Source organism: Viridibacillus sp. KH_047, assembly GCF_057838945.1.
Map to the genome: position 1 here is coordinate 749,729 of NZ_CM174479.1, position 57,671 is coordinate 807,399.

Annotated in this window: 58 protein-coding genes, 1 rRNA gene and 1 pseudogene (2 of these 60 running past the window's edge); 36 read left to right on the plus strand and 24 right to left on the minus strand. The window is 37.0% G+C overall.

Going from position 1 to position 57,671, the window contains the following annotated elements; translation table 11 throughout:
* Positions 1-335, plus strand: partial view of a dicarboxylate/amino acid:cation symporter gene (locus AC3IS5_RS03765; RefSeq protein ID WP_489426629.1) — the 3' portion only. 832 nt of this gene lie to the left of the window's left edge; only the last 335 of its 1,167 coding nucleotides appear in the window; the start codon falls outside the window, past its left edge; the stop codon is at positions 333-335.
* 58 nt (positions 336-393) lie between these two features.
* On the opposite strand, the gene gltC is transcribed toward AC3IS5_RS03765, so the two are convergent.
* Positions 394-1,296, minus strand: a complete 903-nt coding sequence (gene gltC / locus AC3IS5_RS03770; RefSeq protein ID WP_489426630.1) for a glutamate biosynthesis transcriptional regulator GltC — start codon at positions 1,294-1,296, stop codon at positions 394-396.
* 124 nt (positions 1,297-1,420) lie between these two features.
* On the opposite strand from gltC, the gene gltB reads away from it, so the two are divergent.
* Entirely contained in the window at positions 1,421-5,944 is a 4,524-nt protein-coding gene (gltB, locus tag AC3IS5_RS03775) for a glutamate synthase large subunit (protein WP_489426631.1), read from the plus strand.
* 17 nt (positions 5,945-5,961) lie between these two features.
* The gene (locus AC3IS5_RS03780) at positions 5,962-7,440 is read left to right on the plus strand and encodes a glutamate synthase subunit beta (protein ID WP_489426632.1); all 1,479 of its coding nucleotides are present in this window, start codon (positions 5,962-5,964) and stop codon (positions 7,438-7,440) included.
* 229 nt (positions 7,441-7,669) lie between these two features.
* Here the strand turns inward: AC3IS5_RS03780 and AC3IS5_RS03785 are convergent.
* Positions 7,670-7,744: pseudogene (locus tag AC3IS5_RS03785) on the minus strand (hypothetical protein); the annotation flags it as partial.
* An 86-nt stretch (positions 7,745-7,830) separates the two neighbouring features.
* Between AC3IS5_RS03785 and sufC the strand changes: the two are divergent.
* The 12 genes from sufC (at position 7,831) to AC3IS5_RS03845 (ending at position 19,775) form a co-directional block, all read left to right on the plus strand.
* Positions 7,831-8,613, plus strand: coding sequence for a Fe-S cluster assembly ATPase SufC (gene sufC, locus AC3IS5_RS03790; RefSeq protein ID WP_053418641.1), 783 nt, complete (start codon positions 7,831-7,833; stop codon positions 8,611-8,613).
* Between the two features lie 17 nt (positions 8,614-8,630).
* A complete protein-coding gene (gene sufD, locus AC3IS5_RS03795) occupies positions 8,631-9,938 on the plus strand; it encodes a Fe-S cluster assembly protein SufD (RefSeq protein ID WP_489426633.1) in 1,308 nt (435 codons plus the stop codon).
* Entirely contained in the window at positions 9,938-11,170 is a 1,233-nt protein-coding gene (locus AC3IS5_RS03800) for a cysteine desulfurase (RefSeq protein WP_489426634.1), read from the plus strand. The genes sufD and AC3IS5_RS03800 overlap by 1 nt, the downstream gene beginning before the upstream one ends.
* Entirely contained in the window at positions 11,157-11,600 is a 444-nt protein-coding gene (gene sufU / locus AC3IS5_RS03805) for a Fe-S cluster assembly sulfur transfer protein SufU (RefSeq protein WP_489426635.1), read from the plus strand. Before AC3IS5_RS03800 ends, sufU begins: the two co-directional genes overlap by 14 nt.
* 29 nt (positions 11,601-11,629) lie before the next feature.
* Positions 11,630-13,027, plus strand: coding sequence for a Fe-S cluster assembly protein SufB (gene sufB / locus AC3IS5_RS03810; protein WP_489426636.1), 1,398 nt, complete (start codon positions 11,630-11,632; stop codon positions 13,025-13,027).
* 173 nt (positions 13,028-13,200) lie between these two features.
* Complete coding sequence (locus AC3IS5_RS03815) at positions 13,201-14,058, plus strand: DUF72 domain-containing protein (protein ID WP_489426637.1); 858 nt, start codon at positions 13,201-13,203, stop codon at positions 14,056-14,058.
* Positions 14,058-14,879 (plus strand): sulfite exporter TauE/SafE family protein, encoded by an 822-nt coding sequence (locus tag AC3IS5_RS03820; RefSeq protein ID WP_489426638.1) that lies wholly within the window; start codon positions 14,058-14,060, stop codon positions 14,877-14,879. The genes AC3IS5_RS03815 and AC3IS5_RS03820 overlap by 1 nt, the downstream gene beginning before the upstream one ends.
* A gap of 18 nt (positions 14,880-14,897) precedes the next feature.
* Positions 14,898-16,286 (plus strand): bifunctional metallophosphatase/5'-nucleotidase, encoded by a 1,389-nt coding sequence (locus AC3IS5_RS03825; RefSeq protein WP_489426639.1) that lies wholly within the window; start codon positions 14,898-14,900, stop codon positions 16,284-16,286.
* A gap of 57 nt (positions 16,287-16,343) precedes the next feature.
* A complete protein-coding gene (locus AC3IS5_RS03830) occupies positions 16,344-17,447 on the plus strand; it encodes an HD-GYP domain-containing protein (protein WP_489426640.1) in 1,104 nt (367 codons plus the stop codon).
* A gap of 42 nt (positions 17,448-17,489) precedes the next feature.
* Positions 17,490-18,254, plus strand: a complete 765-nt coding sequence (gene yunB / locus AC3IS5_RS03835; RefSeq protein ID WP_489426641.1) for a sporulation protein YunB — start codon at positions 17,490-17,492, stop codon at positions 18,252-18,254.
* Between the two features lie 175 nt (positions 18,255-18,429).
* On the plus strand, positions 18,430-19,365 hold the full coding sequence (lipA, locus tag AC3IS5_RS03840; RefSeq protein ID WP_489426642.1) for a lipoyl synthase: 936 nt from the start codon (positions 18,430-18,432) through the stop codon (positions 19,363-19,365).
* A gap of 14 nt (positions 19,366-19,379) precedes the next feature.
* Entirely contained in the window at positions 19,380-19,775 is a 396-nt protein-coding gene (locus tag AC3IS5_RS03845; RefSeq protein ID WP_489426643.1) for a YutD family protein, read from the plus strand.
* Positions 19,776-20,890: 1,115 nt separating this feature from the next.
* Here AC3IS5_RS03845 and AC3IS5_RS03850 read toward each other — a convergent pair.
* Entirely contained in the window at positions 20,891-21,157 is a 267-nt protein-coding gene (locus tag AC3IS5_RS03850; RefSeq protein WP_053418631.1) for a DUF3055 domain-containing protein, read from the minus strand.
* An 89-nt stretch (positions 21,158-21,246) separates the two neighbouring features.
* Between AC3IS5_RS03850 and AC3IS5_RS03855 the strand changes: the two genes are divergently transcribed.
* The gene (locus AC3IS5_RS03855; RefSeq protein ID WP_489426644.1) at positions 21,247-21,699 is read left to right on the plus strand and encodes a DUF86 domain-containing protein; all 453 of its coding nucleotides are present in this window, start codon (positions 21,247-21,249) and stop codon (positions 21,697-21,699) included.
* On the plus strand, positions 21,696-22,460 hold the full coding sequence (locus AC3IS5_RS03860; protein ID WP_489426645.1) for a TIGR01457 family HAD-type hydrolase: 765 nt from the start codon (positions 21,696-21,698) through the stop codon (positions 22,458-22,460). The genes AC3IS5_RS03855 and AC3IS5_RS03860 overlap by 4 nt, the downstream gene beginning before the upstream one ends.
* Positions 22,461-22,512: 52 nt before the next feature.
* Here the strand turns inward: AC3IS5_RS03860 and AC3IS5_RS03865 are convergent, their stop codons facing one another.
* Positions 22,513-22,749 carry a YuzB family protein gene (locus AC3IS5_RS03865; protein WP_489426646.1) on the minus strand — a complete coding sequence of 79 codons (237 nt, stop codon included), beginning with the start codon at positions 22,747-22,749 and terminating at the stop codon, positions 22,513-22,515.
* 155 nt (positions 22,750-22,904) lie between these two features.
* On the opposite strand from AC3IS5_RS03865, the gene AC3IS5_RS03870 reads away from it, so the two are divergent.
* Positions 22,905-23,972, plus strand: coding sequence for an NAD(P)/FAD-dependent oxidoreductase (locus AC3IS5_RS03870; RefSeq protein WP_489426647.1), 1,068 nt, complete (start codon positions 22,905-22,907; stop codon positions 23,970-23,972).
* A gap of 61 nt (positions 23,973-24,033) precedes the next feature.
* Here the strand turns inward: AC3IS5_RS03870 and AC3IS5_RS03875 are convergent, their stop codons facing one another.
* Positions 24,034-24,366, minus strand: a complete 333-nt coding sequence (locus tag AC3IS5_RS03875; RefSeq protein WP_489426648.1) for a YuzD family protein — start codon at positions 24,364-24,366, stop codon at positions 24,034-24,036.
* Between the two features lie 307 nt (positions 24,367-24,673).
* On the opposite strand from AC3IS5_RS03875, the gene AC3IS5_RS03880 reads away from it, so the two are divergent.
* Positions 24,674-24,895, plus strand: a complete 222-nt coding sequence (locus AC3IS5_RS03880) for a NifU family protein (RefSeq protein WP_038188571.1) — start codon at positions 24,674-24,676, stop codon at positions 24,893-24,895.
* An 85-nt stretch (positions 24,896-24,980) separates the two neighbouring features.
* Here AC3IS5_RS03880 and AC3IS5_RS03885 read toward each other — a convergent pair whose 3' ends face one another.
* Complete coding sequence (locus tag AC3IS5_RS03885; protein WP_489426649.1) at positions 24,981-25,679, minus strand: DUF2225 domain-containing protein; 699 nt, start codon at positions 25,677-25,679, stop codon at positions 24,981-24,983.
* Positions 25,680-25,823: 144 nt separating this feature from the next.
* Between AC3IS5_RS03885 and AC3IS5_RS03890 the strand changes: the two genes are divergently transcribed.
* From AC3IS5_RS03890 to AC3IS5_RS03905, 4 genes are all read left to right on the plus strand, one after another.
* The gene (locus AC3IS5_RS03890; protein ID WP_489426650.1) at positions 25,824-26,186 is read left to right on the plus strand and encodes a HesB/IscA family protein; all 363 of its coding nucleotides are present in this window, start codon (positions 25,824-25,826) and stop codon (positions 26,184-26,186) included.
* A gap of 402 nt (positions 26,187-26,588) precedes the next feature.
* Positions 26,589-27,806 carry an NAD(P)/FAD-dependent oxidoreductase gene (locus tag AC3IS5_RS03895; protein WP_489426651.1) on the plus strand — a complete coding sequence of 406 codons (1,218 nt, stop codon included), beginning with the start codon at positions 26,589-26,591 and terminating at the stop codon, positions 27,804-27,806.
* Between the two features lie 60 nt (positions 27,807-27,866).
* Positions 27,867-28,364, plus strand: coding sequence for an NUDIX domain-containing protein (locus AC3IS5_RS03900; protein WP_489426652.1), 498 nt, complete (start codon positions 27,867-27,869; stop codon positions 28,362-28,364).
* Positions 28,365-28,467: 103 nt separating this feature from the next.
* Positions 28,468-28,797 carry a YuiB family protein gene (locus AC3IS5_RS03905; RefSeq protein WP_038188547.1) on the plus strand — a complete coding sequence of 110 codons (330 nt, stop codon included), beginning with the start codon at positions 28,468-28,470 and terminating at the stop codon, positions 28,795-28,797.
* Between the two features lie 65 nt (positions 28,798-28,862).
* Here AC3IS5_RS03905 and AC3IS5_RS03910 read toward each other — a convergent pair whose 3' ends face one another.
* The gene (locus AC3IS5_RS03910) at positions 28,863-29,336 is read right to left on the minus strand and encodes a divergent PAP2 family protein (protein WP_489426653.1); all 474 of its coding nucleotides are present in this window, start codon (positions 29,334-29,336) and stop codon (positions 28,863-28,865) included.
* A 155-nt stretch (positions 29,337-29,491) separates the two neighbouring features.
* Between AC3IS5_RS03910 and AC3IS5_RS03915 the strand changes: the two genes are divergently transcribed.
* Entirely contained in the window at positions 29,492-31,000 is a 1,509-nt protein-coding gene (locus tag AC3IS5_RS03915) for a leucyl aminopeptidase (protein ID WP_489426654.1), read from the plus strand.
* 67 nt (positions 31,001-31,067) lie between these two features.
* A complete protein-coding gene (locus AC3IS5_RS03920) occupies positions 31,068-31,328 on the plus strand; it encodes a penicillin-binding protein (protein WP_489426655.1) in 261 nt (86 codons plus the stop codon).
* A gap of 46 nt (positions 31,329-31,374) precedes the next feature.
* On the opposite strand, the gene mnhG is transcribed toward AC3IS5_RS03920, so the two are convergent.
* Genes mnhG through AC3IS5_RS03955 form a run of 7 tightly spaced genes read right to left on the minus strand, consistent with a single transcriptional unit; the run spans position 31,375 to position 37,144 of the window.
* The gene (mnhG, locus tag AC3IS5_RS03925; protein ID WP_489426656.1) at positions 31,375-31,752 is read right to left on the minus strand and encodes a monovalent cation/H(+) antiporter subunit G; all 378 of its coding nucleotides are present in this window, start codon (positions 31,750-31,752) and stop codon (positions 31,375-31,377) included.
* Positions 31,736-32,017, minus strand: coding sequence for a Na(+)/H(+) antiporter subunit F1 (locus tag AC3IS5_RS03930; RefSeq protein WP_193740830.1), 282 nt, complete (start codon positions 32,015-32,017; stop codon positions 31,736-31,738). Before AC3IS5_RS03930 ends, mnhG begins: the two co-directional genes overlap by 17 nt.
* Complete coding sequence (locus tag AC3IS5_RS03935) at positions 32,014-32,493, minus strand: Na+/H+ antiporter subunit E (protein WP_489426657.1); 480 nt, start codon at positions 32,491-32,493, stop codon at positions 32,014-32,016. Before AC3IS5_RS03935 ends, AC3IS5_RS03930 begins: the two co-directional genes overlap by 4 nt.
* A gap of 6 nt (positions 32,494-32,499) precedes the next feature.
* A complete protein-coding gene (locus tag AC3IS5_RS03940) occupies positions 32,500-33,984 on the minus strand; it encodes a Na+/H+ antiporter subunit D (protein WP_489427814.1) in 1,485 nt (494 codons plus the stop codon).
* Positions 33,977-34,321, minus strand: coding sequence for a Na(+)/H(+) antiporter subunit C (locus AC3IS5_RS03945; protein ID WP_038188520.1), 345 nt, complete (start codon positions 34,319-34,321; stop codon positions 33,977-33,979). The genes AC3IS5_RS03940 and AC3IS5_RS03945 overlap by 8 nt, the downstream gene beginning before the upstream one ends.
* The gene (locus AC3IS5_RS03950) at positions 34,321-34,743 is read right to left on the minus strand and encodes a Na(+)/H(+) antiporter subunit B (protein ID WP_427728736.1); all 423 of its coding nucleotides are present in this window, start codon (positions 34,741-34,743) and stop codon (positions 34,321-34,323) included. Before AC3IS5_RS03950 ends, AC3IS5_RS03945 begins: the two co-directional genes overlap by 1 nt.
* Positions 34,730-37,144 (minus strand): Na+/H+ antiporter subunit A, encoded by a 2,415-nt coding sequence (locus tag AC3IS5_RS03955; protein ID WP_489426658.1) that lies wholly within the window; start codon positions 37,142-37,144, stop codon positions 34,730-34,732. The genes AC3IS5_RS03950 and AC3IS5_RS03955 overlap by 14 nt, the downstream gene beginning before the upstream one ends.
* Positions 37,145-37,309: 165 nt before the next feature.
* Between AC3IS5_RS03955 and AC3IS5_RS03960 the strand changes: the two genes are divergently transcribed.
* Positions 37,310-37,867 (plus strand): DUF5366 family protein, encoded by a 558-nt coding sequence (locus AC3IS5_RS03960; protein ID WP_489426659.1) that lies wholly within the window; start codon positions 37,310-37,312, stop codon positions 37,865-37,867.
* Between the two features lie 57 nt (positions 37,868-37,924).
* Here the strand turns inward: AC3IS5_RS03960 and AC3IS5_RS03965 are convergent, their stop codons facing one another.
* Both AC3IS5_RS03965 and AC3IS5_RS03970 read right to left on the minus strand, forming a co-directional pair.
* Positions 37,925-39,778, minus strand: coding sequence for a transglycosylase domain-containing protein (locus AC3IS5_RS03965; protein ID WP_489426660.1), 1,854 nt, complete (start codon positions 39,776-39,778; stop codon positions 37,925-37,927).
* 151 nt (positions 39,779-39,929) lie between these two features.
* A complete protein-coding gene (locus AC3IS5_RS03970) occupies positions 39,930-41,144 on the minus strand; it encodes an MFS transporter (protein WP_489426661.1) in 1,215 nt (404 codons plus the stop codon).
* A gap of 276 nt (positions 41,145-41,420) precedes the next feature.
* Here AC3IS5_RS03970 and AC3IS5_RS03975 point away from each other — a divergent pair, with 276 nt between their 5' ends.
* Positions 41,421-42,011: a peptidylprolyl isomerase gene (locus AC3IS5_RS03975; protein ID WP_193740827.1), complete on the plus strand. Its 591-nt coding sequence runs from the start codon at positions 41,421-41,423 to the stop codon at positions 42,009-42,011.
* 18 nt (positions 42,012-42,029) lie between these two features.
* Positions 42,030-42,248: a hypothetical protein gene (locus tag AC3IS5_RS03980; protein ID WP_489426662.1), complete on the plus strand. Its 219-nt coding sequence runs from the start codon at positions 42,030-42,032 to the stop codon at positions 42,246-42,248.
* Positions 42,249-42,269: 21 nt separating this feature from the next.
* On the opposite strand, the gene AC3IS5_RS03985 is transcribed toward AC3IS5_RS03980, so the two are convergent.
* Positions 42,270-43,445, minus strand: coding sequence for a MalY/PatB family protein (locus AC3IS5_RS03985; protein WP_489426663.1), 1,176 nt, complete (start codon positions 43,443-43,445; stop codon positions 42,270-42,272).
* Positions 43,446-43,520: 75 nt separating this feature from the next.
* Between AC3IS5_RS03985 and AC3IS5_RS03990 the strand changes: the two genes are divergently transcribed.
* A complete protein-coding gene (locus AC3IS5_RS03990; RefSeq protein ID WP_489426664.1) occupies positions 43,521-43,781 on the plus strand; it encodes a DUF1871 family protein in 261 nt (86 codons plus the stop codon).
* Positions 43,782-43,833: 52 nt separating this feature from the next.
* Here the strand turns inward: AC3IS5_RS03990 and AC3IS5_RS03995 are convergent, their stop codons facing one another.
* Together AC3IS5_RS03995 and AC3IS5_RS04000 are read right to left on the minus strand one after the other, a co-directional pair.
* Positions 43,834-44,049, minus strand: a complete 216-nt coding sequence (locus AC3IS5_RS03995) for a helix-turn-helix domain-containing protein (RefSeq protein WP_489426665.1) — start codon at positions 44,047-44,049, stop codon at positions 43,834-43,836.
* Between the two features lie 102 nt (positions 44,050-44,151).
* Positions 44,152-45,483: a sodium-dependent transporter gene (locus AC3IS5_RS04000; protein WP_489426666.1), complete on the minus strand. Its 1,332-nt coding sequence runs from the start codon at positions 45,481-45,483 to the stop codon at positions 44,152-44,154.
* Between the two features lie 133 nt (positions 45,484-45,616).
* On the opposite strand from AC3IS5_RS04000, the gene AC3IS5_RS04005 reads away from it, so the two are divergent.
* The 3 genes from AC3IS5_RS04005 to yugI all read left to right on the plus strand — a co-directional run bounded on the left by AC3IS5_RS04005 (position 45,617) and on the right by yugI (position 48,365).
* Positions 45,617-46,174, plus strand: a complete 558-nt coding sequence (locus AC3IS5_RS04005) for an RNA polymerase sigma factor (protein ID WP_489426667.1) — start codon at positions 45,617-45,619, stop codon at positions 46,172-46,174.
* Positions 46,164-47,903: a hypothetical protein gene (locus tag AC3IS5_RS04010; RefSeq protein WP_489426668.1), complete on the plus strand. Its 1,740-nt coding sequence runs from the start codon at positions 46,164-46,166 to the stop codon at positions 47,901-47,903. Before AC3IS5_RS04005 ends, AC3IS5_RS04010 begins: the two co-directional genes overlap by 11 nt.
* An 81-nt stretch (positions 47,904-47,984) precedes the next feature.
* Positions 47,985-48,365: a S1 domain-containing post-transcriptional regulator GSP13 gene (gene yugI, locus AC3IS5_RS04015; protein WP_489426669.1), complete on the plus strand. Its 381-nt coding sequence runs from the start codon at positions 47,985-47,987 to the stop codon at positions 48,363-48,365.
* 34 nt (positions 48,366-48,399) lie between these two features.
* Here the strand turns inward: yugI and AC3IS5_RS04020 are convergent, their stop codons facing one another.
* Positions 48,400-49,707: an AAA-type ATPase lid domain-containing protein gene (locus tag AC3IS5_RS04020; protein WP_489426670.1), complete on the minus strand. Its 1,308-nt coding sequence runs from the start codon at positions 49,705-49,707 to the stop codon at positions 48,400-48,402.
* A gap of 139 nt (positions 49,708-49,846) precedes the next feature.
* Between AC3IS5_RS04020 and pruA the strand changes: the two genes are divergently transcribed.
* The 3 genes from pruA (at position 49,847) to AC3IS5_RS04035 (ending at position 54,047) form a co-directional block, all read left to right on the plus strand.
* Entirely contained in the window at positions 49,847-51,391 is a 1,545-nt protein-coding gene (pruA, locus tag AC3IS5_RS04025; protein WP_489426671.1) for an L-glutamate gamma-semialdehyde dehydrogenase, read from the plus strand.
* A gap of 125 nt (positions 51,392-51,516) precedes the next feature.
* Positions 51,517-52,710 (plus strand): ornithine--oxo-acid transaminase, encoded by a 1,194-nt coding sequence (locus AC3IS5_RS04030; RefSeq protein WP_489426672.1) that lies wholly within the window; start codon positions 51,517-51,519, stop codon positions 52,708-52,710.
* A 92-nt stretch (positions 52,711-52,802) separates the two neighbouring features.
* Positions 52,803-54,047, plus strand: coding sequence for a Glu/Leu/Phe/Val family dehydrogenase (locus tag AC3IS5_RS04035; protein ID WP_038188476.1), 1,245 nt, complete (start codon positions 52,803-52,805; stop codon positions 54,045-54,047).
* A 69-nt stretch (positions 54,048-54,116) separates the two neighbouring features.
* Here the strand turns inward: AC3IS5_RS04035 and AC3IS5_RS04040 are convergent, their stop codons facing one another.
* The 4 genes from AC3IS5_RS04040 to AC3IS5_RS04055 form a co-directional block, all read right to left on the minus strand.
* Positions 54,117-54,353, minus strand: coding sequence for a DUF378 domain-containing protein (locus AC3IS5_RS04040; RefSeq protein ID WP_489426673.1), 237 nt, complete (start codon positions 54,351-54,353; stop codon positions 54,117-54,119).
* 57 nt (positions 54,354-54,410) lie between these two features.
* Positions 54,411-54,605: a hypothetical protein gene (locus tag AC3IS5_RS04045; protein WP_489426674.1), complete on the minus strand. Its 195-nt coding sequence runs from the start codon at positions 54,603-54,605 to the stop codon at positions 54,411-54,413.
* A 91-nt stretch (positions 54,606-54,696) separates the two neighbouring features.
* Positions 54,697-55,677, minus strand: a complete 981-nt coding sequence (locus AC3IS5_RS04050) for a cation diffusion facilitator family transporter (RefSeq protein ID WP_489426675.1) — start codon at positions 55,675-55,677, stop codon at positions 54,697-54,699.
* 12 nt (positions 55,678-55,689) lie between these two features.
* A complete protein-coding gene (locus AC3IS5_RS04055; RefSeq protein WP_489426676.1) occupies positions 55,690-56,412 on the minus strand; it encodes an MgtC/SapB family protein in 723 nt (240 codons plus the stop codon).
* 1,217 nt (positions 56,413-57,629) lie between these two features.
* Between AC3IS5_RS04055 and AC3IS5_RS04060 the strand changes: the two genes are divergently transcribed.
* A 16S ribosomal RNA gene (locus tag AC3IS5_RS04060) occupies positions 57,630-57,671 on the plus strand (it continues 1,511 nt past the right edge of the window).

A 57,671-nucleotide genomic window follows, 5' to 3' on the forward strand; every position in this document is an offset into this window, starting at 1 on the left:
TTGCAACAATTCACTTATCAGGTAGTACAATTACATTAACAACATGTGCAATGGCCGTAATGATGTTAAATAATCATGCTTATTCATTAACTGAAATGGTACCTTTCATATTCATGTTAGGTATTGTAATGGTTGCTGCACCAGGAGTACCGGGTGGTGCAGTAATGGCAGCGACAGGGGTTCTTCAATCAATGTTAGGTTTTGATGAAACTATGGTTGCGTTAATGATAGCTCTTTATCTCGCGCAAGATAGTTTTGGTACAGCTACAAACGTAACAGGTGACGGTGCACTTTCAATGATCGTTGACCGCTTCAGTAAAAAGGAAAAGGCATAAATAGAAATTAGTCATATCCATTAAAAAGGGCCTTCCGAATAATTCGGAGGCCTTTTTGTTATTTAAACTGAGTTAATAATGAAAAGAAGTTATTTACAAAACTTAAGAAAACTTGTTCAGAAGGAGCTAAATCACGATTAGTAGGAGAAATAATACCGACCGTTCTTGTAAACTCTGGTGAAACTAGCGGTAACTTTACAGTGCGTCTAGGAGTGGAGTCATAAAAGGCACTTTCAGGTAACAAGCTTATGCCGATTCCTGCAGCCACTAAACCTTTTAAAGCATCCATATCTTCGCCCTCTGAAGTGATTTTTGGTGTGAAACCAACAGATTTACAAGCTTCAACAGCTACTTTATTGAGAATATAACCTTCTGGGAAAAGAACAAAATCTTCATTTCGTAAATCAGATAAATGAATGGATTCCTTTTGAGCTAAAGAATGAGTAGCAGGTAATAAGGCTGCGATATTCTCTGTAAATAAGATGGTCGTCTTGATGGCATCGTCTTTTTGTGGAAGTGGACCAAGGAACGCTAAGTTTAGTTCTCTGTTTTTCACTGCATTTATTAAATATCGGTAAGAGCCTTGGCGTAGATGGAATGATACATTCGGGTGCTCCTTTTTAAATGCTGAAATAACAGTTGGCAATAAGAAGCTTGCTAAGCTCGTAGGAAAACCAATTTTGATCGTTCCTTTTTCTGGGTCCAAGTATTCGTCGATTTGCTTTTTTGCAAAATCGATTGCTTGTAAGGCTGCAATGCTATGTTCGAGAAAAGTTTTACCGATTGGCGTCAGTTTGACGTTTCGCCCAACTCGCTCAAACAGCTTTGTACCAAGTTCTTCTTCTAAATTTGCTATTTGGCGACTTATCGCGGATTGAGCAACGTGTAAGTTTTCAGCAGCTTCAGAAATATGTTCAAGCTCCGCAACCGCGACGAAATAGCGTAATTGGCGTAGTTCCATCGTATGTCATCTCCCATTCATCTAATTTATAGATTAATAATATATAAATTATATATTGTTTATATCAATTTAAAAAACTAAAATAAATTTAAGTCACTTTTTAAGTGAAGAGGGAGGGATTTACATGACATTTCATCAACTTCCAACAGCACAGGGATTATACTCCCCACAATTTGAGCATGATGCCTGTGGTATTGGTTTATATGCTCATCTAAAAGGTAAAGCCACGCATGACATCGTAATGAAGGGGTTAGAAATGCTGTGCCGTTTGGATCATCGTGCAGGGCGAGGTAGTGACGGCAAAACGGGTGATGGGGCCGGATTAATGGTCCAAATTCCGGATGCATTTTTCAGAGCGATTTGTACTGAGTGGACTTTACCTGAACAAGGACGCTACGGTGTCGGGATGTTATTTTTTACTCAAGATCTTACTGAACGACAAGATATAGAGAATAAGATGAATGAATTGATTGCTGAGGAAGGCCAAGAGTTAATTGGCTGGAGAACAGTACCAATTAACATAGACCCTTTAAGTGACACTGCTAAGAAAACAGCACCAGTTGTACGCCAAGTGTTTATTAAAGCGGCTAATGTCAGTGATTCCCTCGCCTTCGAGCGTAAGTTGTATCTAGTTCGTAAGCAAACAGAGCACTGGGCAACAAAAAATGACAAGAAGTTTTATTGTGCAAGTTTTTCGAGCCAAACAATGGTTTTCAAAGGATTGCTGACACCTCAAGAAGTGGACGAATTTTACATGGATTTGCAAGATGAGCGATTTGCTTCAGCATTTTCATTAGTTCACTCACGTTACAGCACGAACACATTCCCGAGCTGGGAGCGTGCACATCCGAATCGCTACATTATTCACAACGGTGAAATTAATACATTACGTGGCAATATTAACTGGATGAAAGCACGTGAACAACAATTTGTTTCAGAAGCATTTGGGGATGATTTAGAAAAGCTTCTTCCGATTGTTGACCAGAGCGGTAGTGATTCGTCAATTCTGGATAACGCTTTTGAGTTTTTTGTTTTAGCAGGGCGCACGCCAGCACATACAGCAATGATGATGATACCTGAACCTTGGACTGAGAATCCGCATATTTCAGAAGAGAAAAAAGCGTTTTATGCGTACCATAGCTGTTTAATGGAACCTTGGGATGGGCCAACAGCGATTTGCTTTACTGATGGTAAGCAAATTGGTGCGATTTTGGATCGTAATGGTTTACGACCAGCACGCTATTATGTCACAAAGGACGACTACATCATTTTCTCATCAGAAGTTGGTGTAGTTGATATAGAGGAAGAAAATATCGCTTACAAAGAACGTTTAAGCCCGGGGAAAATGTTGCTTGTTGATTTAGAACAAGGACGGATTATTTCAGATGAAGAGTTAAAATCAGATATGGCAGGGGAAAAGCCATATACACAATGGTTAGAAGAAAACCTTGTGACTGTGAAGACGAAAGAAGATCAACCTGAGGACATGATGGATTTACTATTCCGTCAAAAGGTCAATGGTTACACTTATGAAGATATTCACAAATATATCGTACCAATGGTAGCCGAGGGGAAAGACCCCCTTGGCTCAATGGGGAATGATACACCGCTAGCGGTATTATCAGATCGTCCACAATCATTATTTAATTATTTTAAACAGCTTTTTGCACAAGTGACAAATCCACCATTCGATTCAATTCGTGAGCATATTGTGACGTCTACAATGACGGTTTTAGGGGCAGAAGGTGACTTGCTACATCCAACAGAAAAAAATAGCCGTCGTATTTTCTTAGAAACGCCGGTTCTTACAAACAGTCAATTGCAGCAATTAATAGTAAATGATAATGAAAATTTCAAAAGTGCATTATTGCACCTTGATTTTTCAGAAGAATTAGAAAATGAATTGACTAGGCTGACAAAAGATGCCGATAAAGCGATTGCTAAAGGTGCTCAACTACTCGTGTTATCAGACCGTCTTTTACATGCAGAAACACCGACTATACCAGTGTTACTAGCGGCTAGCTGTTTACATCAGTATTTGGTGAAAACGGGGAATCGTACAAAAGTGAGCATTATTGTAGAATCTGCTGAAGTACGTGAAGTGCATCACTTTGCAACTTTAATCGGCTATGGGGTAGATGCCATTAATCCGTATTTAGCATTTGCTACAATTTATCAAGCGATTAAAGATGGTCATCTGTCACAAACATATGATGAGGCTGTTGCCAAATATACAAAAGCGATTGCAGATGGTGTTGTTAAAGTTATGTCTAAAATGGGCATTTCAACTGTTCAGAGTTACCGTGGCGCTCAAGTTTTTGAAGCGGTGGGTATTAGTAAAGACGTTATTGCTAAATATTTCACAGGAACAGCTTCTCAATTAAGCGGAATTGATTTAGAAACAATCGGTAAAGAAGCGCTCCGTAAGCATGCTGAAGCAGTTCACTCCACTGAGCAAGTGTTGCAATCGGGCAGTGATTTCCAGTGGAGAAGCACGGGTGAGCATCATGCCTTTAATCCGAAAACAATCCATACATTGCAATGGGCAGCGCGTAAAGGGGATATCGGTCTTTACAGACAATATGCTGAAATGGCAAATGAAGAGCGCATTGGTTTCTTGCGTAATTTATTTGCGTTCAAAAAAGCACAACGTCGTATTCCTATAGAAGAGGTAGAATCTGTTGCGTCGATAGTAAAACGCTTTAAAACAGGTGCCATGTCATTTGGGTCATTAAGTCAGGAAGCTCATGAAACATTAGCTATTGCGATGAACAGATTGGGCGGTAGAAGTAACAGTGGCGAAGGTGGGGAACACCCGAGCCGTTATGAAATTGATGCGAATGGAGATAATCGTCGAAGTGCAATTAAACAAATTGCCTCAGGTCGTTTCGGTGTGAAAAGCCATTACTTAGTGAATGCAGATGAGTTGCAAATTAAAATGGCACAAGGGGCAAAGCCTGGTGAGGGTGGTCAGTTACCAGGCAACAAAGTATATCCATGGGTAGCTGATGTACGTGGTTCAACTACAGGTGTAGGATTAATCTCACCTCCACCACATCATGACATCTACTCTATTGAAGATATGGCAGAATTGATTCATGATTTGAAAAATGCTAATCGTCATGCACGTATTAGTGTGAAACTTGTTTCAAAAGCTGGGATTGGTACCATTGCCGCTGGTGTTGCGAAAGGTGCAGCAGACGTAATAGTTGTTAGTGGATATGACGGGGGTACAGGAGCTTCACCAAAAACGAGTATTAAGCATACCGGATTACCATGGGAGCTTGGTCTTGCGGAGGCACATCAAACGCTCATGTTAAATGGTCTACGTGATCGCGTCATATTAGAAACTGATGGTAAGTTGATGACAGGAAAAGACGTCGTGATGGCGGCTTTACTCGGAGCTGAAGAATATGGTTTTGCAACAGCTCCATTAATCGTCCTTGGTTGCGTAATGATGAGAGCGTGTCATTTAGATACATGCCCAGTTGGAGTAGCTACTCAAAATCCTGAGTTAAGAGCGAAATTTATGGGGAATGCGGATCACGTCGTAAATTTCATGCAATTTGTTGCTGAAGAAGTACGAGAACATATGTCTATGCTCGGTTTCCGTTCAATGGATGAGATGATTGGTCGTACAGATGTTTTAGAAATCAGTGACCGAGCTAAGAATCATTGGAAAGCAGGACAATTAGATCTTTCAGCTTTATTGTATCAACCTAAAGGACCTCGTACTCAGCAAGTGTTGCAAGATCATAAAATCGAGGAATCTCTTGATATGCGTGAAATTCTTGGTGCGGTTGAGAAAGCTATAATAGATGGAAGTCCTATTAAGCTGCAATATCCGATTAAAAACACAGACCGAGTTGTAGGCACTATTATCGGGAGTGAAATATCGAAACGTTATGGTGAAAGAGGTTTAGTTGACGATACAATTTCACTTCAATTCACAGGTTCAGCTGGGCAAAGTTTCGGTGCGTTCATCCCTAGAGGGATGTCTATGTATGTAAATGGCGATGCGAATGATTACTTCGGTAAAGGGTTATCAGGAGGTAAAGTTGTCGTTTCTGCACCAATAAAAGGCGATGTTGAGAAAAACGTCATTGCCGGAAACGTTTGTTTATACGGTGCTACGAGTGGTAAAGCATTTATCAATGGCAGAGCAGGTGAACGTTTCGCAGTCCGTAATAGTGGTGCGGATATCGTTGTTGAAGGAATAGGAGATCATGGCTGTGAGTACATGACTGGAGGCCATGTTGTTATTTTAGGTGATGTAGGTAAGAACTTTGGTGCTGGTATGTCCGGTGGTATTGCATACGTTTTAGTAGAAGATGAAAAATCTTTCAAAGAAAAGTGCAACATGGAAATGATAGGATTTGAGGATTTAGATAATGAGGAAGAAACTAAATTTGTTCGTGCATTAATTGAAGAACATATTTTGAACACAGATAGTTCGAAGGCCAAAACAATCTTAGCTGATTGGACGCAGTCTGTTGTGGAATTCTTAAAAGTTGTTCCAGCAGACTATAAGAAAATGATTAATCGTATTAGTGATTTTAAGGCTGAAGGTTTATCTGCAGATGCTGCAGCGATGAAAGCATTTTTAGCTACTTCTAAAAAAAAGGAAGTAGTGCTTTCCAATAAATAATGGAGGAGGGGTTCTAGATGGGGAAACCAACTGGATTTATGGAATATAGTCGAGAAAAAGGAAAAGAACAATCACCACTAGAGCGCATTAAGAATTGGAAAGAATATGCTTCAAGATTAACCGATGAAGCTCTTCAAATCCAAGGTGCTAGATGTATGGATTGTGGGACACCTTTTTGTCATATGGGAATTGAGATTCGCGGTACAGCTGCAGGTTGTCCGATTAATAATGTCATCCCCGAGTGGAATGACTTAGTGTATAAAGGTAAATGGAAGGAAGCGTTAGAGCGTTTATTGCTTACAAATAACTTCCCGGAATTCACAGGGCGCGTTTGCCCCGCACCTTGTGAAGGTTCTTGTACATTAGCAATTACAGACCCTGCCGTTGCAATTAAAAGCATTGAACGTACCATTATAGATAAAGGGTTCGAAAATGGCTGGATTCAACCACGTATGCCTAAACTACGAACTGGTAAAAAGATTGCCGTCATTGGTTCAGGACCAGCAGGACTTGCAGCAGTGGATCAATTAAACCAATCGGGGCACTCGGTAACTATTTACGAGCGAGCTGACCGAGCAGGTGGCTTACTTATGTACGGAATTCCGAATATGAAGCTCGAAAAAGATGTTGTAGAACGCCGAATTCAATTGTTAATGGAAGAAGGCATAGAGTTTGTATTAAATACTGAAGTAGGTAAGGATATTACGGCTGAACAGTTAAAAGCCGAGTATGAGGTAATCATCTTATGTACGGGTGCAACTAAACAACGCGCTCTTCATATGGAAGGAAGCGATTCAGAAGGGGTTCATTTAGCAATGGACTATTTAACTTCAACATCTAAGAGTTTACTGGATTCTAAGTTTGCTGATGGTAAGTTTATAAATACAAAAGGTAAGGATGTCATTGTTATTGGTGGTGGTGATACGGGTGCTGACTGTGTAGCTACGGCAATTCGTCAAAATTGCAATAGCGTCGTACAATTTGGTAAACATCCTCAGTTACCGGTCAATCGTGCTGACGATAATTTATGGCCAACTGATCCTCATATTTATAAATTAGATTATGCCTATGCTGAAGCGGATGAAAAGTATGGTAAAGACCCGCGAGAATATTGCATCCAAACAAAGAAAATTGTGGCGGATAAAAAAGGGCATGTGAAAGAATTACACACAATCCAAATGAATAAAATTATTAATGATGAAGGTTACGTTTATTTTGAAGAAGTACCTGGTACTGAGAAGGTATGGCCAGCACAACATGTATTCGTTGCAATCGGCTTTGAAGGTGTGGAGCACGCTTTACCAGAACAATTTGGTGTTAAAGTAACGAATAATAAAATTGTGTCAGTCGGGAAAAAATATGCTACTAATGTAGATGGTGTATTTACAGCGGGTGATGCACGTAAAGGTCAAAGTTTAATCGTATGGGCGATTAAAGAAGGTCGTGGTGTAGCGGAAAGTGTTGATGCATATTTAACAGAATACGCTACTATTTAATAATAGAGTGTCTAAAAAAGCCTGTTAAACAGGCTTTTTTTTATGCGGAAAATAGCGGAAAATCGTAAAAAAATAGTCAGTACATGATAGTATTTGTCGGAGGAAGATGTTTGAAAAAACATAAATTCACAGAAAAATAAGGTTATCACTATGCTGAGAGTGAAATCGATTCTCAATTAGAGTATCTGTATTGAAAATGAATTGATTTTTTGCAAATAGCAAAGAATTGCTAGAATACTTGATATAAAGCTAGTGGACATCTACTGTTTAAAAGGGAAGTGAGAATAATTTTCAAAAGGTTTGCAAGCCACTTCTTTTTAAGTTAAGATTAGAATGATATTAAATTAGAAATGGGAAACCATTCATTGAACTTTAAATGGAGGTAATGAAATGTCAACATTAGTAATCACAGATCTTCATGTCGAAATTGACGGAAAAGAGATTTTAAAGGGTGTAAATTTAACACTTAATACAAACGAAATCCATGCAATCATGGGTCCAAACGGTACGGGTAAATCTACTTTAGCTTCTGCTATTATGGGTCACCCAAAATATGAGGTAACTTCAGGTTCAATCATGCTAGATGGCGAAGATGTACTTGAAATGGAAGTAGACGAACGTGCAAAAGCGGGTCTTTTCCTTGGTATGCAATACCCATCAGAAATTTCTGGTGTAACTAACGCTGACTTCTTACGTTCTGCTATTAACGCACGTCGTGAAGAGGGTGACGAAATTTCACTGATGAAATTCATCCGTGAATTAGATAAAAAAATGGAATTCCTTGAAATGGATTTAGATATGGCTCAACGCTACTTAAACGAAGGTTTCTCTGGCGGTGAGAAAAAACGTAACGAAATTCTACAATTAATGATGATCAAACCAAAATTCGCTATTTTAGATGAAATTGACTCTGGTCTTGATATCGATGCATTAAAAGTTGTTTCTAAAGGAATCAACGAAATGCGCGGCGAAGGTTTCGGCTGCTTAATGATCACTCACTACCAACGTCTACTTAACTACATCACTCCAGATAAAGTACACGTGATGATGCAAGGTAAAGTTGTAAAATCTGGTGGAGCTGAATTAGCTCATAAACTTGAAGCTGAAGGTTATGACTGGATTAAACAAGAATTAGGCATTGAAGACGAAGAAACTGCTGAACAAGAAGCATAAGAAGGAGGACGAGCAGAATGACGGTTGAAACAAAATTGGCGGTAACCGCTCAAGACGTACGCTCCTTCTCTGAAGCGAACAATGAACCAAGCTGGTTAACTGAGCTTCGTGAAAGTGCACTAGCGAACGTAGAAACGCTACCATTGCCAAAACCAGATAAAACTAATATTACAAAATGGAATTTCACAGAATTCCCAGCACATGTGGTAGAAAGTACAACATATGCATCATTAGATGAACTTCCAGAAGAAGTGAAGTCAATTGTAGATGTTGAAAACCAACATAACATCTATATCCAACACAATAATACACCTGCATACTTGGAGCTTTCAGAAGAGCTAAAAGCACAAGGTGTTATTATGACTGATATTATCACTGCAAGTCGCGAACATAGTGACCTAGTGAAAAAATATTATATGACAGAAGGCGTAAAAGCTGATGCCCACAAACTGGCTGCATTACATGCTGCATTAGTAAACGGTGGTGTCTTCGTTTATGTTCCAAAAAACGTCATCATTGAAGAACCTCTTCAAGTTGTGTTCTTACATGACAATGCAGAAGCTTCATTATTCAATCATGTATTAATTGTTGCTGAAGCAAACAGTTCAGTTACATATGTAGAAAACTATCTTTCTACTGTTGACGAAGCAACTGGACAAGCAAACATTATTGCAGAAGTTATCGTAAATGATAATGCAAAAGTAATTTTTGGAGCTGTAGATGTACTTGCAAAAGGTTTAACGACTTATGTTAACCGCCGCGGTATTTTACACCGTGATGCAACTATTGAATGGGCTGCAGGTTTAATGAATGACTGTGATACAATCTCTGAAAATATTTCACATTTAATCGGTGACGGTTCAAATGCTGATAGTAAATCAGTAGTTGTTGGTCGCGGAAGTCAAAGTCAAAACTTCACAACTGAAGTTCGCCATTGGGGTAAAGCATCTACTGGTTACATCCTTACACACGGTGTTATGAAAGATGCTTCTCGTGCTATTTTCAATGGCATTGGCAAAATCGAACACGGTGCTACTAAAGCAGATGCTGTTCAAGAATCACGTGTGTTAATGTTTAGCGAAGATGCTCGTGGTGACGCTAATCCGATTTTATTAATCGAAGAAGATGATGTAACTGCTGGACACGCAGCTTCTGTTGGACGAGTTGACCCAATTCAACTGTATTATTTAATGAGTCGTGGTATTGCGAAAAAAGAAGCTGAACGTTTAGTTATTCACGGATTCCTTGCGCCAGTTGTAAACAAATTGCCTATCGAGGGTGTTAAAAAGCAACTGACGGAGGTTATCGAAAGGAAAGTTCGCTAATGATCAAAGATGACATTCGAAGCTATTTTCCGATATTAAATCAAGAAATTAACGGGCATCCGCTTGTTTATCTTGATAGTGCTGCAACTTCTCAAAAGCCAATTCAAGTAATTGAAGCTATCAAAAATTATTACGAATTTGAAAATTCAAATGTTCACCGTGGTGTTCACACACTTGGGAACAGAGCAACAGATTCTTATGAAGGTGCTCGTGAAAAAATTCGTAAATTTATCAATGCAAACTCAACTGAAGAAATCATCTTCACAAGAGGGACTACAACTGCATTAAATATAGTTGCACAAAGTTATGGCCGTACACATGTAGGTGAAGGCGATGAAATCGTCATCACTTATATGGAACACCATTCTAACTTAATCCCTTGGCAACAACTTGCGAAGGAAAAAGGCGCGACATTAAAATATATCGATCTAGAGTCAGACGGTACTTTATCATTAGATAAAGTGCGTGCAACAATTACTGACAAAACAAAAATTGTCTCAATGGCATATGCTTCAAATGTCTTAGGTACGATCAACCCAATCAAAGAAATTACTGCGATTGCTCATGAACATGGAGCTGTAATGGTCGTTGATGGGGCACAAGGTGTACCACATTTTAAAACAGACGTGCAAGATTTAGATTGTGATTTCTTAGCATTCTCTGGGCACAAAATGTGCGGGCCAACTGGTATTGGTGTATTATATGGTAAAAAAGCGCTTCTCGAAAACATGGAGCCGGTTGAATTTGGTGGCGAAATGATCGATTTTGTAGGTCTTCATGAATCTACATGGAAGGAGCTACCTTGGAAATTTGAAGGTGGTACTCCAATCATTGCTGGAGCTATTGGATTAGGTGCAGCTATTGATTTCCTTCAAGAAATCGGCATGGACACGATTGAAAAACACGAACATGATTTATCGCGTTATGCTATTGACCAAATGCAAACAATTAAAGGTTTATCAATTTATGGGCCACAAGATCCTGCAAAACGTTCAGGTCTTGTAACATTTAATTTAGATGATGTACATCCACATGATGTAGCAACTGTTCTAGATATGAACGGTATTGCTGTACGTGCTGGACATCATTGTGCACAGCCTCTGATGAAATGGTTACAATGTACTGCAACTGCACGTGCTAGCTTCTATATTTATAACAATGAGGAAGATATTGACCGTCTTGTTGCAGGGTTGCGCACTGCGAAGGAGTATTTTGCTGATGTCTTTGAATAATTTAGATCAACTTTACCGCTCAGTTATTATGGATCACTATAAAAAGCCAAGAAACAAAGGGGCTCTTGAAGGTAGTAATGTCACTATCGATATGAACAACCCTACTTGTGGCGACCGTATCCGTTTAACTTTACAAGTAAATAATGGCATCATTGAAGATGCTAAATTTGATGGAGAAGGTTGTTCCATCTCAATGTCCTCTGCATCCATGATGACGCAAACAGTCAAAGGGAAAACAGTTGAGGAAGCTCAAAACCTAGCACAAATTTTCTCTGATATGATGCTTGGAAAAGACTATGATGATTCGATCGATTTAGGTGATGTAGAAGCACTTTCAGGTGTTTCGAAATTCCCGGCTCGTATAAAATGTGCAACTTTATCTTGGAAAGCAATGGAAAAAGGCGTACAAAACGAATCTGAAACTAAATAAATTATTGAACTCTGAACGGAGGAGAAACGATGGCTAAAAAAATGCCTGAAATTGGCGATTACAAGTATGGATTCCATGACAAGGACGTATCTATTTTCCGTTCAAAACGTGGATTAACTGCTGATATCGTTAAAGAAATTTCTAAAATAAAAAACGAGCCTCAATGGATGTTAGATTTCCGTCTAAAATCACTTGAGATTTTCTATGAAAAACCAATGCCACAATGGGGTGGGGATCTATCTGAGTTAAACTTCGATGAGATTACCTATTATGTAAAACCTTCAGAAGCAACTCAAAAATCTTGGGATGAAGTACCTGCAGAAATCAAAGAAACATTTGATAAGCTTGGTATCCCTGAAGCAGAACAAAAATACCTTGCAGGTGTTTCTGCACAATATGAATCTGAAGTTGTTTACCATAACATGAAGGAAGAACTTGAAGATATGGGCGTTGTGTTCAAAGACACAGACTCAGCACTTCGTGAAAACGAAGAACTTTTCAGAGAGTACTTCGGTAAAACAATTCCACCACAAGACAACAAATTCTCTGCATTAAACTCAGCAGTATGGTCTGGTGGTTCGTTCATCTATGTACCAAAAGGTGTGAAACTTGAAACACCTCTACAAGCGTACTTCCGTATTAACTCTGAAAACATGGGTCAATTCGAACGTACATTGATTATTGTTGATGAAGGTGCAAGTGTACACTATGTTGAAGGTTGTACAGCTCCAGTTTATACAACAAGCTCTCTACACAGTGCTGTTGTAGAAATCATCATCAAAAAAGACGCATATTGCCGTTATACAACGATTCAAAACTGGGCTAACAACGTTTATAACCTAGTAACGAAACGTGCTGTATGTGATGCTAACGCTACAATGGAATGGATTGATGGCAACATCGGTTCTAAATTAACAATGAAATACCCAGCATGTATCCTTAAAGGTGAAGGTGCTCGTGGTATGACATTATCAATTGCCATTGCAGGTCGTGGACAAAATCAAGATACTGGTGCGAAAATGATTCACTTAGCACCAAACACTTCTTCAACAATCGTATCAAAATCTATTTCTAAACATGGTGGTAACGTAACATATCGCGGTATTGTTCGCTTTGGTAAAAAAGCAATCAACGCTCGTGCAAATATCGAATGTGATACATTAATCATGGATAACGAATCGACTTCTGATACAATTCCATACAATGAAGTAATGAATGATCAAATCTCTTTAGAGCATGAAGCAAAAGTTTCAAAAGTATCTGAAGAGCAATTGTTCTACTTAATGAGCCGTGGTGTTTCTGAGCAAGAAGCGACAGAAATGATCGTAATGGGCTTTATTGAACCATTCACTAAGGAACTTCCAATGGAATACGCAGTAGAAATGAACCGTCTTATTAAATTTGAAATGGAAGGCTCTATCGGTTAATCAGAGCTAACGTTTAAGCTTCGGCAACTCAATTTGGATTTCCAAATTGGTGCCGAGGCTTTTTTTATACAATTAGTTTGATTTTTTGTAAGAGAAGGCGGGGCTGAAACTGTTCTAACACAGTAGAATGTTATGCTATCATTAGTTATATGTCTGTTAATGGGGGATATGAGATGATACATATTGGTTTAACTGGATGGGGAGATCATCCAGATCTTTATAGTCCGTTGTCTTCAGCGCGTGATAAGTTATTTGATTACAGTGGACATTTTCCAGTTGTTGAAGTGGATACGTCATTCTATTCCATTCCGTCTGAAACTAATGTGAGAAAGTGGATTGCAGAAGTACCTGACCATTTTCAGTTTGTTGTAAAAGCTTATCAAGGAATGACAGGCCATTTGAGGCAGGATAATCCTTATGAAACTAGAGAAGAAATGTTTGATGCATTTAAAGATGCGATTATACCTTTTCAACAAGCAGGTAAGCTTGCTATGATTTTAGTACAGTTCCCGCCATGGTTTGACTGTCAAACAAAAAATGTTACTTATATTCGCTATGTGAAGCAACAATTAAAGAATTTCCCTGTAGCGATTGAGTTTCGAAATCGCACTTGGTATAGCGAAAAATTCATGGACGGTACATTGAATTTCTTACGTCAAGAGGGTTTAATACATACAGTTTGTGATGAACCACAGGCAGGAGAAGGTTCAGTTCCACTAGTACCAAAAGCGACAAATGAACGTGTCCTTGTTCGGATTCATGGTCGTAATGTGCATGGTTGGCGCAATCCTGGAAATAATGAAGAATGGCGTAAAATTCGCTTTTTGTATAACTATAATGAAGAAGAATTAAAGGGATTACAAAAACATATTGTAGCGTTACAACAGCAGGCAAAAGATGTGTTTGTGTTGTTTAATAATAATTCAGGAAATGATGCAGCAAAAAATGCAAAACAACTACAAAAAATGCTGGGCGTACAATATGAAGGATTATCTCCAAAACAATTAGATTTTTTTGAAGGAGAATCGTAATGGAATATATTTTAATTGCTGTAATTGGGTTATGTTCAGGTCTAATTGGCGCTTTAGTAGGTCTAGGTGGGGGTGTGATATTAGTACCAGCAACACTATTCGTAGGGCTCACACTCGGTCTAATCCCGGATCTAACACCACAAAAAGTAGTAGGTCTATCTGTAGTTATGATGATTTTCACTGGATTAGCATCTACATTGTCATATATGAAATCGAAAACAGTTGACTATAAAAGTGGCGTAATTTTCTTTGCTGGAAGTGTACCTGGTACGATTTTTGGTGCTTGGGTGAATAAAGGATTAGATTTGCCATCATTTAATTTATATTTTGGCATTTTACTAATTATATTAGCGACAATCTTAATAGTGAAAGATAAATTGAAACCAGTTAAATGGTTTGTTGAAAATGGACAGAAGCGAACTTTTGTCGACCAAGAAGGTAAAAGTTTTGTATATGGCTATCCTATTTGGTTTGCATTGTTATTAACTTTTGCAATTGGCTTTGCTTCAGGGTTATTTGGAATTGGTGGAGGATCAATGATTGTTCCTGCAATGATATTATTATTCTTATTCCCTCCCCATGTGGCTGTTGCAACATCCATGTTCATGGTGTTTTTATCGTCTATCGTCAACTCAGCTAGTCATATTTATTTAGGGAATGTTCCATGGTTGTATACAATTCCTGTCATTCCAGGGGCTTATATAGGGGCGAAATTTGGAGCAGCACTTAATAAGCGTATTAAATCAGATACATTAGTGCTCTTTTTACGAATAATTTTATTACTTCTCGGAATTCGTTCAATCATAGATGGACTAATCTGAATGTAAAGAGGGGATATTATGCTAGAAACAATCCATTTTTATCATACAAATGATGTCCATAGCCATTTTGAATATTGGCCTCGTACTCACGAATTTCTTGTGACACGAAAGAAGTGGCATATAGATACAGGTGATAGTTGCTTTGTTCTTGATATTGGGGACTTTATGGATCGTTCGAATGTTTATACTGAGGCGACATTGGGTAAAGGGAATGTGGAATTATTAAATGATGCAAATTATGATGCTGTAACGATTGGTAATAATGAAGGTATTACTTTATCGAATAGCGAATTGAATACATTATATAAAGATGCGAAATTCGATGTCTTAGTAGCTAATTTGCACAATAATGATGGTGACATGCCTCATTGGGCAAAACCATATCAGGTTTATAACACAACAGCTGGTATAAAAGTAGGGATTATTGCAGCTACAGCACCTTTTTATTTATTTTATGATCAACTTGAATGGGAAGTATTAGAGCCACTTACAGTACTGAAAAAACAAGTAGATGAGCTACGTGATCAAGTGGATGTTCTTGTTTGTATGTCGCATCTAGGTTTGTCTGACGATATGTTGTTAGCAGAACAGTGCCCTGAAATTGATGTTATTTTCGGAGCGCATACGCATCATATTTTGCATGAAGGTAAAATAGTGAATGATGTGATGTTAACTGGTGGAGGAAAATTTGGCTTATTTATAGGGCATACTGAAATACTATTTGATACGGATATAAAAAAAGTTGTGAAGAAAAAAACGATGCTTCATAGAACTATAGATCTTGCTTCTGTAGACAAGGAGAAAGAGATTGTAGTAGGTCTTGAACGACGAGGGCGTGAACTACTTGATGTACCTGTATTTTATTCAGACCGTTATTATAATAAGGAATGGTACCATCATTCACATCTATCACGACTATTTGCCAAAGCGTTATTAGAATTTTCAAATGCTGATTGTGCTTTGTTTAATGCAGGAATTTTCTTAAATGGACTTCCAAAAGGCAGAGTAACAGCTAATGATATTCACAGTATGCTTCCACACCCAATCAACGCTTGTGTAATTGAGCTTACTGGTGAGCGTTTAAAAGAAGTTTATATGGAAGCACAAAATGTAGACTGGCCAAGAAGAGAAGTGAAGGGCTTAGGGTTTAGAGGTGTAGTGATGGGTAAGATGCTAAACTATCAATTTGAAGTGGACGATATGGGGCGGTTAGTAATAGAGGGACGTATAGCGGATTTTAAAAAAAGTTACAAGCTTGTGACTTTAGATATGTATACTTTTGGTTATTTCTTTCCCGATTTCAAAAATACACCAAAAACATACTTGTTACCTCAATTTTTACGTGATATTCTAATTCTGTATGGACTTGAATTTTTCAAAGGGGAAAATTCAGAAAGACCTGATTAAAGTTTTATATGAGTCAATATATAGAGAGTAGATTATGTTTATGAATGGGGAAATAGTATGAGGCTGATTTCAACTAAAGTGTTGCAACCTGGAATGGTGATCGGCAGAACAATTTGGAATGAGGCTGGAAGACCTTTACTACATGAAGGGGTCGTAGCATCAAATCAAATAGCCGACCGACTTTTACAATTAAATGTTCAATATGTATATATAAACGATGAAATTTCTCATGATATTAATATAGTTGAAGCTGTGCCTTTGCACATAAGAAGAAATGCTGTTGATAAAATTACAGATTCATTCAAAATGTTGAAAAATCAAAAAAATGCAGATTTAACCTATTGTTTAGATCAACAGTCCAAACATTTTGGATGTATTATAGAGCAGTTACTTGACAGTGTTGTAAATAGTGAAGAAATGATTACAGTTTTGAGTGATGCATTTATATATGATGAATATATCTATCAACACTCTTTACAAGTGGCAATCTATTCTATTGCGATTGCTAGAGAGCTGAAATATACATCAGATGAAATACGCCAAATTGGGATTGGTGCCATGTTACATGACGTTGGTAAGATGCTAATCCCACTTGAGATTTTAAATAAGCCTGGGCGCTTAACAAATGAAGAATACGATACAATGAAACTTCATGCAAAGTATGGCTTTGACTTATTAAGAAACTTACATACTATTTCTTTATTATCAGCACATTGTGCATTCCAACATCACGAAAGACTTGATGGTAGTGGGTATCCACGTGGATTAATTGATTTTGAAATCCACCCATATGCTAAAATTATTGCTGTCGCCGATGTATTTGATGCAGTTACATCTAATCGCGTATATCGAAAGAAAATGTTGCCATCACATGGGATGGAAATAATTAAGCAAGGTATCGGTACATTATACGATGAGAAGGTTGTAAAAGCATTTCAAAAATGCATCGCCATATATCCGAATGGAACTGTAGTTTTACTATCTGATGGTCGCCGAGGAATTGTCTCAAAACAAAATCATAAATTTACGGATAAACCTTGGGTTCGCATTTTTGAAGAGAATGGTGAAATATTGCCAGCAACATATGAATGTTTTTTGGAAGATGAACCAGCTGCTTATATCCATCAGGTTGAGGTGGAATACCTCGTACATAATGAATAAATAACACCCCTTAGTCATAGCCTATGATTAGGGGGAATTTTTTTGCGTTTACCAAATCAAAGACGTAGATTGTTAGTGCAAAAACGACAAAAACGCTCTCGATTATTACCACTCTTTATCTTAAGCTTTTTGGGGATGATTGCTCTCTTATTTTACTTAGTGAATGTAAGACTGATGCCGATATATTTGCAATATGCAGAGGTCCAAACGAATCGAATAGCATCTGAAGTTATTAGTAAGGCGATAAATTCTAGAACTGCAAATGTTCTTGATGTCAATGATATAATAGAAGAAGTACCAGGCGAAGATACTAAAATGACAAAGTTTAATTCAGAAATTATTAATCGTGTTATGGCGGAAACGTATACGCTAGTACAAGATCATCTTGAAGAAGCAGAATCGGGGAATTTAAGTAAATTGCCGAAATTCGATGATATTGAATATGATGCCAATGCCATGCAAGAAGATGGTGGTGTTGTCTTTTTTGTTCCAATTGGGCAGGCAACTAATTTGCCTTTGTTAGGGAATTTAGGGCCTAAAATCCCTATTCGGTTTCATGTTATAGGCAAAATAAATACAAACGTAGAAACGGATATTGAGGAATTTGGTATTAATAATGCACTCGTGAAAGTACAAATTCACTTATCAGTAAATGTTCAAGTCATCGTTCCATTTGCGAGTAAATCAACCACTGTAGAGCAAAGAATTCCAGTGGCTATTGGTATGCTTAAAGGGACAGTACCTAATATTTATACTAATGGTGGAGGTACGCAACCATCAGTTGAGGTGCCAATTAAAATGAATTAAGAGGTATATAATTTCCCTTTTTATTTCATTTAAATTAATATTTACTTAATGCATGGTATAGCAAAATATTTTGACAATATTAGTAATCGAAGGTTGTTTGATACTACTTATTATGTTACATTGACAAAAGTACTACAATATATAAATAAGCCTGATGATGGGAGACGAATCTTCAATGACATCATGTAAACCAACTAAAGAAGAACATATAAGAAAACCGGATTGGCTAAAAATTAAACTAAATACTAACGACGACTATAAAGGCTTAAAGAAACTGATGCGAGAAAAGAACTTACATACAGTTTGTGAGGAAGCCAGGTGCCCAAATATTCATGAATGCTGGGGTGAAAGACGTACAGCGACATTTATGATATTAGGAGCTGTATGTACACGCGCATGTCGCTTCTGTGCAGTGAAAACAGGTCTTCCAAATGAATTAGATACAGCAGAACCAGAACGCGTAGCAGATTCAGTTGAAATTATGAACTTAAAGCATGTCGTTGTAACTGCAGTAGCACGTGATGACTTAAAAGACGGAGGAGCAGAAGTTTTTGCAGAAACTGTTCGTGCAATTCGTCGAAAAAACCCATTCACATCTATTGAGGTATTACCTTCAGATATGGGGGGGATTGAAGAAAATTTACGTATATTAATGGATACGAAACCTGATATTTTAAACCATAATATCGAGACAGTTAAACGCTTAACACCAAGAGTTCGCGCTCGAGCTAAATACGCTCGCTCATTAGAGTTTTTACGTCGTGCAAAAGAAATGCAACCTGAGATTCCAACGAAGTCGTCATTGATGGTGGGACTTGGAGAAACAGAAGAAGAAATTATTGAAGTAATGGACGATTTACGCGCAAATAATGTAGATATAATGACGATAGGTCAATATTTACAACCGTCGAAAAAACATTTACCGGTGAAAAAATATTACTCACCATTAGAATTTGGTAAACTGCGCAAAATTGCGATGAGTAAAGGATTTTCTCATTGTGAAGCTGGTCCACTTGTGCGTAGTAGTTATCATGCCGATGAACAAGTAAATGCCGCAGCGAAACAAAAACAACTGCTAGGCGAAGAAAAAAGCGCTATCACGAATAACTAACGGATGGTGGTAACATGGTCATTGCAGAACGAATGGCGTATGATGTATTAACAGATTATCGTGAAGGTTTCCAAGAAGAGGCTTTTCTTGGACGATTTAGCGATATTTTAACTAAGTATGACTATATTGTTGGTGATTGGGGCTATGGCCAATTACGTTTAAAAGGCTTTTTTGATGACAAAAATCAAAAGGCTTCTTTCGATACGAAAATAAGTACATTACAAGATTATTTATACGAATATTGTAATTTTGGATGTGCTTATTTTGTACTAAAGAAAACCGGTAAAGCGCCGATTCCAATAAAAGAAGCAGTGCTTGAAGAGGTAGAATCTGAAACTGTAGATGAGCCTGAGATCATTATCACTGAAACAATTCAAGAGGAACAAAAAAACATCGATTCCGAGCTATAAAAGCCGGAATCGATGTTTTTTTAGTATTTTTTTGATTTGAAATGGTTAAGTTAGTGTTATGAGGTACGGGGTGTTATCCAGCTTCAGCGGCCAGCCCCTCGAGGTCACTTCCACTTTCTCGGTCGAAAATTGAAAAGATATTTTCGATTCGAAAGTTCCAGTGCTTGTCGGGACTGAACGGGCCGCTTCAGCATTAAGTTAGATATCCAGCTTCAGGCGCTAGCGGCTCGGGTCGTTTCAGTCGGGCGCTCAAAGTCAAAGAGCGACTTTGGCTTCCGCCTTCCAACGACCTCGCAGCTGGACGAGCGCCTGAAGCATTTAAGTGTATCCAGCTTCAGGCGCTAACGGCTCGAGGTCGTTTCCGTTCTCTCGGTCAAAAGCGGGAGTGATGCTTTTGATTCGAGAACTCCAACGCTTGTCGCCGTTGGACGAGCGCCTTCAGCATTAAGGTTTATCCAGCTTCAGTGGCCAGCCCCTCGAGGTCACTTCCACTTTCTCGGTCGAAAATTGAAAAGATATTTTCGATTCGAAAGTTCCAGTGCTTGTCGGGGCTGAACGGGCCGCTTCAGCATTTAAGTGTATCCAGCTTCAGGCGCTAACGGCTCGAGGTCGTTTCCGTTCTCTCGGTCAAAAGCGGGAGTGATGCTTTTGATTCGAGAACTCCAACGCTTGTCGCCGTTGGACGAGCGCCTTCAGCATTAAGGTTTATCCAGCTTCAGCGGCCAGCCCCTCGAGGTCACTTCAGTCCCTCGGTCAAAAGCTGAAGTGATGCTTTTGATTCGAGCCTTCCAGTGCTTGTCGGAGGCCCACAGGACGTGGCGTTCTTAGGCTATCTTCCTTGAAACGGGCCGCTTCAGCATTAAGGCATATCCAGCTTCAGGCGCTAACGGCTCGAGATCGTTTCCGTTCTCTCGGTCAAAAGCGGGAGTGATGCTTTTGATTCGAGAACTCCAACGCTTGTCGCCGTTGAACGAGCGCTTCAGCATTTAAGTGTATCCAGCTTCAGGCGCTAGACTCTCGGGACGTTTCGGTCTCTCGGCACAAGACAAAAAGCGTCTTGTGTTCGAGCCCTCCAACGCCTGTCGAGTCTGAACGAGCGCCTTCAGCATTTAGGGTTACCCAATTAATTCATGTAGGTATTCTCGTAGTTCTTGAGCTTCGTCTTCGGGACGGTTGTATACTTGTTCTAAGTATCCTGGCTCTTCTAGGTCGTCTGAGCCGAGAATGGCAAAGCGGCCGAGTTGCATATCTAAAACGAGCACTTTTCCAAAAAAGCGTCCGCTTTGTAAAATAGCTAAATCATAGCGTTGCGATTCGCCTGTGAAGCTAACGAAACGAGTCTTTGTATCTTCGACATCGTCGTATAAGAAAAATCTTTCCATTGCGTGTGCAACTCCTTCCGATTCTAAAGATATGGTACTATAGAAAGGAGTAGACTATCAACTTTTATAATTTGAATGGAGGAAGTACTTTGTATTTCGTTGATCGTAAAAAAATAATAAAAAATCTTGAATATATGAATTCATTAATAGTGGTTTTTGAAGGCCAAAAAGACTGGTTATCAGATGATATCCGTAAATTGGCTTTGGAGCGTATTGCGAATACATTAATCGAAGCGATAATTGATGTGGGTAATTCCATGATTGATGGTTTTATTATGCGTGATCCTGGAAGTTATGAAGATATAATTGATATTTTAGTCGATGAAAAAGTTATTACAGCTGAAATGGATCAACCATTAAAAGAGTTAATTGGCTTACGACGCGCACTTGTGCGTGATATTTTAGATGTAAATGATGAAGAGTTAGTAGTTGTATTAAATAATAATATGAATGCCATTAAAGCATTTGCACCTAAAGTAGAGCATTATTTAGTGAATGAGCTAGGTCCTGTATCTGCGTTCATTCCAGAGGTACAAAAATGAAAGCATACAAAGCCTATTGCTTTGATTTAGATGGGACTGTGTATAAGGGGACTGAGCCTATTCCTTCTGCTGTAGCGTTTATACATGCACTACAAAAGAAAGGAATAGAGCCTTTCTATATCACTAATAATGCACGTATGACGCAAAAACAATTACAGCAGAAACTACTGAAAATGGGGATATGTGCACCTGAAGCACATATTTTAACTTCAGCAATCGCAACTGCAAAATATATCAGCAATCACTATCCAAATGGAACAGTGCAAATGATAGGTGGAGATGGCTTAAGAGAAGCTCTACTTGCTGAAAATATAACGTTCACTTCTGAACAACCGGATGTGTTAGTGCAAGGTATTGATCTGGAATTAAATTATTCTAAAATAGAAAACGCTTGCTATGCTATACAAAATGGTGCAGATTTTGTAGCGACAAATGGTGATATTAAATTTCCAAGTGAAAAAGGCTTTGCACCAGGAAATGGATCGATTGCTGAGCTAATTCATAATGTGACAGGTGTGGAACCAACGTATATTGGGAAACCACATCCTCATATGCTAGAAATTTTACAGCAATTGAATGGCTTTGAAAAAGAGGAAATGCTTATGATTGGTGATAATTATGATACGGATATATTAGCAGGTATCCGCTTTGGTATAGATACATTACATGTGAATACTGGAGTAACACCTACTGAATCTGTATTGAAGAAGGATATCCAACCAACTTACAGCCTTAATAGTTTACTCGATTGGCAATTGTAAAATAAAAGTCGCAAACTATGTAGTTAATTCACATAGCTTGCGACTTTTTTGGTTAAAATAAAGGATTCTCTTCAATAAATTGATAGATTTTTTTTGTTAATTCTTCCGGCGTTTCACCTTCAACCATTTCGCCATTTACTAGAGCATATAAAGAATCAGAGCATTTCGTACAATAGCTTAAACAGCCATATTCTAAAACATCTATATTCGGATCCATTTCTAGCACTTCAAATGTATCTTGGGAGCCATTTGCTAAATTACTAACACAAAACTCAACAAGCGGATTCATGTGCGCTTCACCTCACTACTCGAAATGCTACTATTTTTTTTTTCATTCGTCAATTTTCGAGTCTATATTGTGAAACTTCTCACAATCGTTTATACTCTTAGTGGACAGTTTTGAAATGAAACGATATGTAATATTGTAAGAAGAAGGAGATTACTATGAGAAAATTAGTCTTATTAGGCGGTGGCTACGGTAATATGCGTATTCTTTTGCGTTTATTACCAAACAATTTACCAGAAGATGTACAAATCACTCTAGTAGACCGTGCACCATTCCATAGCTTGAAAACCGATTTTTATGCTTTAGCTGCAGGTACAACACCTGAGAAACATATTCGTGTAAGTTTCCCTGAAAATGAGCGGTTATCGATCGTTTATGGCGAAATTGAAAAAATTGATACAGTTAACAAAGCTGTACTATTAGAAGGTGGCAATAGCGTAGCGTATGATGATTTAGTTATTGGTCTAGGTTGTGAAGATAAATATCACGGTGTACCTGGTGCGGATGAATTTTCGTACAGCATCCAAACAATGGCTAAATCACGTGAAGCTTATAATGCTCTTTGTGGCCTTCCATCTGGTTCTGTCGTAGGAATCGTAGGTGCAGGATTAAGTGGTATTGAATTAGCAAGTGAATTACGAGAGAGTCGCGCGGATCTTAAAATTAAATTATTTGATCGAGGCGCTCGTATTCTAAAAGATTTCCCAGAACGTTTAAGTAATTATGTTAAAAAGTGGTTCGATAATAATGATGTTGAAGTTATTGCGAACTCTAATATTACAAAAGTAGAGCAACATATGTTACATAATCATGAAGAACAAATTCCAGTAGATGCAGTTGTTTGGACGGCGGGTATTCAACCAGTTAAGGTAGTCCGTGACTTAGGTCTAGAATCGGATCGAACTGGTCGAGTAGTAATAACTCAATATATGAATATACCAAATGATGAACATGTCTATATGGTTGGAGATTGCGCAGCCTCACAATTTGGTCCAAGTGCACAGTTAGCTGAAGAGCAAGCGGAACATATTGTTCGTATATTAAAATTGCGTTGGAAAAATGAAGCTCTTCCGGAGAAAATGCCAGAAATTAAGCTGAAAGGCTTTATGGGTTCTTTAGGAAAGAAACAAGGTTTCGTCTATCTAGCAGATAAGACTGTAACAGGTCGAATTGCTCGTTTGATGAAATCAGGCTTGTTGTGGATGTACAAACGTCAAAACGGTTAAAAAAAAGCTGTCACACGTACAATGATAAAACATTGTACAGTGAGACAGCTTTTTATTATATTTATTTATCGATCGGTTCAAAGCCTAATTTCTCAAGCTCCTTAAATACAGGCTTTAACTGAATGTAGCCCTCACCAATAATTTCATTATTAATTAATACTAATGGATAGAAAAACTCATCATCTCTTACTCGTTCCGCCCATTGATTATGGCGTTCATCTTCAATAGGATTTTCTATATCAATATATGTAATTTGATAAGGTTGTTCTGGATATTTGCGATCAATAGCAGCTTGTAGCCACTCATAAGTATCCTTTGAAGACGGTGCGTTAACACAGCTTGCACACATGACACTAGCCCCGTATATTTCGATTGCAATTGTCTGTTCTGTCACTTACAATTCATCCTCTCGTTTTCAATATTAAAATTTTTCCATATGTACTTACATATAAATATAAAGATAAATGGGAAGATTGTCACTTACAATATTAAACTATTAAAGATTATCTATTATAAAAACAATGAAATCGCTCAATAGATTAGTTGATATATAATACAACTTTAAAAGGTGAGGGGTAGAATAGCATTTTGAGAGTGGAGATTAATTAAAATATTGTTATACCATTAATTGAGCATTTTAATTACTTTCCTTTGTGTATGTCTGATATTATAATAATTATAAGGAAAGGAGTCGATTGAATATGCAAGAACAAGTACAAGAAGTTTTAGATAAATTACGCCCATTCCTTCTTCGCGATGGAGGAGACTGTGAATTAGTTGATATAGAAGATGGTATCGTAAAATTACGTTTACTAGGCGCATGCGGAAGCTGCCCAAGTTCTACAATCACTTTAAAAGCAGGGATTGAACGCGCGTTATTAGAAGAGGTACCAGGTGTTATTGAGGTAGAACAAGTATTCTAAGCAACAACCGTATAGAGATTAAAAAGAGCCTTCTTTAGAAGGCTCTTTTTTTCTTATAGATAAGTGTAAATATCAAAAGGCAACATTAAACTTCGGTATGTTCAGCCATTGCTTTTTCATGTCTCATTGTTTGCCATTGTTCCTTGGCCATTTCAATGATTTTCGTTTCATTTGAAGTACGTTGTTTTTCTATAACACGAGAGAAGTAGCGAATGGCCTCTTCTCGTTCTCCCAATCTTCTTGATAATTCGGCTATTAAGTAGATAACACGAACTTCCGACATGGAAGTACCGTTATGATCGCCGTTGGAGAATGCGTCTATATATTGATTACGTGCAATAAGCATAAATCGATTCTCTTGCTCTTTGTTTTCAAGTGTACGATATAGCCAAGCTGTTCTTAATGCAAGTCCCGCTAATGTAATATGTTTTTCTTTTTTTATATTTCCACAAACAAGTGCTAATTTATAAACTTGAAGTGCATCTTCTATTGTTCGTTCTTTTTCAAATGAATGTTTTTTCCAATGCAAACTGATTTTTTGATCAATCTCTTCTGATATGCCTGGTCCAAAATACTTTGTAAAGTCTTCCGTGAAAGAAAACCCGCAGTGCTCACAAACAAATGCATTATATAATAGAGGGTTAACATCGTTTTCATATAACGGATGAAAATCACTTTCACTATTACTGACCTTAATAAATTTTGATCGCACTTTAATTGTTTTAAATTTCTTTTTACAATGAATGCAGTCTATTTGCTTCTCGTAATAAGGTGAAATTTCCATAATATAGTCCTCATTTCCTATATTAGTATATGAATCAATTATACCAGATTAAAGGTCTTTAGATGTGTCTATTTTTCGAGTATGAGATGTTTTACTCCAACATAAATTATTGTTATGATAGAAATATGAAAGAAGGTGACACAGATGACGCAAGTAATTGAAATTACTGAAGCTGCTGCTATCCATGTAAAAGAAATGATGCAGCACAATGAAGAAGAGGGCTCTTTTTTACGCATTGCTGTAAAAGGTGGCGGCTGTAGTGGTCTGTCATACGGTATGGGTTTTGAAAAAGAAAAAGCAGAAAATGATTTTATACAAGAAGAACATGGTTTACAAATTCTTGTTTCCAATGAAGATGCACCAATCTTAAAAGGAACTAAAATCGATTACAAAGAATCATTAATGGGTGGCGGATTTACCATTGAAAATCCAAATGCTATCGCTTCATGTGGTTGTGGGACTTCGTTTAGAACAGCCAAAACAGAAGGTACTCCTGAAAGCTGTTAATTTTAATAAACTATAATAAAAACCTCCTCATTTCAAAAAAATGAGGAGGTTTTTATTTATTCGTGGATACTTTATTTTTTTAGGGGAATAAATAAACTATTAGTTAGCATCAAATAGTTGCGTATGAATGAATATTATGCATGTGTAAATTATAATGATAAATTGACAAAAATTATTAATTTATAATAAAAGGAATAAAAAATAAAAAAACAACCCTGAAATAGTAACTTAATTCGCTCGTTTTTTCAACAATACTCTATTGAAATCAGTTAACAAAAGGTCTAATATAGTATGTAGGTATTTTGTCGAAAAATAGACACACTGATGGTGGAGATGGAGTATGTAAAATACTTCTTTTTTATTGGTCAGAGAATATAAAATTTAAAGGTGGTTTCGATTCTAGTGAATAGACCGAAAATATTAATATTGGGTGCAGGATATGGCGGCTTAACAACAGCTGTTAACTTGCAAAAGAAAATTGGTTCTAACGTAGCCGATATTACAATTGTAAACAAAAACTCATACCACTATGAGTCAACTTGGTTACACGAAGCTTCAGCAGGAACTCTATCTCCAGAGAAAGTACGTTATGACATTCAAAGTGTGTTAAATAACAAAGTTAACTTTGTTCAAGCAGCTGTTGAATCTATTGACGCTACAAATAAAAAAGTAATTACTGATGCAGGTGAAATGACTTACGATTACCTAGTAGTAGGTCTTGGTTTCGAAGGTGAAACTTTCGGTATCGAAGGTTTAGATAAATTTGCATTCGGTATTTCTGATGTAAATGAAGCTCGTAAACTTCGCGATCATATTAACTCTCAATTCGCTGAGTGGGCATCACAAGCTCCTGCTGAGAAAGATGATACGTTATTAACAATCGTTGTTGGTGGCGCAGGATTCACAGGTATCGAATTCCTTGGTGAATTAGCTAACCGTATTCCAGAGCTTTGCAAAGAATACGATGCACCTCAAGAAAAAGTACGCGTTATCTGTGTAGAAGCAGCTCCAACTGTATTACCTATGTTCTCTCGTGAATTAGTAGAATACGCTGTTGGTTACCTAACTAAAAAAGGTATCGAATTCTCAATCGGTACTCCAGTAGTTCAAGCTACTCCAGAAGGCGTTAAAATTAAAAAAGGCGAAGAAGAATTCGAATTCATCAAAGCTGGTACTGTAGTATGGGCTGCTGGTGTTCGTGGTTCTCGCATTGTTGAAGAATCAGATATCCCATCAAAACGTGCTCGCGTTGCAGTTGATAAAGACTTACGTGTACCTGGATTCCCTGAATTATTCATCGTTGGTGACTGTGCATTCTTAATGAACGAAGAAGCAGGTCGTCCTTACCCAACAACAGCTCAAATCGCTATGCAACAAGCAATTACAGTTGCTGAAAACCTTATTGCTTTAATCGAAGGCAAAGACACTAAAGAATTCGTACCAGCACTTAAAGGTACTGTATGTTCTCTTGGTGATTCTGACGCAATCGGTGAAGTATTCGGTAAAGAAATCACTGGTAAACCGGCTTCATTCATGAAAAAAGTAATCGATAACCGTGCACTTTACATGGTTGGTGGCGCTGGCTTAGTTCTTAAAAAAGGTAAATTCAACGTACTATAATTGTACCTTTCACACTCCCTTCAGTTATTATAACTGTAGGGAGTTTTTTATTGGGAGGTAATGTCATTGGATAAACAAGACCGTATGAAAGTTTGGTTAGGTGTATCAGGTTTAGTAGAGAATAATAATGGTGAATGGCTTGTAGTGATGAAGCGCTATGGTGGTCTTGATGGTAAATGGTCACTACCTGCTGGTTTTGTACAGCCAGCTGAAACCGCAGATCAAGCTGTAATCAGAGAAATAAAAGAAGAAACAGGAATTGACGCTACCACTCTAGGTTTAATTGGTTTGCGGACAGGCGTAATAAAATATGATATAAGTGATAATATGGCCGTTTTTCATTTAATAGCGAACGATCCTTTACAGCCAGTTGTTGCACAATTAGATGAATTATATGAAGCTCGTTGGATGTCTCCATTAGCTTTAAAAGAGGACGAGCGTACGTCGATAATGATACTAGAGTTATTAAAAACAGAAATAAATGCTCGTAAAAGTGCTTTAGATAATTTAGAGCCAGATAATATATTTGGTTATACCTCATATAAATTGTTTTTCTAGTAATATTTGAATTATGACAAAGCTTTTAAATTACTTACTAGTCGTTGAAAGCATTGTTCCAATCATGTACACTTATGAGAGGAAAAATGGAGGTTTCGAATTTATGGCTGGTTCATTTTCAATTGTACAATTGGTATTATCAATGATATTATTCCTCGTTATGTTCTTTGGTATCGGGTTCTTAATCAATATGTTACTCCGTGCTACTTGGTTCATGGCGATTGTCTACCCGATCGTTGTCATCTTCATTGTTGATGAAGTGGGTTTTTTCGATTATTTCTTTAAGCCAGGAACTGCATTCCCGGCATTAGGAGATAAACTAGTATCATTACAATTAGTTGATATTCTTATTCTAGCAAGTGGGCTTGCAGGCGCTATTATTGCAGGCTTAGTAATGAAAGCACTACGAAGAAATGGCTATCGTATGTTCTAACTTGAACGATCGATCCGTAAAAAAGCAGTGTCACGATTTTAAATCGGACACTGCTTTTTTATATTTTAAAAGATTGTATAGACGATAACTGAAATGAGTATACCCGTTATACTTCCAAAGAATACTTCACTTGGTCTATGGCCTAAAAGAGTTTTTAGTTCTTGCATTTTTGCTTCTTCTTTTTTATTTATCCAGCCTTTTGCTTCATTGACGAAAACTTGGAAATCTTTGCGTAGTTGATTTATAATGACTGCTTGTTGTCCTGCTTGATAACGTATACCCGTTGCATCAAACATAACGATAATAGCAAATACCGTGGAAGCAGCAAACAAAGGTGAATCCAAACCATTTTCAAAGCCAATAGCTGTTGTAAGGGCTGATACAGCCGCAGAATGTGAGCTTGGCATGCCACCAGTAGACGTGAAAAGTGACCAATCGATCTTTTTAGTTGCAATGAAATGAATAGGGATTTTAACAAATTGTGCAAAGATAATTGCAAAAAGTGAGGAAAGCAGGGGAATATTGTGAAGCAAATCCACTAAATCAGCACCTTTCTAACCGAAAATAAGTTAGTCATACTATAACATAGGACAGAACATTGAAAAAACTCTAAAGAAATTCGGAATCCGAACATTTCGTTTGGTGTAATATTTTTGATATAATAGAATTGATCATATAGGAATGGAGGATTCAGATGAACATTAATAAAGAAGGTCAAACATTTCAATCGGCACAAGCAGAAATTTTAATTGTTGGTGTATCTAAGAATCAAGAGCAGTTAGTAGGATGGTCAGATTTCATAGAAGTCTTTGGCAATCCAATTACAGAATGGATTAAAGAGGGAGACATTGCAACGGGTCTAAAAAAATTAACGAAAATCCCAAGCTTTATACCATCAACTCAAGTTAAGCGTATACTATTTGTTGGACTGGGAGACCGTAAAACGCTAAGCACAGATGATTTACGTGAATCATTCGGCTTAGTTGGAAAAGAACTACATAAACTAAATGCTAAAACAGTTGCATTTTGGGTAGATTCATTTGTAACCGCTAACATTAACACGACAGAAGTAGCGATTATTGCAGCTGAAGGTGCGGGTTTAGGTTATTATAACGTACAAAATTATAAAACGACATCTAATGCAATCGATGTGAAAATAGAAGAAGTCAGTTTCATTACGACAACAGATATGCAAGAAATAGTGGCTGGTTTTGAAGTAGGGCAAGTATATGCTGATGCTGTAAATGAAGCACGTACTTTAGTGAATTTACCAGGTAATATATTAACGGCTACAAAATTAGCAGATTATGCTGAAGAACTTGCTGAACAGTATGATTTCGAATATGAAATTTTAAATAAAGCCCAATTAGAAGAGCTAGGAATGGGTGCTATTTTAGCGGTCAATAAAGGCTCAGTTGAAGAACCACGTGTTATTACGATTAAATACCAAGCAACTGATAAATGGGAAGATGTCATTGGTCTAGTTGGTAAAGGTGTTACATTTGATACAGGTGGCTATTTTCTTAAAACTAAACCAGGACTAGTTGGCATGAAAGGCGATATGGGAGGAGCAGCTGCTGTACTTGGTGCAATGAGAATAATTGGTGAATTACGTCCAAATAAAAACGTCATCGCTGTCATTGGATCAACAGATAATATGATCTCAGGCGAAGCCTTCAAATCCGATGATGTTATTACAACATATAGTGGAAAAACTGTAGAGATATTAAATACGGATGCGGAAGGTCGTCTCGTATTAGCAGATGCTGTAACTTATGCAAAACAACAAGGTGCAAACTATATCATTGACGTGGCAACATTAACAGGCGGCGTCATTACAGCTCTTGGTTACGATAAAACAGGTGTTTTAACTAATGATGAGACATTGTTTGAGACATTCCGTGAAGCTTCTATAGAAGCAGGAGAATTCGTATGGCAATTACCTTTAACAGAAAACGATAAGAAACGAATTCGAAAAAGTGATGTAGCAGATTTAAATAACTCTCCAGGTTCTGACGGGCATATGATTTTCGGAGGTGGCTTTGTAGGTGAGTTTGTAGGTGACATACCTTGGATTCATCTAGATATAGCTGGAACATCCGATGCTCGCAGTGCACATGATTTAGGTCCTAAAGGTGGTACGGGTGTAATGGTTCGTACCATTGCAACATTTGTCGAGCGTTTAGCAGAGGAAGATAAGTAATGAAATGGGCCAAGACCTAGTTGTTCTTTACTAAGACACATAGTATAGAGCAGAAAGGAGGAGGCTTATGTTTCCATTTCGCGGCGGATTTTTCGGTGGACCATTTTTCGGCGGACCATTTTTTGGAGGCTTTCTTGGTGGCTTAGTTGGATCATCCATTAGACCACGTCAATCTTACAATCGATTTTATGGACCGAACTATGGACCGAACTTTGGGCCAAATTATGGGCCAAATTTTGGATCAAGTTACGGACCGAATTTTGGACCAAACTTCGGGCCACAATGCGGAACACCGTTTGGACCTCCATGTGTTAGACCTTACTGGTAAAATAAAAAGCTTTTGTCCCATTTGTATGGAGACAAAAGCCTTTTTTTCATTCTTTTTCTTTTATAGAAGCTTCTTTCATTTTGCGTTCATATTCTGGTTTTAATTCATCCTTCACAGTACCTTTCCAAGCTTTTACACCTGAAAAGTATGCTGCACGAGCTATAACATGGCCACCAACAGGACCTGTGATGAACAAAAATAAGATACCGAGTAAAATACGCGGATTAAAATGATCTTCTATTAACCAAAAGTGTAAGAACACGCCGATTAAAATACTCATAACACCTAATGTAGCGCTCTTAGAAGCAGCGTGAGACCTCGAATATACATCAGGTAGTCTAATTAGCCCAATCGCAGTTACCATGATAAATACAGCCCCAAAAGAGATTGTTAATACGATTAATATATTAGCGAGAATTGTCACGTTCTATGATCTCTCCTTTTTCTATGAACTTAGAGAAAGCTACAGTACCGATAAAGGATAGAATCGCTAACAGTAAAATAATATCTAAATAGAAACTTGTTTTGATGAAAATGGAAAACAAACCAACTAGAGATATGATAGATACACCTATTGAGTCAAGTGCTATCACACGATCTGGAACAGATGGCCCTTTCACAAGGCGGTAAACTAATCCAATTAGTGATAGTGTCACAATGACAATAATAGCCCAAATAAAGTACGTCATGAACGACTCACCTCCAGTATGGCCTTTTCAAATGAATTTTTGATAGAGTCAACTGCTGAATCCACATCGTCAATATCAATTGCATGAATATAGAGTGTTTTCGAATCATCCGACACATGGACAACGATCGTGCCAGGAGTCAACGTGATTAAACTGGATAATAATGTAATTTCCCAGTCTTGTTCTAGTTCGGTTTGCAAAGCGAAAAATGCTGGACTCATATCAAGTTTAGGTTTAATGATGACCATAAATACTTGGAAATTAGCGAGTATCAGCTCTTTCATAAACAGAACTATTAGTTTAATCACTGCCCAAAATCGACTAATATAAAGACGACTCGAGAATATATTTCGCATAATATAAATCATGATCATACCTAAGATGAAACCTACTACAAAGTTACTTGAAGCGAAGTTAGTAGACAAGAACATCCATATAAATGCGATAAAGAAGTTTAATAAGATTTGAAATGCCATCGTCATCTACTCCTTTAACACGGCATCTGTATACACAGATGGATTATTTAATATATTTCCTGCATCTTGCATAAATGGTGTAATCCATTCTGAACCAACGCCATAAAATACCGTCAGCACTACTAGAATAGCGGTAGGGATAAACATCATTCGATAGTAACCTTTATCCACAGGTTGTAATGGGCCTTTCTCTTTGCCCCAAAATGCATAAATGAAAATACGAATTACAGATAGTAATACCACTAAGCTGGATAATAATATCCATAAACTCCCCCATAGATTACCTGCTTCAAAACCTCCACGAACGATTAATAGTTTACCAATAAAACCGCTTAATGGTGGGATACCAGCAAGTCCAAATGCTGCGATTAAGTAAAACCAGCCTAGAGCAGGGTGGGTTTTCATAAGACCGCCCATTTTTCGTAAATCTGAGGTGCCTGTAACAGCAATGATGATGCCAACTAAGAAGAATAGTGCTGCTTTAATTAGCATGTCATGGATTAAATAAAACATTGCGCCCATTAACGAATTGTCATTCATTTGAGATACCCCAAATAAAATAACACCGACAGCAATAATAATGTTATAAATAATGATTTTCTTCACATCGAAGTATGCTAATGCTCCAATACAGCCAGCGAGAATCGTTAGTACGGATAAAATCATTAGTAGTTCATGCGTAAAGCCCGTATCATGTACGAAGAATAACGTATATGTACGAGTAATAGCATAAACGCCAACCTTTGTTAATAACGCTCCAAATAGTGCAAGCACCGGAATAGGAGGAGCGGCATATGAAGATGGTAACCAGAAAAACAGTGGGAAAATGGCTGCTTTTAAACCAAATACAATTAAGAATAAAACAGCAATGACGGTAATAATACCGGGCTGCTGAATGTCCGCAATTTTCACAGCAATATCAGCCATATTTAGCGTTCCTACAACCGAATATAGATAAGCTACTGTAATAACAAAAAGAGCAGATGAAATTACATTGACTAAAATATACTTAATGGACTCTCGTAATTGTGCCTTTTCGCCACCAAGAACGATTAACAGGTATGAAGACATTAACAACACTTCGAAGAAAACGAATAGGTTGAAGATATCACCTGTAGTAAAGGCACCATTCACACCGGTCAGCATAAATAAAATACCTGGGTAGTAGAAGTACGACTCACGTTCTTTACCGATAGATGCAATACTATACCATACAGTAAAGAAAGTAAGAATAACAGATGTCAGGACTAGCAATGCAGATACCATATCTGAAACCATTGTAATCCCGAATGGAACAGGCCAGTCCCCAAATGTTACAACTTGCGGACCTTCGTTTTTCACTTTAAATAACAAGAAAATAGCAGCAACTACTGCAATTGATAAACCTGTCATTGCTCCAGTTCGTTGAAAACGAATATTTTTTGGTGCAAACATCAACAACATTCCAAAGAAGAACGGGATGATGATTGGCAACAATAGGAAATTACTCATCATCTTCATCAGTTCCTCTCATTAAATTCATATCATCCGTGCCAAGCTCTTGATAAGCTCTATAAGCTAGTACTAAGAAGAAAGCAGTTACACCAAAGCTAATAACAATAGCTGTTAAGATTAATGCTTGTGGGATGGCATCAGCCATATTTGTAACGCCTTCTGATAAAACAGGAGGTGCACTACCGCCTAAACCACCCATTGTTAAAATAAGTAGGTGAGCACCGTGGCTGAGAAGGCCAGTACCAATAATAATGCGAAGTAAACTTTTAGATAGCATTAAGTAGACAGCTGCCATGAATAGAAAACCAATGGCAATGGCCATAATGACTTCCATCAATCATCCCCTCCAATCGATTGAATGATTGTCAATGTTACACCAACAACTACTAGATAAACACCTGTATCAAAAAGCATTGCCGTATGCAATTCGGTATCACCAATTAGTGGTAGATAGAAATGATCGAAATAATGCTTGAAGAAAGGTTTACCCAAAAACATACCTATTGAAGCAGTTCCGAGTGCTAATACTAAACCACTTGCGGTCATAATTGTATAGTTGATCGGTAACAATTTTTGAACAGTTTTTATATCGTAAACTAACAGTAAAAGTACGATGGCGCTTGAAGTAAGTAATCCTCCAACAAATCCACCACCAGGTGCAAAGTGACCAGCTAAAAAGACATGAATTGAAAAGAGAAAGATGATAAAAAATACGACATGTGAAGTCGTTTTTAAAATGACATCATTTGTTTTCATGCTCATTCTCCTTTCTACTTAGGCGGAGTTTAATCATACCTAAGATAGCCATACCAGCAATAGATAACACCGTTATTTCAAATAATGTATCGAATCCACGGTAGTCTACTAAGATTACGTTTACGATATTACCACCACCGGCTAATGTATTGACGGTTTCTTTGTAATACTCCGTAATCGAAGGTACAAGCTTTTGAGATTGTGCAGACAAAGCAACGAGTGTCACCATTACACCAACACCTAATGAGATGATAAAGTTGTTTAAGCGGAATCGAAGTCGCTCTTCATGTCGACTAAGTTTCGGTAAATGGTAAAACGCAAGCAAGAATAATGCTACTGATACCGTTTCAATAACGAGTTGTGTTAAAGCTAAATCTGGTGCGTTAAAGATAACGAAGAACAGCGCTACCGTATAACCTACGGCTCCTAACGCAATGATGGCTGTTAAGCGTGATTTTGAGAACAAAACAGTCATAGTGCTAATAATCAGAACAAGAATCAAAATAATCTCATATACATGAATTGGTGCTGTACCTTCCATTGAGAAACTAAAAGCATCTTTTACAAATAAAGTACTAATAGTAATGACAACGATGAAAGAGAACATATAGACTAAGTAATTGCGAATTGAACCAGTCATATATAGTTTGGAAATAAAATTTAAATCCTTATCTAAGAATGTCATGAATCGGTCGTATAAACGATTTAGTGATAGCCAATCTGGTGCGATTTTGTATAACTTTTTCCATTTTGGCATCGTTAAGTAAAGCAAGAAACCAACAATGAAAATACCAATGGTCATAAAAAACTCAGGTTTAAAGCCATGCCAAGCAGAAACATGGATTGGAATAGCACTAGCTGAGTCATATAAGAATGGTTGAATGGCTAGAACAGCTGGTTTTACAAAAACGTCTCCAATTATATTCGGGATAAAGAATATGATTACCACAAGTGAAGCTAAAATTATTGGTGAAACAAGCATACCAATCGGTGCTTCATGGGCTTTTTTTGGTAATAATTCTGGTTTATATTTACCGGTAAATGTTTTGAATACAAAATAGAAGCTATAAACGAATGTAAAGACACTAGCTATCCAAGCGACGATAGGGAAAATAGTTCCCCAAGTATCCATTGCAAAAAGATTAAAATCCTTTATGGCAAGCATAGATGTTAAGAACATTTCTTTACTTAAAAATCCGTTAAATGGTGGAATGCCAGCCATTGAGAAACTGCCGATAGCTGCGACCGTAAAACTGATTGGCATAAGACTCATTAATCCACCGAGCTTGCGAATATCACGTGTACCGGTTTCATGATCCACGATACCTGCAATCATAAATAGACTACCTTTAAATGTTGCGTGATTTATAAGGTGAAAGATAGCTGCAAAGGCAGCAAATTTAAATACAGTATCCTGCGCTTGGTCAACATGGAATGCAACAGCTCCTGCACCAAGCAAAGACATAATTAGTCCTAATTGACTGACAGTTGAAAAAGCTAATATGCCTTTTAAATCTGTTTGCTTTACAGCAAAGAAAGAACCCCAGAATAATGTAAATAAACCGACTCCCATAACGAGCCACACCCAAGTTTCAGAGCTAGCATAAATAGGTGTTAAACGTGCGACTAAATAGATACCTGCTTTAACCATCGTCGCAGAGTGAAGATATGCACTAACCGGTGTAGGCGCTTCCATCGCATCAGGTAACCAAATGTAGAATGGGAACTGTGCTGACTTTGTAAATGCCCCTAAAAGAATAAGTACTAGTGATAAGGTGAACCAATCATGTGAAGCAAGTGTTGGAGCTTGTGCGATGAGTTCACGAATAGAGTACGTTCCACCCATGATGGATAAAAGAATGAAACCTCCTAGCATCATGAGGCCACCAAATACTGTAATCATCATCGATTTTAATGCACCAAATCTAGAGCGATCACGGTCATACCAATAGCCAATCAATAAGAAGGAAGAAATTGATGTTAACTCCCAAAATAGATATAAGCTAATTAAATGGTCTGATTGTACAACGCCGAGCATGGCACTCATGAACATTAACAAATAGATATAGAAATTATGTAATTGTTCACGTGTACGATCTAAGTAGAAGATAGAATATAGAACGACTAATGCACCTATTCCCGTAATCAGAAGCGAAAATAATAGGCTTAAGCCATCAATATAGGAGATAAATGAGATATCAAGTGATGGAACCCAATTGACCTTTGAAACAATGGCTTCTCCATGCATCACTCGCGAAATATAAGAGGCATAAATGGCTGCTAACACAACTGGAACAATTAATACAAACCAGCCAGTATGGATTCCTCTTACCTTCTTAAAAAGAACAGGTATAAAGATTGCAGCGATAATTGGTATGAATATAAATAATACTTGTACCAAATAAATCCTCCTTCCAAAAAATCTTATGTTGCAGTCAACAAATCATATTATAGCTCATTATACATACATTTGCATGAACTAATCTTTATTGTAGACCTTGATAGTATGGGTATTTATTCGATATTATAAATAGGAAGAAAATAATAAAATAATCGAGGAATTTAAATGAAAAACCCTTATGTTTATGGATATTTACCGCTGATTACGATCATACTATTTAGTTTAACGTTCGGATTGTATACAGTAACAGAATCCATTGAAGTCTTCAAATCTATTGGTGTATACACAGGTATGCGCGAGTTTTTATCAGAAATACAGTTACGTGTATTTTTATTAATTGTTTTTGCACTTTGCTATTTTATGTTGTTCTCTGCATTAAAGTTGATTGGAGAGACAATTCATGAATTAGCAATGCTGTTTTTTTCAAAAGATATAGATGGTAAAACAGTCGCTGAAGCAAGAGGGGGAAATGTTATTTTCTTCTTTGGAGCCATAGCTTCTGCTTTTGGCATTCAATCGTTCATGTTATTAATGGTTATTTTCTTACTCACTGTTCTTACATACTTTATATATGTCATTTATAAAATTAGTAATCATATGACGTTAGGTGCAACGATTGGTGTTTTAATATTTGATATTTTACTTTGGAGTATCTTAATAACTTTAATTGTTTATGTCATTTTTAAATTGTATAACGGTATTTTAGCAAGTTTACCAATCTAATTGTGGGGAACAAAAAAAGCTGTCAGAGGGATAACTAACCCTCGACAGCTTTTTGATTTATTGCATAATATTAGAGAATATACGATGGTGAATTTTGGCGTTTTCAAGCCAGTACATATTTCTAGGACGGTCAAATCCAATCCATACTGCAGAAGTATAGCGATCGGTTAAGCCTGCAAGCCAATAATCACGATAATCATTAGTAGTACCTGTTTTAGCACCTACATAGGGAGCGTTAATATGAATACCAACTCCCGTTCCATTTTGAACAACGTCCGTTAATAATGTTCGCATATGCTGGATGGTACTAGGTGACCAAACTTGTTTTTGCTTTTGCTCCCACTTATATCGAAGCTTACCATCGCGAGTTTTTACTTGACGAATAGCATGAACCGGCTCGTAATCCCCATTAATAAAGCTAGTATAAGCATCAGCTAATTCTAATGTCGTAACACCATGTGTTAATCCACCTATAGCGGCAGGATAGATGTGATCAGCGTTCGATAATGAATTAAATTGAAATGGCTTCAAGAAGGAGAATGCTTTGTCAGCACCAATTTGATGAAACAAACGCATAGCAACAGTATTGTAACTATTTCGGAAACCTTGTTGAAGAGTTACATTGCCAATCACTTGCCCTCCATAGTTTTGAGGGCAATAAGATCCAATACAGAAAGGCTGACCGCTCACGATTGTATTAGGTGTTGCTGATGTGATTTCAAAATAAGGTGCATAGTCAATTAAGGGCTTAAATGCAGAGCCCGGCTGACGTACTCCCTGAAATGCTCGATTATAATCAAATTTCTCATACCCCTTACCTCCATAAATACTAACAATTTCACGATTGTTATTATCAATAACAACGGCTGCTGCTTGTAGATCTTGAGTATAGGAAATGGCTTGATCGATTGCATTCTGATCTGCTGTTTGCTTCATAGGAGATAGGGCAGTATCGATTATCAGACCATCATTTAGCAAAGTATTAACCCTATTTGTCAGCTTATTATTAATGCCACTTTTTTCGGCAGTTGTTTTAGCTGCTTTAAGTTGCTGTGTAAATCCTTCTTTGTCGGCGATTAATGATCGCAATTCACTTAATACGTACGTACTATAAGCAGGGTAAAGCTGTTTTTTCTGCTTAATAGAAAGTGTTATTTTTTCTTTTTTAATTTTCTTTCCTTGTTTAGCTGTTAGAATTTCCTTATCCACTAATTTGTTGATAAGGCGTTCCTGTCTTTTCTTCGTATTATCAAAATGTTTGATAGGGTCATATAAAGAGGGGTTATTTGGAATGGCAGCTAAAAACGCCATCTCAGCTTTTGTGAGTTTATTTGCTGGGCGTTGAAAGTAATAAGTTGATGCGCCACCAATACCATAAACGCCATTACTAAAGTACATTTCATTTAAATACATATTTAATATTTCATCTTTAGAAGCTTTTCTTTCTAGCTCATATGAATAGAAAATTTCAAGTACTTTTCGTTCATAAGATTTTTCCTCTGATAAATAACGCATGCGAACAAGTTGCTGTGTGATGGTACTCCCACCTTGCGAAGATTCACCACTTGATGAGTTTGCAACAATAGCACGCGCAATGGCACTCAAGTCAAAGCCAATATGTTCATAGAAATGCTCATCTTCACTATATAAAAATAGTTCTTGAACAAACTCTGGAATATCCGCAAGTTTCATCGGTTTGCGCCATTCCGTATATTCCTCTGAAAAGGTATCTCTATTTTGATCTCTTAAGACAGTTGGAATGAGTGAGTTTGTCTCATCTAACTGAATGGAAGATGTGAATTTTTTATCCAAAGTATTAGCTGTATTCTTCTCTATTGAAATTTGATCGAATAGAAAAAACAGTAGAGGAATACAGAGGATAATAATAAGACTACCAACTACTTTTCTCAATGATACCCCCCTCAATTTAACGTTTCTGTATGTATAGTAAGGTTAAAGAAATGAAAACGCTCATAAAAAAGAATAGCACATTTTACAAGAAGGCTGTAAAAAAAATATAGTAATTCTCAGCCGTAATCTAATAAGAATATGCTATCCCAATTTACGATTCCAAAATGTCTTCTAAATGCTGTTTTGGATATTTACGTGTCCATTTTAATATAATGAAAGCTATTAAAAATAATAAACCTGTGACGTAGAAAACAGAAGATATCCCGATAAAGCCACTAACGATTCCTCCAAATGTTGGACCAATAATATTTCCTAGGAAGCGAAAGCTTGTATTATAGCCCATGACTTCACCTTGGATATCTATAGGTGCTTCGCGACGTATTAGAGCCGTAGTAGTAGGGATTAGACCGCCAACTGCAATACCGAATAACAATCTTAGTCCCATCAATTGCCAAAGTGAAGTCACAAACGCTTGTGGAATGATGAAAATAACAGCTATTGCTAAAAGTATTGTTAACACTTTTTCATATCCTATTTGGTCACCAAGCCGACCCCAGAACCTTGCGAATAATAAGTTCCCAACGCCTGCAGCACTAAAGGTCAGTCCAGCTAGAAAGGCCACTTGCCCACTAGTTGTTAAATCGGATACATAAAGAGAAAGTAAAGGCTGAATACTGAAATTTCCGATTTGAATAAGACTAGTAATCATCATGACGTTAAATAATAATCGATGATGGAATATGCCTTTTAATACTGCTATCCGAGAGTATACAATTGAATTTTTCTTTTTCACTTTTTGGATTTCACGGACACCGAATATGATAAGTAGGGCGGCAGTTGCGATGGAAATCGCAGTAATAATAAATGTATACTGAAAACCGAATTCATCTGCCAACAAACCACCGACAACCGGACCAAAAAGTGTTCCCGTTACACTCCCCATTTGTAGAGTCCCTAGGGTTTTCCCTGCAACTTCTTTTGGTGTTTGTCTACTTATAAACGCAAGAGATGTCGGGATAAATCCCGTTACAATACCCATGAATAAGCGTAATAAGAAAAACTGTTCTACACTTTGTACATGTCCCATAAAGAAAATACTTATCGATATGCCAAAGCCATTAATAATTAAAATTGGTTTATAACCATACTTATCTGCAACTCGGCCCCAGATAGGTGACATTAAAAAAGCAGACACGAATGTGGCACCAAAGATTAAACCTGCCCATTTTTGGACATAACTTTCGGTGAAATTGCCCATCGTTTCAATGTATAATGAAAGAAAGGGCATAATCATAGTAGTTGTTCCTGCAACTAACAAGTTAGCAAACCAGATAATGATAAAATTGCGTTTTTGCTGTGGGTTCATATGAGCACTTTCTTTCGCTGTATTATTTGGTCTATTCGTAGTATAAAGCATTATGAATTTTGAATGAAGCTCTTCAAATGCTAATGGTAGAGTTTTTAACTGAAAAATAGTGTAAATTATGATAGACTATGACGAGGTATCCAAGTAGTATACGCAACCTCAAAGTGTTGAAGTTATTAAGGTTGCGATGGTGGGATAACCCCACTTTAAAAATTACTTTTATTTTCCCGTTAACAAGGGTAACTAAACATTCACGATTTTAAAGGAGAGTATATTATGTATCCACAATTAACAACTGAAGTACAAGCAAACGAAGCATTAGTAGAAATGAAAACAACTTTAGGTTCAATCAAGATTAAATTATTCCCAGAGCATGCACCTAAAACAGTTCAAAACTTTTTAACTCACGCTGAAAATGGTTATTATGACGGCATCATTTTCCACCGTATTATTAAAGACTTCATGATTCAAGGTGGAGACCCAACTGGTACAGGTATGGGTGGAGAAAGCATTTATGGATCAACTTTCGAAGATGAATTTTCAAATGACTTATTCAACATTCGTGGTGCTCTATCAATGGCTAACGCTGGTCCAGGTACAAATGGAAGTCAATTCTTCATCGTTCAAATGCCATCAGTTCCTGCTAACATGATCGGACAAATGAAAGATGCTGGCTATCCAGAAGAAATTATCGCTGCATATACAGAAAACGGCGGTACACCTTGGTTAGACCACAAACATACTGTATTCGGTCAAGTTGTAGAAGGTATGGACATCGTTGATAAAATGGCTGATGTAGAAAAAGATATGCGTGACAAACCACTTGAAGATATTTCAATTCAATCAATCGAAGTTCTTCAAAAATAATAATTGGAGTGTTCTCAGATGAAAACTTGGGTATTAAATGGGTTTCTCTATTTTCCTGAAGACAAATCAGAGTATCTTCCAGCAGCAATTGAATTAGCAATTATTTTAGTTCTATGTGTCACTGTGTTTTTTACAGTTAAAAAAATGGCAAAAAAACAAGAGCTTAAAACAAAAATTCTAGAGGAAGAAATTCTTCAAAGTCGTCAACAAGACGTAAAACAAAACCAGTCGAATTAGATTCGACTGGTTTTTCTTTGCTTATTTAAATGCTTTTATAAAACGTTCTATGCCGTCCTGTACAGTTGTTTTTGAACAAGCTACATTCATACGAACGAATCCGCGACCTGATTCCCCGTATTTAGAACCTGGATCTAAAGCGAGTTTCCCAGTATGTAACAAGCGTTCCATCACTTCGTGTTCTTCTAAACCAGTTTCACGGTAGTCAATCCATAACAAGTATGTACCTTGAGGTTTTGCAATTTTAATACCAGGAATTGCAGCAGGAATTTGCTCAATAACAAGATCCATATTAGCTGACACATATGACAATAACTCAGTTAACCATTCTTCACCTTCAGTATATACGGCTCTCAGTGCATCAATAGCAAAGATGTTAGGTCCCATTTGACCATGCGAAGCAGCATTTTGTAGAAGTTTATCTCGCATGGAATCGTCAGAAACAATCATCATAGCTACTTGTACACCTGCTAAGTTAAATGTTTTCGTTGGTGCCATACAAGTAATAACACGAGCAGCCTCTTCACCAGCAATTTTAGCGAGAGGGATATGCTTTTGACCATCAAGTATTAAGTCTGCGTGAATTTCATCTGACAAAATCAGTACATCATATTTTGCACAAATTCGAAGCATCTCTCGTAAATCGCCCACACTCCAGACGATTCCCCCTGGATTGTGTGGGTTACATAAAATGAATAACTTCACTGCTTCTTTTGCTGCACTTTTTTCAAATGCTTCAAAGTCTAGTAAATAATGACCATCTTTTTCTACCATTACACACTCTTCCATCTCGCGTTTTAACGCAATCGGAACATTAGTAAATGGAGGATAAACAGGCGGGGTGATTAAAATCTTGTCTTTAGGCTTTGTATAAGTTTCGACAATTGATGCAATAGCAGGGACAACACCACTATGATAGAGAACCCAATCCTTTTCAATTGTCCAATTATGGCGCTTTTCAACCCAATTGACGAACGTTGCAGTTGTTGCATCATCTGCAACTGAATAACCTAGCACAGGGTGTTCCAAACGCTCACGGATGGCTTTAGTTACTACTTCAGGAGCAGCAAAATCCATATCTGCAACCCACATTGGTAAGATATCTGATGTATCTTCAATTTGGTAAATTGCCTCCATCGTATCCCATTTTAATGAGTTTGTATCTCGTCTATTAATCACTTGGTCAAATCTACTCAAGCATATCCCTCTTTTCTTTTTTTATTTCTATGTTATCATAACCATTAAAGATGAAAAGTAAATAGGTGAAAAAATATGGATAATATTGCAATGAATAGAAAGGCTGTACATATCCTTTCAGAGTGGGACCCTTTTAAAATGGAAAATTTCACATATGATACAGAAGCAGCCGATGTCGTAGCGGAATTACAGCATATAGATGATCCAACTGTGCTAGGTAAGAAAATTCAAGAAATTTACGAGCAATCATTCGAAAGATGGATTCCTATCGAAGACTGTATCGGAATATCATATAAGCTATTAGCCGTAAAATTCGAAGCCAAATGCATCGTATAAAAAGAAAAAGCCTAATTGTTCGATGAAAATCGAGCAATTAGGCTTTTTTTACTTAATGAAATTGTAAACCGTCCGTTAAGTTAGACAACGGTACTTCCAATGCATTTGAAAGTTTGAAAATCGTCTCTCTTGAAGGAATATCTTCTCCAGATTCATAGCGCCCTAGTTTCTCTGCACTAACACAAACTTGTAAAGATAATTCCTCGAGTGAAATATTACGTTCACCACGAAGTTGGCGAAGCTGAGTATGAATATCTTGATTCATCATAATAAATAAAGCACTCCTTTCAAATCGTTTACAATAAGTATAATTAAATTATAACACGGCTTGAGTGAAGAGATTTCTAACGTAAGTGACAGAAAAATGACGTTATCTAAAGAACACGCTTTGGATAAAGACAATAATAATTGCAATTGGAGCGACGAATCGAACAAGAATACGCCAAGTTTTGAATATCCAATCTTTTGTGTTCAATTCAGCAGCAGCGTCTGCTTTCGAAATTTTATAACCTGCGAAAATAGCGACAAGTAATGCACCTATTGGCATACCAATATTATTCGTAAGGAAATCAGCTGAATCAAAAATCGATAGACCGAAAATTTTAATCTCGGACAATACACCAAAAGATAACGCACTAGGAATACCAACAATGAAAATCCCAAAGCCGCATAGCCATGAATATTGCTTACGTTTATCATATTTTGGACCCATCGCAGTTGCTACAACAATTTCTAACATAGCAATTGCAGACGTCACTGTCGCAAATAATAATAAGATAAAGAAAATGATCATAAAGAATGAACCGAAAGGAATTTGCTGGAATACAGCTGGTATAATAATAAACACTAACCCTGGACCTTGATCGGGGGAGTAACCTAGCGCAAATACTGCTGGGAAGATTACTAAACCCGCTAACAGTGAAATACCGATATTCATCCCTGCAACGTTTATTGCTGAGCTACCTATTTTCGTTTCTTTTGATAAGTAAGAAGCATAAGTCAGCATAGCTGCAACCCCAACACTTAAGGAGAAGAATGCTTGTCCTAAAGCCATCAATAATGTTTTACCTGTGAAATATGACCAATCAGGTACGAACATAAATTTAATGCCCTCAATTGCACCATCTAATGTTAAAGAACGTATAACTAATACGATAAAGAAAATAAATAGTAATGGCATCATCCATTTACTTGCTTTTTCAATTCCATTTTTCACTCCACCCTGTACAATCCAGACAGTAAGGAATAAGAACACAGCTTGGGCAATGACAACTTCCCAAGGATTAGATGTGATAGAGGCAAAAAGCTCACCATAATAATCTTCACCACTACCAGATAATCCAAAAGAAATTGCACGAACAATATAACTTAATATCCATCCACCAACAACACTGTAGAAGGATAAGATAATAGCAGAAAATATAAAACCTGCCCAACCAGTTAAAAACCAACGTGTACCTGGAGCTTGTTTTTTAAATGAGGAAACAGCATCTGTTTGTCCACGTCGTCCAATCATAAATTCAGCCACTAATATTGGTAACCCAATAATTAATGTACATATAATAAATAGCAATATAAAAACACTACCGCCATTAGTACCAGCCATATACGGAAACTTCCAAATAGCCCCTAAACCGATGGCGCTACCAGCTGCCGCTAAAATAAATCCTATCTTTGACGCAAATTGATCCCTATTTGACACTTTTTATGTCCTCCTTTTAGTAAGGATTGTTTTATTCTACCTCAATCAATTAGAAAAAAGTATAGGATTTTGTGAAACAAAATTGAAAGTTCTATCGTATCACCAACAGAACAACAGAGAGCGAGGGGGAACAATGCTAGATAAGGAACTAATCGCTAAAGCGCAAAGTGGTGATTTAGAATCATATAGTTTACTTATGCAGCTCCATCATAGAACTGTTGAAAAGTTTGCTTTTCAGTGTGGAGTCCATACACATGACATACCAGATGTTACTCAAGAAGTATTTATAAAGCTATACCGCTTTTTGCACCAATTTAATCAGGAGAAATTCACAACTTGGCTATATAAAATCACCTTAAATGCAACACGCGATTATTATCGCAAGGAAACGCGTGAAGTGGCCAAGGAACATAGATTGACACAAAACAGCTCGAAACATACATATACACCTTCAGCTGAAGAACGGATTCTAGTCTTTGAAGAGGACCAGGAATTACATAAAGCTATTTTGCAACTTGATGAAAAATACCGCCATCCTATCGTGCTCTATTACTTTCATGAACTAACATACGAACAAATAGCAGATGTATTAAATATATCGCTATCATCAGTCAAGACGCGTCTTCTGCGTGCTAAAGAGCAGTTGAAAAGGGAGTTATCAAAGATCGGAGGTGCCAATAGTGGACGATAAACAATTTGAAGATCGTATGAAACTACTGAAAAAATCCTATGACAAGGTGCCTTCGCAATTTCAATTAGAAAAAATAGTTAGTGAAATTGAAAGTGAAAATCAACAATTCCAAACTATAAAACATATAAAAAAGCCAAGGGAAAATAGACAAAAACTGACTGTTTGGGCTATCAGTATCGCAAGTATTTTTCTATTGAGTATTTTAGGATCTACCTTCTTATTTGAAAATGATAAACAAATGCAACAAGGAAGTGACGGAAAATATACTTTTGCAGAGGTATTTAAAGACATAGAAAAAGATTATCCAGTGGCAAGGGAAAAGAATCGTAAGCTTTTGAAAATGAAGGAAAAAGATTATGTAGAATTAGGTTTTGTAAACTCGGCCGATTCAAGGTATGACTTTTATAAAAAACTATCGAAAGATGAAGACAGGAAAATGCTTTATTCAAAAAATCAAAAAGATGAATATTACAAGGAAGCTATGAGAAGTATTCAGCTACCTCAACAATTGCTATATACAACAATGGCTAATGAAACAACACTTACAGATACGGAAGCAAGGATGTATATCTCTGAATATTACGAACGTTCTAGAGACCTTATTAATTACTACGATAATTTATTTATGGAGCATAGCGAAGATTTAGATTTTGTAAGAGAAGACGGTAATCTAGAGTCGAAGACGCTATTCATGAACAAGGATAAACTTCCGCAGATTTTGCAAAATGCTATCGATAGTGCAGAGATTCAAAATTTGGGTTTGAAAATCGTGTACAACAATGTGGTTTTTGGTTTTAATTCAGACGTAACGACTGCGAAGCTGGAGGATAAAGTCACGGCGCGCCTACTAGATTATTTTACGATTTTGCATGGAAAACCTTTTACTTATGGTGGCGATTTAGTTCATTCAATTGATGAAACGTTTTTTTTATTAAATACAATAGAAAAAACATGGAGTTTAGCGGATCAACAATTATCTTTCTTTGATGAGTTAAAAGGTGATTATGCGAATGCGGTATACTCATTATTAAAAGGTTCAAATAGTAATCCCGTTATGGATACCGGTAAAGTGAATAAGGAATATCGAGATGCTTGGTTAAATTTATTAGAGAATGGTCCAGAATTTTCTCCAACACTAGTTTATTTAAAGCCAATTGTGGATGAGTTTGAAGCGTCAAATTGGACTGTATCAAAGCATTGGGGGAACCTCCAATTTAGTGATATTGAGGATGCAGTCAATAATTCACTTTATGAGTCATTTATAAGTACTTCTGATGCGGGTTATTCAGAGATTGAGGAAACGATAGGCATTGATTTTGAATCCCGTATCCATTCGTATTATAAATTATTTTCAGAGACTCATAATCAGGCTGTATTAAAGGATGCTAAAGCACTTGAAGTTGTTGGATTATACTATTACAGTTTGATGATGAGAGATTATGATACTGTTTATGAACTTTTCCTAAAAGGAGAGAAGTATGGAGTGCCTTCAAAGGAAGAATTTAGGGAGATGTCGTCCGATGAATATTTTAGGAAAAATACTCGTCTAAGTGAAACATTTGAGAGAATGACTTTTGTTCAGCTTGAAACCGCAAGAGATGAGGATGTACAGGGTGTTGCTCGCATTGTTAGGAAGAACGAAGATGAGATAGATTTACTTAATGTAAGTGAGTTCAGACTAATTAAAGAAGAAAATGGTTGGCGTATCCCATTAAATCCAACAAAGTGATTTTTTGCCCGTACTATACCGCTATGTTATAATTTAACATGAATATAGTGTATATATAGCTACAGAAGGTAGGAAGGGCTTATGGCAGATAAATATGTAGTAGGAGATGTGTTAACTGGTAAGATAACAGGAATACAACCCTATGGTGCTTTCGTTGCTCTTGACGAAAATACCCAAGGACTTGTGCATATTTCTGAAATTACGTACGGCTTCGTAAAAAACATTGCAGATCTTTTATCGGTTGGTCAGGAAGTACAAGTAAAGGTACTTGAAATCGATGAAAATGCGAGCAAAATCAGCTTATCTATTCGTGCACTGCAGGAACGCCCCCCAATGAAACGCAAAGAAAACGCGCCAAGAAAATCTTTACAAGCGCGTGTCGACGAAAAAGATGCAGTTGGTTTCAATTCATTAAAAGAAAAGTTACAAGATTGGATTGAACAATCAGGTATAAAAGGTTAATTGAAAAGGGTTCACATTAATGTGAACCCTTTTTTTATTTCTTCATTTTTCGAATACGGTATTGTAAATTTTGTCTGCTCATCCCAAGTGCATTGGCTGTTTTCGTGATATTTCCTTCATACATATTCAATGCTTTTTGCAAATAATATTCTTCTGCCTCACGTAAATACTCATCAAGCGGTAGTAGTTCCTTCGTATTTTGTACGACAAAATAGGATGCATCGTGAGAAGAGTCCCGCAATGCTTGTACCTTCCATTTAAAATGGAGTGGCAGCATTTCAAATGTGATCAATTCCTCTGTCGTTACCATTGAGACAATTTCCTCAAGCAGAATTTCTAATTCCTTTAAATTGCCCGGCCAATCATATAGATGGAAAAGTTCATTGACCTCACTAGACAAGCCTTGAATATGAGAACCGAAACGTTGACGATGGCGTTTCAGGAAGTTCTCTATAAATGGTTTAATATCTTCTCTTCTTGAATGGAGTGGAGGCACATTAATCGTGACGGATGCGAAAAAGTAATAGAGTTCTTTTAACAGTTGTCCTGAAGCAATTAAATCTATTGGATCTCCACCAATACTAGCGATAAACATATGGTTTTTCATATGGTTCTCTTCTAATAGCTGTAATAACTTTTCCTGTAACGTTAAAGATAAAAATTCAATACGTTCGCAGAATATCGTGCAATTTTGAAGTGAATTCGTACTTTCATATAGTTTTTCTAAAATGGCTGAATCTGAGCGCTGACAGAAAATTGTGATGAAATGTTGATTCACAGGATCTAAATTATGATGGATACCTTCAGCAATTAAGTCTTTGCCAGTACCAGATTCCCCAATTAAAAGTACAGGAAGTCGTGCTGTTGCAGCTTTTTCGGCTGTTTGAATAACTGCCTTCATAGGTGGAGAAACAGCGGTAATACTTGAAAAAGTAATAGGCTCTCCGTAACGTCGTAGCGGTTGGTAAACGAGCTTCTCAAGTGTAGTAATATCACGAGCAAACTCAATGGCCCCAATTAGTGCATCATTTTCAAAAACAGGAAATGTATCATTAATCGTCGTAATTTCCTGACCATTATGATTCCAATAGGTTTGTTTTACATTAAGTACTTTTTCGCCAGTTTGTAGAACTTGAAGTAACGTACTTTCCTCTTGCTCAAATTGAAAGAGTTCTAAAATAGAACGGTCTATAACATCCTTCAAATTCAAACCCTCAATATCTTTCATTTTATCGTTATAAATAATCGTTTGCCCTTGGGCATTTACTGCATGGATGCCAACAGAAGCATGTTCTGTTGCATGGCGGTAAAAGGGTGTTAAGTCGTTGTCAATTGGTTTCATTTTTTATCACCTTGAAATTTTTTTATAATTTTAAATATTTTTTACTTGAAAAACGCAACAATCTTTTGCATTATTATAAGTGTAAACAATTTATAAATGCAAATTTTTTTTGCACTAACATCACAAGGGAGGATTACAAATGATTCCGTACAAACATGAACCATTTACAGATTTCTCTAAAGAAGAGAACAACACAGCGTATTTAGAGGCTTTAAAAAAGGTGGAAGGATATCTTGGGGAAGAATATCCGTTAATTATCGGTGGAGAACGTATTACAACGAATGATCAAATCATTTCATATAATCCGGCAAATAAAGAAGAAGTTATCGGCTCAGTTTCAAAAGCTAACAAAGAATTAGCTGAGAAAGCGATGCAAGTAGCAGATGAAGCTTTTCATACATGGAAGAAAGTAAAACCTGAAATTCGTGCAGATGTATTATTTAAAGCTGCAGCGATTATTCGTCGCCGTAAGCATGAGATTTCTGCGCTTTTAACAAAAGAAGCAGGTAAACCTTGGAATGAGGCTGATGCTGATACAGCAGAAGCAATCGACTTCTTAGAATATTACGGTCGACAAATGTTACGACTAAAAGACGGTCAACCAGTTGAAAGTCGCCCGGGCGAATTCAACCGTTACGACTATATTCCATTAGGAGTAGGTGTAGTCATTTCACCTTGGAACTTCCCATTCGCAATTATGGCAGGCACAACAGTAGCTGCTGTAGTAACAGGGAATACAGTACTTTTAAAACCAGCATCTACAACGCCAGTAGTTGCTTATAAATTCGTAGAAATTCTTGAAGAAGCTGGCTTACCAGCAGGCGTTGTTAACTACATTCCAGGCTCAGGGGCAGAAGTAGGAGACTATTTAGTAGATCATCCGAAAACACGCTTCATTAGTTTCACTGGTTCTCGTGATGTGGGCTTACGTATTAACGAACGCGCTTCAAAATTAAATGAAGGTCAAATTTGGCTGAAACGTGTCATCGCTGAAATGGGCGGTAAAGATACTATTGTTGTTGATAAAGAAGCAGATTTAGAACTTGCTGCACAATCAATCGTAAAATCAGCATTTGGCTTTAGCGGTCAAAAATGTTCAGCATGTTCAAGAGCTGTCATTGTAGAAGATGTTTACGATGAAGTAGTATCTCGTGTTGAAGAATTGACAAAAGGCTTATCAGTTGGAGACCCAACAGATTTATCAAACTTCACTGGACCAGTAATCGATGCTGCTGCATTCGAAAAAATTACTAGCTACATTGAAATTGGTAAAGAAGAAGGCCGAATTGTTGCCGGAGGCACTGCAGATAATTCAAAAGGATTCTTCGTAAATCCAACAGTAATTGTTGATGTGACTCCAGAAGCACGTGTGATGAAGGAAGAAATATTCGGGCCAGTAGTGGCTATAGCAAAAGCTAAAGACTTCGATGAAGCATTAGCTATTGCAAATAATACTGAATATGGATTAACAGGTGCAGTCATTACAAAAAATCGTATGAATCAAGAAAAAGCACGCGAAGATTTCCATGTAGGGAATTTATACTTTAACCGTGGTTGCACAGGAGCAATCGTAGGTTACCAACCATTCGGAGGCTTTAACATGTCTGGAACAGATTCTAAAGCAGGCGGACCGGATTATTTACAATTGCATATGCAAGCAAAAACAACTTCAGAGACACTTTAATTAGTCTGTATCACAAAGTATTTAATGAAAAAACACAAAGGCAGACAATATTACATCTGTCTGTCTTCAATAACGAAAATAGTGAACGTTAGAAAGCCTACGTTTATATTTTAGGGGGAAATATAATGACAAAGACACATGAGATTATTAAGCAAACAGAAACATTTGGTGCACCAAACTATTTGCCACTGCCAATCGTTATTTCAGAAGCAGAGGGAGTATGGGTAAAGGATCCAGAAGGAAATAAATTTATGGATATGCTTTCAGCTTATTCTGCAGTAAACCAAGGACATCGCCATCCAAAAATCATTCAAGCATTAAAAGATCAAGCAGATCGTGTGACATTAACATCTCGTGCTTTCCATAGTGATCAACTTGGGCCATGGTATGAGTTAGTTTGTGAAGTAACTGGAAAAGAAATGGCATTACCTATGAATACAGGTGCAGAAGCTGTAGAAACTGCATTTAAAGCAGCGAGACGTTGGGCTTACGATGTAAAAGGTGTAGCAGCGGGGCAAGCAGAAATCATAGCATGTAATGGGAACTTCCATGGTCGTACAATGACTGCAGTATCTCTGTCTTCAGAAGCAGAGTATAAAAGAGGTTTCGGACCAATGTTACCTGGTATTAAATTAGTAGATTACGGTGATTTAGATGCTTTAAAAGCAGCTATTACACCAAATACTGCTGCTTTTTTAGTTGAACCGATTCAGGGGGAAGCAGGTATTGTTATTCCGCCAGCAGGTTATTTAAAAGCAGCACGAGATTTATGTCGTGAAAATAACGTATTATTTATCGCTGATGAAATTCAAGCAGGTTTAGCTCGTACAGGGAAAATGTTTGCATGTGAGTGGGAAGATGTAAATCCTGACATGTACATTTTAGGTAAAGCTTTAGGTGGGGGAGTTTTCCCAATTTCATGTGTTGTCGCTAGTAAAGAGATTTTAGGTGTCTACAATCCAGGTTCACACGGTTCTACTTTTGGCGGTAATCCAATTGCATGTGCTGTTTCGATTGCAGCATTAAATGTGTTAAAAGAAGAAAAGCTTGCTGAACGTTCATTAGAGCTAGGAAATTATTTCATGGATGAGTTAAAGAAAATTGATAATGATGCGATAAAAGAAGTCAGAGGTCGTGGTTTATTCATTGGAATGGAGTTAAATGAATTAGCACGTCCATACTGTGAGAAGTTGATGACACTAGGTTTATTATGTAAAGAGACACATGATACAGTGATTCGTTTTGCACCACCTCTAATTATTTCAAAAGAAGAATTAGATTGGGCAATTGAAAAAATCAAAAAAGTCTTTACAAAATAAGCTGAAATATATCCCACAATCACTGGAACTATGTTACAATGTTTGCGATATACAGTAAAAAAACATTATGAATAAAGAGGCGAGAAAATCAAATGGCAGAAAATCTTAACCTGTTTACATCAACACAGGCGGTTATTCACGAAGCTCTTCACAAGCTAGGCTACGATGAGGGAATGTATGAACTTTTAAAAGAGCCACTACGTATGCTAGAAGTACGTATACCAATTAAAATGGATGATGGCAAAGTGAAAGTATTCACAGGCTACCGTGCACAACATAATGATGCAGTAGGTCCTACAAAAGGTGGCGTGCGCTTCCATCCGCAAGTTTCTGAAGATGAAGTTAAAGCGCTTTCAATGTGGATGACTTTAAAAGCAGGTATTGTTGATTTACCTTATGGCGGTGGTAAAGGTGGTATCATCTGTGATCCACGTCAAATGTCTATGGGGGAAATTGAAAGACTTAGTCGTGGCTACGTTCGTGCTATTAGCCAATTCGTTGGACCAACAAAAGATATTCCTGCTCCAGACGTTTTCACGAACTCACAAATCATGGCATGGATGATGGATGAATACAGTCGTATTGATGAATTCAACTCTCCAGGTTTCATCACAGGTAAACCTATTGTTTTAGGTGGTTCACAAGGTCGTGACCGCGCAACTGCACAAGGTGTTACAATTGTGATTGAAGAAGCAGCTAAACGTCGTAATATTGACATTAAAGGTGCACGTGTTGTTATCCAAGGATTTGGTAACGCAGGTAGTTTCCTAGCTAAATTCATGAGTGATTTAGGTGCTAAAGTTATTGGTATCTCTGATGCTCACGGAGCTTTGCATGATCCAGAAGGTCTGGACATTGATTATTTACTAGATCGTCGTGACAGTTTTGGTACTGTTACAACTCTTTTTGAAAATACAATCTCTAATAAAGAATTACTTGAACTAGATTGCGATATTTTAGTTCCTGCTGCAATTGAAAATCAAATTACTGCTGACAATGCACATAACATACGTGCAAGTATTGTAGTAGAAGCAGCAAATGGCCCTACAACTTCAGAAGCGACTAAAATTTTAAATGACCGTGGCATTCTACTAGTACCAGACGTATTAGCAAGTGCTGGGGGCGTTACAGTTTCTTACTTTGAATGGGTTCAAAACAACCAAGGCTATTACTGGTCAGAAGAGGAAGTAAATGAAAAACTTCTTAAGAAAATGGTTGATGCATTTGATAATGTCTATACAGTTGCAACAACGCGTGGTATCGATATGCGTTTAGCAGCCTATATGGTAGGTGTACGTAAAACTGCTGAGGCTTCACGCTTCAGAGGTTGGGTATAATAGCTAAATTGAAAAGTAAACCCCAAGGGCATGTTAATGTTCTTGGGGTTTTTTTGTGCATATTGATTATTACATTGTACGAGCAATTTGAGGTTCTGAACGCTCTATCTCTTCTGATGGTCTAAAGAGTATCCACAAATTCACTAGACCAGCAATTCCTACAATAGTATAGATGATTCTCGATACCACACTAGCTTGTCCACCAAAAAGACTGGCGACAACATCAAATTGAAATAAGCCAATAACACCCCAATTTAAAGCACCGATAATAGTGACAAATAAGGCCGTTCTTTGTATAACGCTCATTATAACACCTCCTCTAATAGCTAGAGTGTGTTGTGAAGTCAGAAATCATACGAGTTTTTAATTAATAAAGTAAATGCTCTTACTAGGTAGCTCTAAACAATTCAATTGACCGCCGAAAACGGCTAAACTTTCGTGATTGCCAACTAAAACATCCGCCCCGTTTTGCTGTAATTTCATGACTAAATTTAACACATCAGCAGAATCAGGTCCTCGCTCAATATAATCACCAAGTAAAACTAATCTGTCATTCATCTGGCGAATAAATCACTCTTTTCAATTGGTTAAGTATAAAAGGGAGGCACGTTACTAAAGCGCGGGTAACAATGCGTCCCGATCTTTTCTTTTACTTCATATTATTTGGGTGATCATCAATGTGATTCCAATTTGTAATACCATCATCTTCGTCGAAGGCAATAGTCACTTTTGAAACTTTAGTTTGTGATAATAAAATCTTCATCAAGTGGTCCCGAATATCATCAGCCTCAGCAAAAGTGAGAGTAGGATCTATTTCAGCAAGAACCTCTACGTGTAAAAACTCACCTTCCTTTACCACCTCTAACTTTTGTATATCGCGAACATTTTTATCTTCCCATAATAAATGTGCGATATGGTTTAGCATTTCTTCATCCGTTTCACCAATTACTCCACGAGCATTTTCTAAAAATATCACACCAACTACGTAGAACATCATGAGACCAATTAGAATTGAAGCAATACCTTCTGCTTGCAAGAATCCAGTGAAGTGCGCAATTATGACAGCTATAAAAGCTAAAACGCCACCTAAAGTTGCTACTAAATCTTCCATAAAGACAAGTTTTGTTGCAGGTTTTGCTCGGTTTAAATGGGTAAAGGCTTTCGGTAGGACCGAAAAGATAGTAGCTGACTCATTAGACTCATGAAGAATTTCTTTCGCGGCTTTCATTAATACAACACCCTCTAATATAATGCCAATTGCTAAAACACTTAAACTGATCCACATCCCATTCGAAGTAGCAGGGTGAGTAATTTGATGCCAGCCTTCTTTAATTGTTTCGTAAGATAATATTCCTACTATAAGAACAGCGCCTAAACACACTAAGTTAACAACACGCCCAAAACCTTTTGGGAATTGTCGAGTAGGTGCTTTTTTAGATAAAGCAGATCCTATAAAAACAAAGAATTGATTGGCGGAATCACCCAATGAATGCATCATTTCTGCAAACATTGCAACGTTTCCTGTAAAGAAGAAAGCGACTCCTTTTAACACTCCTAAAAACAAATTGACTAAAGCCGCTAATAGCGAGGGTTTATTTCCTTTCTTTAATAAGCTCCAAACATTACCCATACAATGCCTCCTCTAAGACAGGATTTCAATTTCAATTTCTTCTATATAAGATTGCTCGCGGATACTGTTATATAATGAAATAGTATCTTTTTTGGGAAGAGATGAAAAACGTAAATCAACTTCATGCTTATATTCATTATTCTCTAGACGAATATCTTTAATACGCATATTATCTACATCCATATCATTCTTCTGCAAAAATAGTAATATATCATTGATATGTTGTATATCTTTGACGCCTATTTTCAGAGATACTTCACGCATACGAAGACGCTTTGGTCCAAATTTCATAAAAATAGGTGCAAGGACTTCTACACCAAGCATAACAATAACAACAGCGATAATAGCTTGCCCATAAAATCCAGCCCCAACAGCGATGCCAATTCCTGCTGCACCCCAAATCATAGCTGCAGTTGTTAAGCCACTTATATTATCATTACCTCTACGTAAAATGACCCCAGCACCTAAAAAACCAATGCCACTTACTATTTGAGCCGCTAAGCGGAGAGGATCCATTGTGACATTTATACCTGGTACCGGTTTAGCATTATAAACTGATTCTATAGAAATGATTGTTAATAAACAGCTAAATGTAGCAATAACTAAACTTGTTTTCAATCCAACAGGCTTTCTTTTCAACTCCCTTTCAATGCCGATTACTAAACTCAATGTAGCTGCAACAATTAATTTAATAAACATTTCATGAGTTAAAGAGTTATCAAGTAAGAAATTCAAATTAGTATTCCTCCTTTATTTCCTTTTCCTTATTTCGAACATCATCTACTCAATTCAAATATAGGAACATCTAGTATTCGTATTGTACACTATGTATACGAGGGATTTACATTTTATAGAAATTATTACTCGTTGAAAAAACTAATAATGATTTATACATTCCGATTTTTTTCGGTGTCATCCTAATTTCTGTCCCTACTACTTATGTTACGCTTGAAGGTCGTACAGATTACAGCTTCATAACTTTTATCGAATGCTTTTTAGAGTTTATTTATTTCTTCACCATTATTTATGAAATATAAGCATGAAATACCCCGATAAAAAAGAAGTATGGATGTAATTAGAGTGTTTCAATCCAGTCTACGCTATGGATAATTAAGTTACATCTCTGTAGCAAGTTCAACAGTAATGACTTTTGTTTTATTAGGAATGTAATTTTTCTATAAAGAAAAACATTATTCTAAAACTCAATTATTCGAGTGTATTGTAATGGTAGATTATGTATTAATAAGTGGAGAATGAAGATTTAAAAGTAAGAAGCGTTTTTTGATGATTTACTTGCATTGGGGGTTGTACATTTCAACTGGGTATTTATAATTCGAGAAAGGTATTCGCCAAATGTTACATATACAAAGTTGGCTAGTACGATTACTTTATTCGCCTATCTTCTTATATAAGAGGAATCATATTGACCATCTTTAATTGATTCGTGTTACTTTGCTATATTAGTTATTGTACCCAATTTGGTAGGGTATAATCTTTTTTATGAGTCTTTATAATAGGTGAGTATGAAAGTGACTTCAATAGCAGATCTATTTGAAACAATTGGGGCAGAAATTATAAAGTACATTCAATAGGTAACGTGATTGTATTATGCTATATGAAACTAATGAAAAAAATTATAAAGTTATTTTAAAAAAACTGTTGATTTTTAAAATAAGATATTGTATAGTAATAAATGTCGTTAAGACGTGCTACAAAATATGAATACAACATCTTAAAAAACTTTTTCAAAAAAGTATTTGACAAAGAAAACAGATGATGATAAGATATTGAAGTCGCTTATGAAACGGCAACAAAATGAACCTTGAAAACTGAACATGCAAGACGTTAATCAATAAATGTTTTTGGACATCAACTTAGTTGGTGGATCAAAACAAAAATAGATATCATCTTCGGATGATACGCTAGCAAAGCTAATGAGCTTTCAAACTACTTTTATGGAGAGTTTGATCCTGGCTCAGGACGAACGCTGGCGG

Bases quoted from the DNA above. Each gene is read 5' to 3' on its own strand.
- AC3IS5_RS03815 (WP_489426637.1), top strand. From the start codon at position 13,201: ATGATACATATTGGTTTAACTGGATGGGGAGATCATCCAGATCTTTAT.
- AC3IS5_RS04040 (WP_489426673.1), bottom strand. From the start codon at position 54,353: ATGAGCGTTATACAAAGAACGGCCTTATTTGTCACTATTATCGGTGCT.
- AC3IS5_RS03820 (WP_489426638.1), top strand. From the start codon at position 14,058: ATGGAATATATTTTAATTGCTGTAATTGGGTTATGTTCAGGTCTAATT.
- sufC (WP_053418641.1), top strand. From the start codon at position 7,831: ATGTCAACATTAGTAATCACAGATCTTCATGTCGAAATTGACGGAAAA.
- AC3IS5_RS04030 (WP_489426672.1), top strand. From the start codon at position 51,517: ATGACAAAGACACATGAGATTATTAAGCAAACAGAAACATTTGGTGCA.
- gltB (WP_489426631.1), top strand. From the start codon at position 1,421: ATGACATTTCATCAACTTCCAACAGCACAGGGATTATACTCCCCACAA.
- AC3IS5_RS03830 (WP_489426640.1), top strand. From the start codon at position 16,344: ATGAGGCTGATTTCAACTAAAGTGTTGCAACCTGGAATGGTGATCGGC.
- AC3IS5_RS03890 (WP_489426650.1), top strand. From the start codon at position 25,824: ATGACGCAAGTAATTGAAATTACTGAAGCTGCTGCTATCCATGTAAAA.
- AC3IS5_RS03850 (WP_053418631.1), bottom strand. From the start codon at position 21,157: ATGGAAAGATTTTTCTTATACGACGATGTCGAAGATACAAAGACTCGT.
- AC3IS5_RS03940 (WP_489427814.1), bottom strand. From the start codon at position 33,984: ATGAGTAATTTCCTATTGTTGCCAATCATCATCCCGTTCTTCTTTGGA.
- AC3IS5_RS03860 (WP_489426645.1), top strand. From the start codon at position 21,696: ATGAAAGCATACAAAGCCTATTGCTTTGATTTAGATGGGACTGTGTAT.
- AC3IS5_RS03865 (WP_489426646.1), bottom strand. From the start codon at position 22,749: ATGAATCCGCTTGTTGAGTTTTGTGTTAGTAATTTAGCAAATGGCTCC.
- AC3IS5_RS03980 (WP_489426662.1), top strand. From the start codon at position 42,030: ATGAAAACTTGGGTATTAAATGGGTTTCTCTATTTTCCTGAAGACAAA.
- AC3IS5_RS03950 (WP_427728736.1), bottom strand. From the start codon at position 34,743: ATGAAAACAAATGATGTCATTTTAAAAACGACTTCACATGTCGTATTT.
- AC3IS5_RS03995 (WP_489426665.1), bottom strand. From the start codon at position 44,049: ATGATGAATCAAGATATTCATACTCAGCTTCGCCAACTTCGTGGTGAA.
- AC3IS5_RS04005 (WP_489426667.1), top strand. From the start codon at position 45,617: ATGCTAGATAAGGAACTAATCGCTAAAGCGCAAAGTGGTGATTTAGAA.
- AC3IS5_RS03915 (WP_489426654.1), top strand. From the start codon at position 29,492: ATGAACATTAATAAAGAAGGTCAAACATTTCAATCGGCACAAGCAGAA.
- AC3IS5_RS03990 (WP_489426664.1), top strand. From the start codon at position 43,521: ATGGATAATATTGCAATGAATAGAAAGGCTGTACATATCCTTTCAGAG.
- AC3IS5_RS04045 (WP_489426674.1), bottom strand. From the start codon at position 54,605: ATGAATGACAGATTAGTTTTACTTGGTGATTATATTGAGCGAGGACCT.
- AC3IS5_RS03870 (WP_489426647.1), top strand. From the start codon at position 22,905: ATGAGAAAATTAGTCTTATTAGGCGGTGGCTACGGTAATATGCGTATT.
- AC3IS5_RS03885 (WP_489426649.1), bottom strand. From the start codon at position 25,679: ATGGAAATTTCACCTTATTACGAGAAGCAAATAGACTGCATTCATTGT.
- AC3IS5_RS03930 (WP_193740830.1), bottom strand. From the start codon at position 32,017: ATGACGTACTTTATTTGGGCTATTATTGTCATTGTGACACTATCACTA.
- AC3IS5_RS03945 (WP_038188520.1), bottom strand. From the start codon at position 34,321: ATGGAAGTCATTATGGCCATTGCCATTGGTTTTCTATTCATGGCAGCT.
- AC3IS5_RS03825 (WP_489426639.1), top strand. From the start codon at position 14,898: ATGCTAGAAACAATCCATTTTTATCATACAAATGATGTCCATAGCCAT.
- AC3IS5_RS04020 (WP_489426670.1), bottom strand. From the start codon at position 49,707: ATGAAACCAATTGACAACGACTTAACACCCTTTTACCGCCATGCAACA.
- AC3IS5_RS03800 (WP_489426634.1), top strand. From the start codon at position 9,938: ATGATCAAAGATGACATTCGAAGCTATTTTCCGATATTAAATCAAGAA.
- AC3IS5_RS03935 (WP_489426657.1), bottom strand. From the start codon at position 32,493: ATGGCATTTCAAATCTTATTAAACTTCTTTATCGCATTTATATGGATG.
- sufB (WP_489426636.1), top strand. From the start codon at position 11,630: ATGGCTAAAAAAATGCCTGAAATTGGCGATTACAAGTATGGATTCCAT.
- AC3IS5_RS03905 (WP_038188547.1), top strand. From the start codon at position 28,468: ATGGCTGGTTCATTTTCAATTGTACAATTGGTATTATCAATGATATTA.
- AC3IS5_RS04050 (WP_489426675.1), bottom strand. From the start codon at position 55,677: ATGGGTAATGTTTGGAGCTTATTAAAGAAAGGAAATAAACCCTCGCTA.
- sufD (WP_489426633.1), top strand. From the start codon at position 8,631: ATGACGGTTGAAACAAAATTGGCGGTAACCGCTCAAGACGTACGCTCC.
- AC3IS5_RS03975 (WP_193740827.1), top strand. From the start codon at position 41,421: ATGTATCCACAATTAACAACTGAAGTACAAGCAAACGAAGCATTAGTA.
- yugI (WP_489426669.1), top strand. From the start codon at position 47,985: ATGGCAGATAAATATGTAGTAGGAGATGTGTTAACTGGTAAGATAACA.
- AC3IS5_RS03900 (WP_489426652.1), top strand. From the start codon at position 27,867: ATGTCATTGGATAAACAAGACCGTATGAAAGTTTGGTTAGGTGTATCA.
- AC3IS5_RS04035 (WP_038188476.1), top strand. From the start codon at position 52,803: ATGGCAGAAAATCTTAACCTGTTTACATCAACACAGGCGGTTATTCAC.
- AC3IS5_RS03920 (WP_489426655.1), top strand. From the start codon at position 31,068: ATGTTTCCATTTCGCGGCGGATTTTTCGGTGGACCATTTTTCGGCGGA.
- AC3IS5_RS03880 (WP_038188571.1), top strand. From the start codon at position 24,674: ATGCAAGAACAAGTACAAGAAGTTTTAGATAAATTACGCCCATTCCTT.
- AC3IS5_RS03970 (WP_489426661.1), bottom strand. From the start codon at position 41,144: ATGAACCCACAGCAAAAACGCAATTTTATCATTATCTGGTTTGCTAAC.
- AC3IS5_RS03845 (WP_489426643.1), top strand. From the start codon at position 19,380: ATGGTCATTGCAGAACGAATGGCGTATGATGTATTAACAGATTATCGT.
- gltC (WP_489426630.1), bottom strand. From the start codon at position 1,296: ATGGAACTACGCCAATTACGCTATTTCGTCGCGGTTGCGGAGCTTGAA.
- AC3IS5_RS03960 (WP_489426659.1), top strand. From the start codon at position 37,310: ATGAAAAACCCTTATGTTTATGGATATTTACCGCTGATTACGATCATA.
- pruA (WP_489426671.1), top strand. From the start codon at position 49,847: ATGATTCCGTACAAACATGAACCATTTACAGATTTCTCTAAAGAAGAG.
- lipA (WP_489426642.1), top strand. From the start codon at position 18,430: ATGACATCATGTAAACCAACTAAAGAAGAACATATAAGAAAACCGGAT.
- AC3IS5_RS03780 (WP_489426632.1), top strand. From the start codon at position 5,962: ATGGGGAAACCAACTGGATTTATGGAATATAGTCGAGAAAAAGGAAAA.
- sufU (WP_489426635.1), top strand. From the start codon at position 11,157: ATGTCTTTGAATAATTTAGATCAACTTTACCGCTCAGTTATTATGGAT.